Origin of the sequence: Burkholderia sp. BCC1047 (assembly GCF_902833155.1) — a bacterium.
Lineage (GTDB): Bacteria > Pseudomonadota > Gammaproteobacteria > Burkholderiales > Burkholderiaceae > Burkholderia > Burkholderia sola.
This window is the reverse complement of sequence record NZ_CADFEH010000039.1, coordinates 1-55239: the sequence shown is the minus strand read 5'-3', so window position 1 is coordinate 55239 and position 55239 is coordinate 1. Positions and strand designations below refer to the sequence as shown.

Annotated in this window: 49 protein-coding genes, 1 tRNA gene, 2 pseudogenes and 1 riboswitch (1 of these 53 only partly in view); of the genes and pseudogenes, 20 read left to right on the top strand and 32 right to left on the bottom strand. The window is 67.7% G+C overall.

The window, feature by feature from the left end; genetic code table 11:
* The 5 genes in view from HWX55_RS30295 to glyQ are tightly spaced (at most 45 nt apart) and all read right to left on the bottom strand, a layout consistent with a single transcriptional unit that may run on beyond the window.
* Positions 1–390: the 5' end (the start) of a SprT family zinc-dependent metalloprotease gene (locus HWX55_RS30295; protein WP_027785378.1), read on the bottom strand. Its footprint begins 498 nt before the window's first position; the window shows 390 of its 888 coding nt (coding positions 1–390); it begins with the start codon at positions 388–390; its stop codon lies beyond the left edge, outside the window.
* A 45-nt stretch (positions 391–435) separates the two neighbouring features.
* Positions 436–1200, bottom strand: coding sequence for a lysophospholipid acyltransferase family protein (locus tag HWX55_RS30290; RefSeq protein WP_050014656.1), 765 nt, complete (start codon positions 1198–1200; stop codon positions 436–438).
* A 43-nt stretch (positions 1201–1243) separates the two neighbouring features.
* Positions 1244–1807 carry a D-glycero-beta-D-manno-heptose 1,7-bisphosphate 7-phosphatase gene (gene gmhB / locus HWX55_RS30285; RefSeq protein ID WP_175978377.1) on the bottom strand — a complete coding sequence of 188 codons (564 nt, stop codon included), beginning with the start codon at positions 1805–1807 and terminating at the stop codon, positions 1244–1246.
* A 10-nt stretch (positions 1808–1817) separates the two neighbouring features.
* A complete protein-coding gene (glyS, locus tag HWX55_RS30280; protein ID WP_175978376.1) occupies positions 1818–3917 on the bottom strand; it encodes a glycine--tRNA ligase subunit beta in 2100 nt (699 codons plus the stop codon).
* Positions 3918–3939: 22 nt separating this feature from the next.
* On the bottom strand, positions 3940–4944 hold the full coding sequence (gene glyQ, locus HWX55_RS30275; RefSeq protein ID WP_006477868.1) for a glycine--tRNA ligase subunit alpha: 1005 nt from the start codon (positions 4942–4944) through the stop codon (positions 3940–3942).
* A 320-nt stretch (positions 4945–5264) separates the two neighbouring features.
* On the opposite strand from glyQ, the gene HWX55_RS30270 reads away from it, so the two are divergent.
* Positions 5265–6929, top strand: a complete 1665-nt coding sequence (locus HWX55_RS30270; protein WP_175978375.1) for a hypothetical protein — start codon at positions 5265–5267, stop codon at positions 6927–6929.
* Positions 6930–6983: 54 nt separating this feature from the next.
* Here the strand turns inward: HWX55_RS30270 and lnt are convergent, their stop codons facing one another.
* The 8 genes from lnt to HWX55_RS30230 form a co-directional block, all read right to left on the bottom strand.
* Entirely contained in the window at positions 6984–8684 is a 1701-nt protein-coding gene (gene lnt / locus HWX55_RS30265; protein ID WP_175978374.1) for an apolipoprotein N-acyltransferase, read from the bottom strand.
* A 52-nt stretch (positions 8685–8736) separates the two neighbouring features.
* Positions 8737–9624 carry a transporter associated domain-containing protein gene (locus HWX55_RS30260; RefSeq protein WP_021160150.1) on the bottom strand — a complete coding sequence of 296 codons (888 nt, stop codon included), beginning with the start codon at positions 9622–9624 and terminating at the stop codon, positions 8737–8739.
* A gap of 295 nt (positions 9625–9919) precedes the next feature.
* Complete coding sequence (locus tag HWX55_RS30255; protein ID WP_162838123.1) at positions 9920–10069, bottom strand: hypothetical protein; 150 nt, start codon at positions 10067–10069, stop codon at positions 9920–9922.
* Between the two features lie 70 nt (positions 10070–10139).
* The gene (locus HWX55_RS30250; RefSeq protein ID WP_050014645.1) at positions 10140–10772 is read right to left on the bottom strand and encodes a gamma-glutamylcyclotransferase; all 633 of its coding nucleotides are present in this window, start codon (positions 10770–10772) and stop codon (positions 10140–10142) included.
* Between the two features lie 12 nt (positions 10773–10784).
* Positions 10785–11561: an rRNA maturation RNase YbeY gene (gene ybeY, locus HWX55_RS30245; RefSeq protein ID WP_175978373.1), complete on the bottom strand. Its 777-nt coding sequence runs from the start codon at positions 11559–11561 to the stop codon at positions 10785–10787.
* A gap of 142 nt (positions 11562–11703) precedes the next feature.
* Positions 11704–12750, bottom strand: coding sequence for a PhoH family protein (locus HWX55_RS30240; protein ID WP_050014641.1), 1047 nt, complete (start codon positions 12748–12750; stop codon positions 11704–11706).
* Between the two features lie 33 nt (positions 12751–12783).
* Complete coding sequence (miaB, locus tag HWX55_RS30235) at positions 12784–14157, bottom strand: tRNA (N6-isopentenyl adenosine(37)-C2)-methylthiotransferase MiaB (RefSeq protein WP_175978372.1); 1374 nt, start codon at positions 14155–14157, stop codon at positions 12784–12786.
* Positions 14158–14370: 213 nt separating this feature from the next.
* The gene (locus HWX55_RS30230; protein WP_175978371.1) at positions 14371–15303 is read right to left on the bottom strand and encodes a LysR family transcriptional regulator; all 933 of its coding nucleotides are present in this window, start codon (positions 15301–15303) and stop codon (positions 14371–14373) included.
* A gap of 146 nt (positions 15304–15449) precedes the next feature.
* Between HWX55_RS30230 and HWX55_RS30225 the strand changes: the two genes are divergently transcribed.
* The 3 genes from HWX55_RS30225 (at position 15450) to ribB (ending at position 18687) form a co-directional block, all read left to right on the top strand.
* Positions 15450–16625 (top strand): MFS transporter, encoded by a 1176-nt coding sequence (locus HWX55_RS30225; protein ID WP_175978370.1) that lies wholly within the window; start codon positions 15450–15452, stop codon positions 16623–16625.
* Positions 16626–16844: 219 nt separating this feature from the next.
* A complete protein-coding gene (locus HWX55_RS30220) occupies positions 16845–17531 on the top strand; it encodes an XRE family transcriptional regulator (RefSeq protein WP_050014630.1) in 687 nt (228 codons plus the stop codon).
* A gap of 178 nt (positions 17532–17709) precedes the next feature.
* Positions 17710–17858, top strand: a riboswitch (FMN riboswitch).
* Positions 17859–17976: 118 nt separating this feature from the next.
* Entirely contained in the window at positions 17977–18687 is a 711-nt protein-coding gene (ribB, locus tag HWX55_RS30215; RefSeq protein ID WP_012329192.1) for a 3,4-dihydroxy-2-butanone-4-phosphate synthase, read from the top strand.
* 70 nt (positions 18688–18757) lie between these two features.
* Here the strand turns inward: ribB and HWX55_RS30210 are convergent, their stop codons facing one another.
* The 4 genes from HWX55_RS30210 to glpD all read right to left on the bottom strand — a co-directional run bounded on the left by HWX55_RS30210 (position 18758) and on the right by glpD (position 23628).
* Positions 18758–19444 (bottom strand): HAD family hydrolase, encoded by a 687-nt coding sequence (locus tag HWX55_RS30210; RefSeq protein WP_175978369.1) that lies wholly within the window; start codon positions 19442–19444, stop codon positions 18758–18760.
* Positions 19445–19693: 249 nt separating this feature from the next.
* Positions 19694–20410: an MIP/aquaporin family protein gene (locus tag HWX55_RS30205; protein WP_050014615.1), complete on the bottom strand. Its 717-nt coding sequence runs from the start codon at positions 20408–20410 to the stop codon at positions 19694–19696.
* Positions 20411–20490: 80 nt separating this feature from the next.
* Complete coding sequence (gene glpK / locus HWX55_RS30200) at positions 20491–21993, bottom strand: glycerol kinase GlpK (RefSeq protein ID WP_011546147.1); 1503 nt, start codon at positions 21991–21993, stop codon at positions 20491–20493.
* Positions 21994–22104: 111 nt separating this feature from the next.
* Positions 22105–23628: a glycerol-3-phosphate dehydrogenase gene (glpD, locus tag HWX55_RS30195; protein ID WP_050014611.1), complete on the bottom strand. Its 1524-nt coding sequence runs from the start codon at positions 23626–23628 to the stop codon at positions 22105–22107.
* Between the two features lie 162 nt (positions 23629–23790).
* On the opposite strand from glpD, the pseudogene HWX55_RS30190 reads away from it, so the two are divergent.
* A pseudogene (locus tag HWX55_RS30190) lies at positions 23791–24157 on the top strand (hypothetical protein).
* Between the two features lie 91 nt (positions 24158–24248).
* On the opposite strand, the gene HWX55_RS30185 reads toward HWX55_RS30190, so the two are convergent.
* Together HWX55_RS30185 and HWX55_RS30180 are read right to left on the bottom strand one after the other, a co-directional pair.
* Entirely contained in the window at positions 24249–24446 is a 198-nt protein-coding gene (locus HWX55_RS30185; protein WP_050014609.1) for a hypothetical protein, read from the bottom strand.
* A 301-nt stretch (positions 24447–24747) separates the two neighbouring features.
* Entirely contained in the window at positions 24748–25527 is a 780-nt protein-coding gene (locus HWX55_RS30180) for a DeoR/GlpR family DNA-binding transcription regulator (protein WP_034208319.1), read from the bottom strand.
* Between the two features lie 211 nt (positions 25528–25738).
* Between HWX55_RS30180 and HWX55_RS30175 the strand changes: the two genes are divergently transcribed.
* The 3 genes from HWX55_RS30175 (at position 25739) to HWX55_RS30165 (ending at position 29110) form a co-directional block, all read left to right on the top strand.
* A complete protein-coding gene (locus tag HWX55_RS30175) occupies positions 25739–27379 on the top strand; it encodes a gamma-glutamyltransferase family protein (RefSeq protein WP_175978368.1) in 1641 nt (546 codons plus the stop codon).
* Between the two features lie 326 nt (positions 27380–27705).
* Positions 27706–28533 (top strand): ferritin-like domain-containing protein, encoded by an 828-nt coding sequence (locus HWX55_RS30170; protein WP_011546143.1) that lies wholly within the window; start codon positions 27706–27708, stop codon positions 28531–28533.
* A gap of 70 nt (positions 28534–28603) precedes the next feature.
* Complete coding sequence (locus tag HWX55_RS30165; protein ID WP_175978367.1) at positions 28604–29110, top strand: hypothetical protein; 507 nt, start codon at positions 28604–28606, stop codon at positions 29108–29110.
* Here the strand turns inward: HWX55_RS30165 and HWX55_RS30160 are convergent.
* The 3 genes from HWX55_RS30160 to HWX55_RS30150 form a co-directional block, all read right to left on the bottom strand.
* The gene (locus tag HWX55_RS30160) at positions 29104–30570 is read right to left on the bottom strand and encodes a DEAD/DEAH box helicase (RefSeq protein ID WP_175978366.1); all 1467 of its coding nucleotides are present in this window, start codon (positions 30568–30570) and stop codon (positions 29104–29106) included. The two genes, HWX55_RS30165 and HWX55_RS30160, sit on opposite strands and share 7 nt — an antisense overlap.
* A 137-nt stretch (positions 30571–30707) precedes the next feature.
* Positions 30708–32006: a cytochrome c gene (locus tag HWX55_RS30155; protein ID WP_050014602.1), complete on the bottom strand. Its 1299-nt coding sequence runs from the start codon at positions 32004–32006 to the stop codon at positions 30708–30710.
* A gap of 19 nt (positions 32007–32025) precedes the next feature.
* Positions 32026–32790, bottom strand: a complete 765-nt coding sequence (locus HWX55_RS30150) for a c-type cytochrome (protein ID WP_050014600.1) — start codon at positions 32788–32790, stop codon at positions 32026–32028.
* Positions 32791–33180: 390 nt separating this feature from the next.
* Here HWX55_RS30150 and HWX55_RS30145 point away from each other — a divergent pair, with 390 nt between their 5' ends.
* The gene (locus HWX55_RS30145; protein ID WP_175978365.1) at positions 33181–34113 is read left to right on the top strand and encodes a CopD family protein; all 933 of its coding nucleotides are present in this window, start codon (positions 33181–33183) and stop codon (positions 34111–34113) included.
* 133 nt (positions 34114–34246) lie between these two features.
* On the opposite strand, the gene dgoD is transcribed toward HWX55_RS30145, so the two are convergent.
* Complete coding sequence (gene dgoD, locus HWX55_RS30140) at positions 34247–35395, bottom strand: galactonate dehydratase (RefSeq protein ID WP_050014598.1); 1149 nt, start codon at positions 35393–35395, stop codon at positions 34247–34249.
* A gap of 145 nt (positions 35396–35540) precedes the next feature.
* On the opposite strand from dgoD, the gene HWX55_RS30135 reads away from it, so the two are divergent.
* On the top strand, positions 35541–36224 hold the full coding sequence (locus HWX55_RS30135; protein ID WP_124556520.1) for a FadR/GntR family transcriptional regulator: 684 nt from the start codon (positions 35541–35543) through the stop codon (positions 36222–36224).
* A gap of 23 nt (positions 36225–36247) precedes the next feature.
* Here HWX55_RS30135 and HWX55_RS30130 read toward each other — a convergent pair whose 3' ends face one another.
* Positions 36248–36493, bottom strand: a complete 246-nt coding sequence (locus HWX55_RS30130; protein ID WP_006483256.1) for a DUF1272 domain-containing protein — start codon at positions 36491–36493, stop codon at positions 36248–36250.
* A gap of 148 nt (positions 36494–36641) precedes the next feature.
* Here HWX55_RS30130 and HWX55_RS30125 point away from each other — a divergent pair, with 148 nt between their 5' ends.
* Positions 36642–36989 carry a GFA family protein gene (locus HWX55_RS30125; RefSeq protein WP_175978364.1) on the top strand — a complete coding sequence of 116 codons (348 nt, stop codon included), beginning with the start codon at positions 36642–36644 and terminating at the stop codon, positions 36987–36989.
* A gap of 39 nt (positions 36990–37028) precedes the next feature.
* Here HWX55_RS30125 and HWX55_RS30120 read toward each other — a convergent pair whose 3' ends face one another.
* Together HWX55_RS30120 and HWX55_RS30115 are read right to left on the bottom strand one after the other, a co-directional pair.
* Positions 37029–40136, bottom strand: coding sequence for a transglycosylase domain-containing protein (locus tag HWX55_RS30120; RefSeq protein ID WP_175978363.1), 3108 nt, complete (start codon positions 40134–40136; stop codon positions 37029–37031).
* 247 nt (positions 40137–40383) lie between these two features.
* Positions 40384–41189: pseudogene (locus HWX55_RS30115) on the bottom strand (LysR substrate-binding domain-containing protein).
* Between the two features lie 665 nt (positions 41190–41854).
* On the opposite strand from HWX55_RS30115, the gene HWX55_RS30110 reads away from it, so the two are divergent.
* A complete protein-coding gene (locus HWX55_RS30110) occupies positions 41855–42139 on the top strand; it encodes a PAAR domain-containing protein (RefSeq protein WP_175978362.1) in 285 nt (94 codons plus the stop codon).
* Between the two features lie 58 nt (positions 42140–42197).
* Here the strand turns inward: HWX55_RS30110 and HWX55_RS30105 are convergent, their stop codons facing one another.
* Both HWX55_RS30105 and HWX55_RS30100 read right to left on the bottom strand, forming a co-directional pair.
* A complete protein-coding gene (locus HWX55_RS30105; protein ID WP_175978361.1) occupies positions 42198–42509 on the bottom strand; it encodes a cupin domain-containing protein in 312 nt (103 codons plus the stop codon).
* Between the two features lie 59 nt (positions 42510–42568).
* Positions 42569–43252, bottom strand: a complete 684-nt coding sequence (locus HWX55_RS30100; protein ID WP_175978360.1) for a DJ-1/PfpI family protein — start codon at positions 43250–43252, stop codon at positions 42569–42571.
* A 116-nt stretch (positions 43253–43368) separates the two neighbouring features.
* Between HWX55_RS30100 and HWX55_RS30095 the strand changes: the two genes are divergently transcribed.
* On the top strand, positions 43369–44343 hold the full coding sequence (locus HWX55_RS30095; protein WP_124504598.1) for a GlxA family transcriptional regulator: 975 nt from the start codon (positions 43369–43371) through the stop codon (positions 44341–44343).
* A 175-nt stretch (positions 44344–44518) separates the two neighbouring features.
* Positions 44519–45493, top strand: coding sequence for a LysR family transcriptional regulator (locus tag HWX55_RS30090; RefSeq protein WP_175978359.1), 975 nt, complete (start codon positions 44519–44521; stop codon positions 45491–45493).
* A 105-nt stretch (positions 45494–45598) separates the two neighbouring features.
* Here HWX55_RS30090 and HWX55_RS30085 read toward each other — a convergent pair.
* From HWX55_RS30085 to HWX55_RS30070, 4 genes are all read right to left on the bottom strand, one after another.
* Positions 45599–45675 (bottom strand) — tRNA-Met (locus tag HWX55_RS30085).
* A 158-nt stretch (positions 45676–45833) separates the two neighbouring features.
* A complete protein-coding gene (locus HWX55_RS30080) occupies positions 45834–47492 on the bottom strand; it encodes an MFS transporter (protein ID WP_175978358.1) in 1659 nt (552 codons plus the stop codon).
* A gap of 227 nt (positions 47493–47719) precedes the next feature.
* A complete protein-coding gene (locus HWX55_RS30075) occupies positions 47720–49273 on the bottom strand; it encodes a sensor histidine kinase (RefSeq protein WP_175978357.1) in 1554 nt (517 codons plus the stop codon).
* 17 nt (positions 49274–49290) lie between these two features.
* The gene (locus tag HWX55_RS30070; protein WP_012492427.1) at positions 49291–50019 is read right to left on the bottom strand and encodes a response regulator transcription factor; all 729 of its coding nucleotides are present in this window, start codon (positions 50017–50019) and stop codon (positions 49291–49293) included.
* On the opposite strand from HWX55_RS30070, the gene HWX55_RS30065 reads away from it, so the two are divergent.
* The 6 genes from HWX55_RS30065 to sucD all read left to right on the top strand — a co-directional run bounded on the left by HWX55_RS30065 (position 50018) and on the right by sucD (position 55095).
* Positions 50018–50158 carry a hypothetical protein gene (locus HWX55_RS30065; protein WP_160300515.1) on the top strand — a complete coding sequence of 47 codons (141 nt, stop codon included), beginning with the start codon at positions 50018–50020 and terminating at the stop codon, positions 50156–50158. The two genes, HWX55_RS30070 and HWX55_RS30065, sit on opposite strands and share 2 nt — an antisense overlap.
* 49 nt (positions 50159–50207) lie before the next feature.
* Entirely contained in the window at positions 50208–51278 is a 1071-nt protein-coding gene (recA, locus tag HWX55_RS30060; protein ID WP_011546125.1) for a recombinase RecA, read from the top strand.
* Positions 51278–52159 carry a recombination regulator RecX gene (recX, locus tag HWX55_RS30055; RefSeq protein ID WP_175978356.1) on the top strand — a complete coding sequence of 294 codons (882 nt, stop codon included), beginning with the start codon at positions 51278–51280 and terminating at the stop codon, positions 52157–52159. Before recA ends, recX begins: the two co-directional genes overlap by 1 nt.
* 146 nt (positions 52160–52305) lie before the next feature.
* Positions 52306–52914: a DUF2889 domain-containing protein gene (locus HWX55_RS30050; protein ID WP_050014576.1), complete on the top strand. Its 609-nt coding sequence runs from the start codon at positions 52306–52308 to the stop codon at positions 52912–52914.
* A gap of 68 nt (positions 52915–52982) precedes the next feature.
* Positions 52983–54149, top strand: coding sequence for an ADP-forming succinate--CoA ligase subunit beta (gene sucC / locus HWX55_RS30045; RefSeq protein ID WP_006477915.1), 1167 nt, complete (start codon positions 52983–52985; stop codon positions 54147–54149).
* 64 nt (positions 54150–54213) lie between these two features.
* The gene (gene sucD / locus HWX55_RS30040) at positions 54214–55095 is read left to right on the top strand and encodes a succinate--CoA ligase subunit alpha (RefSeq protein ID WP_006477916.1); all 882 of its coding nucleotides are present in this window, start codon (positions 54214–54216) and stop codon (positions 55093–55095) included.
* Positions 55096–55239: the final 144 nt, after the last annotated feature.

Genomic DNA, 55239 nt, shown 5'->3' with positions numbered 1-55239 from the left:
CGCGCGCTGCTCGGTGCGCGTCTTCCATTCCGCGAGCTTCGCGAAGATCCAGCGTTGCTTTTCGGCGATCGCCGCTTCGATGTCGGCGAGCGTGACCCAGCGCGGCGCGGTGATCGACAGCCCGCTGCCGTCGATCGTGAAGCCGATCGTGCGGCGCGCCGAGCGCTTCAGCCGGTATTCGAGCACGCGGCTGTCGAGCGCGAACGTGCGCACGCGGGAGCGATCGGGCGCCGGGCCCGGATCGAGCGGCGCGGCGGGGGCGGCTTCGGGCGGCGCCGGCGGGGCGGCAGGCGCCGACGGCGCGGCGGCCGGCCCGTCGAAGAGCGGCAGATCCATCTGGCGATGATCGAGGGCCACGACGGCAGGCCGTGGCCGCGGACGCTGTTTCATCAGTTCGCTTCTTTTTGTCGTACGCAACGGCTGCAATCCGGGGCGTCAGGCGCGCGCGGCATCGCGCGTGCCGGCGTTGCCCGCCTGGCGATACGCGTCGGGATCGATGCGGCGCATTTCCGCTTCGATCCACGCTTCGACCTGCGAGTTCAATGCATCGGGCGTTAGCCCTTCGCTGGGGATCGGCTTGCCGATCGACACCGTGACGACGCCCGGGAATTTCGTGAACGAGTTGCGCGGCCACACACGACCTGCATTGTGCGCGATCGGCACGACCGGCGTGCCGGTTTCGATCGCGAAGCGCGCGCCGCCCGTCTTGTACTTGCCCTGCTTGCCGACCGGCGTGCGCGTGCCTTCGGGGAACATGATCATCCATGCGCCTTCCGATAGGCGCTTCTTGCCCTGGCGGATCACCGAATTGAACGCGTTCTTGCCTTCCTTGCGGTTGATGTTGACCATGTGCAGCAGCCCGAGCGCCCAGCCGAAGAACGGCACGTACAGCAGCTCGCGCTTGAACACGTAGCACAGCGGCTTCGGCATCAGCGCCGGAAACGCAAGCGTCTCCCACGCGGACTGGTGCTTCGACAGCAGCACGGCCGGGCCGTCGGGCAGGTTCTCGAACCCTTCGATCCGGTAGCGGATGCCGTTCAGCCAGCGCACGACCCACAGCGTCGACTTGCACCAGCCGGCCGCCATCCAGTAGCGCGCGTCGGGGCGCATGAACGGGAACGCGATGAAGCACGCGGTGGCGTACGGCACCGTGTACAGGATGAAGTAGATCAGCAGCAGCAGGGAGCGGACGAAGCGCATCGGCGTGAGTCTGGTGTTGGGGAGGATGCGCGCGGCAGCCGCATCACTCGTGTTCGTGTGAAAGAAAATCGAGCGCGAACGCGCGCAGGTCGTCGTGGACTTTCGTGCCGTCCGGCAGATTGCCTGCGGCGAGCGTTTTCTTGCCCTTGCCGGTCAGCACGAGATGCGGCTGGAAGCCGACCGCGACGCCGGCCTGCAGGTCGCGCAGCGAATCGCCGACGACCGGCGTGTGAGCGGGATCGATCTCGAAGCGCTCGGCGATCATCTGCATCATGCCGGGTTTCGGCTTGCGGCAGTCGCAGTGATCCTCGGCTGTGTGCGGGCAGAAGAATACCGCGTCGATGCGCGCGCCGACCGCGGCCGCCGCGCGATGCATTTTCAGGTGCATCTCGTTCAACGCGGCCATGTCGAACAGCCCGCGGCCGATACCGGACTGGTTGGTCGAGACGACCACGCGATAGCCCGCGTGGTTGAGCCGGGCGATCGCCTCGAAGCTGCCGGGCAGCGCGATCCATTCGTCGGGCGTCTTGATGAACGCATCCGAATCGACGTTGATCACGCCGTCCCGGTCGAGGACGACGAGCTTTCGGGTGGGGCTGGTCGGCATCGTGCGGCCCTTATGCGGCGAGCTTCGAGATGTCGGCGACGCAGTTCATCTGCTGGTGCAGCGCGGACAGCAGTGCGAGACGGTTCGCGCGCAGCGCCGGATCTTCCGCGTTCACCATCACGTCGTTGAAGAACGTGTCGACTGGCGCGCGCAGCGCGGCGAGCGCCGACAGCGCACCCGTGTACGCACGCGCCTCGAGCTGCGACTGCACGTGCGGCGTGACGGCCGCGAGCTGTTCGTGCAGCGCCTTCTCGGCCGCCTCGACGAGCAGCGTCGGCTGCACCGCGCCGTTCGCGCCGCCTTCCGATTTCTTCAGGATGTTCGAGATCCGCTTGTTCGCGGCCGCGAGCGCTTCGGCTTCCGCGAGGCGCGTGAATTCGCGCACCGCGTCGAGGCGCGCGACGAGGTCGTCGATGCGCGTCGGGTTCAGGCTCAGCACCGCGTCGATTTCGCCGGCCGAATAGCCGCGCTCGCGCAGCAGGCCGCGCAGGCGATCCATGAAGAACGCAAAGATCGCGTCGGTCGATTCGGCGACGCCCGGCACGCCGTCAAAGCGTGCGTGGGCCGTGCGCAGCAGCGATACGAGATCGAGCGGCAATTGCTTCTCGAGCAGCAGTCGCAGCACGCCGAGCGCGTGACGGCGCAGCGCGAACGGATCCTTCTCGCCGGTCGGCGCGAGGCCGATGCCCCAGATGCCGACGATCGTTTCGAGCTTGTCGGCGAGTGCGACGGCGGTCGACACCGGTGTGGTCGGCAGCGCGTCGCCGGAGAAGCGCGGCTGGTAGTGCTCGGCGCACGCGAGCGCAACGTCGTCGGCTTCGCCGTCGTGGCGCGCGTAGTACGTGCCCATCGTGCCCTGCAGCTCCGGGAACTCGCCGACCATGTCGGTCAGCAGGTCGGCCTTCGCGAGACGCGCGGCGCGCTTCGCGTGCGCGGTATCTGCGCCGATCGCCGGGGCGATCTCGCCGGCCAGCGCCTCGAGGCGCTCGACGCGCGCGAGCGCCGAGCCGAGCTTGTTGTGATAGACGACGTTCGCGAGTTGCGGCACGCGCTCGGCGAGCGGCTTCTTCTTGTCCTGCTCGAAGAAGAACTTCGCATCGGCGAGGCGCGGGCGCACGACGCGCTCGTTGCCTTCGATGATCTCGCCCGGCGTCTTCGTGTCGATGTTCGACACGATCAGGAAGCGTGAACGCAGCTTGCCGGCGACGTCGGTCAGCGCGAAATACTTCTGGTTCGTCTGCATCGTGAGGATCAGGCATTCCTGCGGCACCTGCAGGAATTCGTCCTCGAAGCGGCACGGGTAGACGACCGGCCATTCGACCAGCGACGTCACTTCGTCGAGCAGCGAGTCGGGCATCACGACTGTGTCGCCGTTCGCATGTTCGTTCAGTTGCGTGCGGATCGTTTCGCGGCGATCGGCGAAGTGCGCGATCACGCGGCCCTTGTCGCGCAGCGTGTCGGCGTACGCGCGCGCATGCTGGATCGCGACGAGGCCGTCGGACAGGAAGCGGTGGCCGAGCGTGGTGTCGCCGGCATCGACGCCGAACGCGGTGATGGGCACGACGCGATCGTCGTGCAGCACCGTCAGCCGATGCACCGGGCGCACGAACTTCACGTCCGAGCCGTCCGGGCGCTGGTACGTCATGAATTTCGGGATCGGCAGCTTCGCGAGCGCTTCGTCGAGCGCGGCCTGGAGGCCGTCGGCGAGCGTGGCGCCGGCCGCCGAGTAGTTGATGAAGAACGCTTCGGCCTTGCCGTCCTGCGCGCGTTCGAGATCGGCGATCGACGCGTCCGGGTGGCCGAGCGCCGCGAGCTTCTTCGCGAGCGGCGCCGTCGGCTTGCCTTCGGCGTCGAGCGCGACCGACACGGGCAGGACCTTTTCGCGGACCTGTCTGTCGGGTGCGACGGCGCGCACGTTCTGCACGACGACCGCGAGGCGGCGCGGCGTCGCGTAGCGTTCGAACACGAGTTCGCCTTCGATGAGGTCGCGCGCGGCGAGGCGTTGTGCGATACCTTCGGCGAATGCGTCGCCGAGGCGCGCGAGGGCCTTCGGCGGCAGCTCTTCGGTCAGCAGTTCGACGAGCAGGGGGGCGGGATGATTGTGCGTCATATCTGGAATAAATCTCGTCTCGTCAGTCCTGATCGATCTTGCGTTCGACCTTGAGCGGCGGCGCCCATGCCGGCTGCGCGGCGTCCTGGGCGTCGGTGGTGAGGCCCGGCACGCCCGGCGGGTTGCCGAGCATCGGGAAGCCGAGCTTCTCGCGCGAGTCGTAGTAAGCCTGCGCGACGAGACGCGACAGCGCGCGGATGCGGCCGATGTACGCGGCCCGCTCGGTGACCGAGATCGCGCCGCGCGCGTCGAGCAGGTTGAACGTGTGACCGGCCTTCAGCACGAGCTCGTACGCGGGCAGCGCGAGCTGCGCGTCGATCATCTTCTTCGCTTCCGCTTCGTAGCTGTTGAAGAACGTGAACAGCAGGTCGACGTTCGCGTGCTCGAAGTTGTAGGTCGACTGCTCGACCTCGTTCTGGTGGTACACGTCGCCATACGACAGGCGGCGCAGCTCGGGGCCGTTCGGGCCTTGCTCTTCCCACTCGGTCCACACGAGGTCGTACACGTTCTCGACCTTCTGCAGGTACATCGCGAGGCGCTCGAGGCCGTACGTGATCTCGCCGAGCACCGGCTTGCATTCGAGGCCGCCGACTTCCTGGAAATACGTGAACTGCGTGACTTCCATCCCGTTCAGCCACACTTCCCAGCCGAGGCCCCACGCGCCGAGCGTCGGGTTTTCCCAGTCGTCCTCGACGAAGCGCACGTCGTTCTGCTTCAGGTCGAAGCCGAGCGCCTCGAGCGAGCCGAGGTACAGGTCGAGGATGTTTTCCGGCGCCGGCTTGAGCACGACCTGGTACTGGTAGTAGTGCTGCAGGCGGTTCGGGTTCTCGCCGTAGCGGCCGTCCTTCGGGCGGCGCGACGGCTGCACGTACGCGGCGCGCCACGGCTCGGGGCCGACCGCGCGCAGGAACGTGTGGACGTGCGACGTGCCCGCGCCGACTTCCATGTCGATGGGCTGGAGCAGGGCGCAACCCTGCTTGTCCCAGTAGGACTGCAGCGTCAGGATGATTTGCTGAAACGTAAGCATGAAGAGCCTTCGTGGCGCTGGCGCTCCGTTGCGGGCGGCGCTCCGGGCGGGCCCGGAGGGTCGGCTCGCGCGGCGGCGCGGCTTGTTAGTGTGCTGAAACGCGTAATTTTACCGGATCGGCGACCGGATGCGGCCGGAAGGCGGATGCGGGCACCGCCGGCCTGCTTCCGGCGGCCTGCGCACCCATCGCCCGCATGCGTCGCGCAGCCGCGTGCGGGCCGCCGCGACGCGCATGCCGCGGCGCTTCGCGCGGGCGGTAAGATGCGCGTATTGCGGCGCGCGCGATGCGCGCCGCGTCACCGCTTGCCGACGCTCACCGCATGGACGAACCGACCGACATCCTGATTCCGCTGCTTCCGCCGTTCGTCGCGCTGCTCGGGCAGGCCGCCGACGCGCGGGCGCGCGACGAGCGCGCGGCGCACGAACTGTGGCTCGCCGCCGCCGCGCATCTGCATGCGGTCGATGCGCCGGCGATCGCGCAGCTCACGGCCACGCTCGTCGCGCGGCAGCGCACGGACGACGCGATTGCGCTCGCCGAATGCGCGGCGCGCGCGCAGCCGGGCGCGGACGCGTACTTCAACCACGGCTACGCGCTGCAGATGGCCGGCCGTCACGCGGATGCGGTCGCGCCGTACCGCGCGGCGCTAGCAATCGATGCCGGCTGGCCGTCGCTGCGCAACAACCTCGCGATCGCGCTGCGCTTGTCGGGCGGCGCGCGCGCGGAAGAGATCGCGCTGCTCGACGCGGCCGTGAAGCACGATCCGCGGGACGTGCAGGCATGGATCAATCTCGTCGTCGCGCGAATCGCGATGCAGGACCTCGACGGTGCGCTCGCGAGCGCCGCACGGCTCGCCGATCTCGCACCCGACAACGCGCTCGCGATGAACAACGTCGCGATGGCGATGAAGGAGGCGCAGCGCTGGGACGACGCCGAGCGCCATGCGGCGCGTGCGTGCGAGCTGGCGCCCGACGACGCGTCGTTCCGCTTCAATCTCGCGATCATCCAGCTCGTGCGCGGCAATTACTCAGCCGGCTGGCGCGGCCACGAGGCACGCTGGGACGGCGCCGGCGAATTGCGCGGCCGCCGGCCGGCGCTGCCGGGCCCGCGCTGGCAGGGCGAGCCGCTCGCCGGCAAGACGCTGCTGGTGTGGGGCGAGCAGGGGCTCGGCGACGTGCTGCAATTCTGTCGCTTCGTCGCGCCGCTCGCCGAACGCGTGCATCGCGAGGGCGGCCGGCTCGCGTGGAATACGTTTCCGGCGCTCGGCACGCTGATGCAGCGCAGCCTCGGCGCGCACGCGGACGTGTTCGGCGCGGGCGGCGGCGTCGACGCGCTGCCGGCATTCGATTACGAAGTGCCGCTGATCGGTCTGCCGCTGATGCTCGGCATGGAGGCGTCGACGCTCGCCGCGTCGGTGCCGTACCTGCGGGCCGAGCCGGCCGCACGCGATGCATGGCGCGCGCGGCTCGCGGGCGACGGCCGGTTGAAGGTGGGGCTCGTGTGGACGGGCAGTGCGGGCCACCAGCGCAATCCGTTCCGGCGCGTCGGGCTCGAGCGTTACGCGGACGCGTTTCGCGGCATCGATGGCGTCACGTTCTATTCACTGCAGCCGGGAGCGGACGCGGATGTCGCCGCCGCGCGCGCGGCCGGTTTCGCGATCGAAGACCACACGGCCGAATTGACGAGTTTCGACGATACGGCCGCGTTCATCGGCGCGCTGGATCTCGTGATCACCGTGTGCACGTCGGTCGCGCACCTGGCCGGCGCGCTCGGCGCGCGCACCTGGGTGCTGCTCGACGTGAATCCGCACTGGCCGTGGCTGCTCGATCGCCGGGACAGCCCGTGGTATCCGACCGCGACGTTGTACCGGCAGCCGACGTTCGGCGCATGGGCGCCGGTGATGGAGGAAGTGAGTCGCGACTTGCGGGCGCTGGCCGCGCAGCCGGAACCATCGGATCAATCGAACCGGCCGGCCCGGCAGGCCTGAGCGGCCGGCCGGTTCGCGCTCACGGGCCGCCGCGCGCGGCAGTGGCCCGTCGCGTCATTGCGCTTCGTCGTCGCCTTTGCGCCGGCCGTTGCGCCGGCGCAGCCCGGGCCCGAACGTGAAGCCGAACGCGAGCAGCACGAACGACACCGCGAGCACGATATTGTTGCCGCTCGTCACGTACGGCGTGAAGCCGCTCGTGCCTTCGATCCGCACGTCGAGCGAGCCGATCGTGAACGGCTTCAGCTGGCCAAGCACGCGCCCGTGCGCGTCGATCGCGGCCGTCATCCCCGTATTGGTCGAACGCAGCATCGGCCGGCCCGTTTCGAGCGAGCGCATCCGCGCGATCTGCAGATGCTGGTCGAGCGCGATCGTGTCGCCGAACCACGCGAGGTTCGTCACGTTGACGAGCACGCCGGGCGGCTGCGGGTTGTCGCGGATCGTCGCGGCGATTTCCTCGCCGAACAAATCCTCGTAGCAGATATCGGCCATCACCGGCTGGTTGTGCACGAGGAACGGCTTCTGCACCGGCGCGCCGCGCGCGAAGTCGCCGAGCGGCATCTTCATCAGGTTGACGAACCACCGGAAGCCCCACGGAATGAATTCGCCGAAGGGCACGAGGTGATGCTTGTCGTAGTGATAGATGTCGCGCGAATTCGGCGTCACGCCATACAGGCTGTTCGTGTAGTCGACGTAGTGGCCGTCCTCGGTCACCGACGCGCCGACCGCGCCGAACAGCACGGCCGACCCGGTCGTGTCGCTGAATTTTCGGATCGCGACGGCGAACGGCTCGGGCAATTCCTGGATCATCACCGCGATCGCGGTCTCGGGCGTGACGATCAGATCGGCCGGTTTCTCGACGATCATCTGCGTGTACATCTTGATCGCCGCGTCGATGCCTTCCTGCTCGAACTTGATGTCCTGCTTCACGTTGCCCTGCAGCAGCCGCACGGTGAGCGGCGCGTTCGCGGGCACGGTCCACGTGACCTGCGACAGCCCGAGGCCGGCCGCGACGAGGGCGACGGCGATGCCGGCCGGCGCGGCGATGCGCACGCGGGCGTTGCCGCCCGATGTGCCGGCTTCGCCGTCACGCACCGGCGACGGCCGTGCGGCGGCGAGCGCCTGCACGACGAGTGCGGCGAACAGCGCGAGCACCCACGCGATCCCGTACACGCCGACCACCGGCGCAAAGCCCGCGAACGGGCCGTCGACCTGCGGGTAGCCGCTGCCGAGCCACGGAAAGCCGGTGAACACGGTGCCGCGCAGCCATTCGCCGAGCGCCCACGCGCTCGCGAACGCAAACGCGCCGTGCCAGGTCGGCGAGAACGGCCGCGGGTCGGCCTCGCGGCGATGCCATGCATGGCCCGCGCAGAACGACCACAGCCCGGCCGAAAACGCCGGGTACAGCGACAGGTAGAGCGCGAACAGCACGAGCGCGCCGCCCGCGAGCGGCGCGGCCATCTCGCCGTACACGTGCATGCTGATGTAGAGCCACCAGACGCCGCTGATGAAGTTGCCGAAGCCGAACGCGCCGCCGGTGAGCGCGGCGCCGCGCCAGCTCGACGTGCGCGTCAGCTGCGCGAAAAACCAGACGAATACGACGAGCTGCAGCCAGCCGCCGTGCGGCGTGGGCGCGAAGCTGAGCGTATTGGCCGCGCCGGCGAGCAGCGCGGCCGGATAGTGCCAGCGCGGCAGCGCGCGGCCGGGCGCCGGCGCGAGAAGGCCGCCAGCCGGGCGGGACGGAATCGGATCGTCCATGTGAAGCGGAAGAGGGCGAGCGGTTGAAGGAGGCGCGGCTGGCGCGGAACGGTCAGTCTTCGTGCGAGGTTTCGGCGCGACGGCTGGCGAGCGGGTTGCGGCGCACCAGCAGCACGTGAACCTGGCGCGCATCGCCGCGCTGGATTTCGAACACGAGGTTGCCGAGCTGCAGCTTCTCGCCGCGGTGCGGCACGCGTCCGAAATGATGGGTGATCAGGCCGCCGATCGTGTCGACCTCGTCGTCGGGGAAATCGGTGCCGAACGTCTCGTTGAACTGCTCGATCTCGGTGAGCGCGCGCACGCGGTAGCGGCCGTCCGGCCCCGAGATGATGTTGCCGGCTTCCTCGTCGAAGTCGTATTCGTCCTCGATGTCGCCGACGATCTGTTCGAGCACGTCCTCGATCGTGATCAGGCCCGCGACGCCGCCGTATTCGTCGACGACGATCGCCAGGTGGTTGCGGTTCACGCGGAAGTCGTGCAGCAGCACGTTCAGGCGCTTCGATTCCGGAATGAACACGGCCGGGCGCAGCATTCCGCGCACGTCGAATTCTTCCTCGGCGTAGAAGCGCAGCAGATCCTTCGCGAGCAGCACGCCGATCACGTTGTCGCGGTTCTCCTCGTACACCGGGTAGCGCGAGTGCGCCTTTTCGAGGACGAACGGGATGAAATCCTCGGGCTTGTCGGCGATGTTGATCGCGTCCATCTGCGCGCGCGGCACCATGATGTCGCGGGCGCACAGATCGGAGACCTGGAACACGCCTTCGATCATCGACAGCGAATCGGCGTCGATCAGGTTGCGTTCGTGGGCGTCCTGGAGGATTTCCAGCAACTCGCCGCGGGATTCGGGCTCGGGCGAGATGAAGTCGGTCAGGCGCTCGAGCAGCGAGCGCTTTTCTTGCGGTTTGTCGGTTGGCTTACGACTGGGATACGAATCGTTCATGGTGGTGCGCCCGGGTCATGCCGGGGCGCGCGGTCACGGAGTAGGCAAGGATACACCAAGGGCACGACGCGACCGTGTCACCCGGCCGGTCGGCCAGGGTGGGCGGCTCGCGCGGGCCCCGCTCGCGGACGGCCGCGCGGGGCGCGACGTCGTCGTCGGGTCCATCCTATCGCAGAAAGCGCCGGCGGGGCGCGGCGGCAAAAAAATGGCGGCGGGCAGGGCGGCGCGGCCGGACGCGGGCAACGGCCGGCGACGGCGGCATTCCGTCGCAGGCGGCGCACGCGTCGCGCGCCGTTCAGAACCGCATGCCGGCCGAGCAGCCGCCGGCGGCCGCGCCGTTGGTCGCGGCGCCGCCGCAGCCGAGTATGCCGCAGCCGGACAGCGCGACGCTCGCGGCGACGAGCAGCACGGCGATCCTGCAACGCGACCGGCGTGACGATTTCATCGGGCGTGTCCTCGTGTGGATGCGCGGGCGGCGCGGGGTCGCATGGCGGCCGCCCGCGCGGCGTGCCGGATCATCGGCATCGCGCCAGCAACCCTTCGAGCGCGCGGTCGGGGATGCCGCTCGCGCGCAGTGCGTCCACCGTGCGGCTCACGTAGTCGAGCGTCGTGCCGTAGCGGCCGGCCGCGCAGCGGAACACTTCCTTGACGACGGGGTCGGTCAGCTTGCCCGTATAAGTCGGTGCGTCGCGGCGCATCACGAACGCGAGCGCGTTCACGCGTTCGCCGGTCTCGAGCGAGCACGGCAGCCAGGCGGGCCGGTACGAGCCCATCGGCATTTCGCGCTTCCACAACGTCTCGAGATGCGGCTGCGCGGTCGGGCCGGAGAGCCGGAATGCGATGCCCGAGCACGAGCCGCCGCGATCGAGCGCGAGCACGAGGCCCGGCCGTTCGGGCGTGCCGCGATTCACGCGCGACCACAGGTAGAGCCCGCGATGGTAGCCGTGCACCTTGCCGCGCACGGCGGCGACGGTCGGCAGCCCGGGGTTCCAGATCAGCGAGCCATAGCCGAACAGCCAGAGATCCTGCCGGCCGTCCCAGTCGCGCATCGTCTGCGCGAGCGACGCCGCGAGCTCGTCTTCCGTCAGCAGACGGCCTTCGCCGATCGACGGCGGGTAGGCGGGCGGCAGCATCGCGGCGTGGCGCATCGGACGGACGGCTTACTGGTACGGGTTCGGGAAACCCAGTTTCGCGAGAATGTCGACTTCGAGCGCTTCCATTTCGGCCGCGTCCTCGTCGCTCGTCTCGTGGTCGTAGCCCTGCGCGTGCAGCGCGCCGTGCACCAGCAGGTGCGCGTAATGGGCCGCGAGCGGCTTGCCCTGGTCGTGCGCTTCCTGCTCGACCACCGGACAGCACAGCACGAGGTCGCCGATCACGGTGCCGTCGGGCGCCGGGTCGTACGCGAAGGTCAGCACGTTGGTCGGATAGTCCTTGTGGCGGTAGCCGGCGTTCAGCGTACGGCCTTCGTTCTCGCCGACGAAGCGCACGGTGAGCTGCGCGCTCGCGAACAGCGCCGGCTCGATCCATTCGGCGATCAGCTTGCGCTTCGGCAGCGTCTTGCGCACGTCGCCGGTGATCTCGTCGCCGTACTGCACGGACAGGTCGAATTCCAGCGCGCGCGGCCCGTCTTCGGGATCGTCCTCGCGCGGCGCGAACTCGGCGCCGACGTGCAGCGTCACGCTGTCGTAGTGCTCGGGCTGCAGCGCGAGCTTCGCGCGCATCGCCGGATCGTTGTGCTGCGCGACGATCGCGACGGCCGCATCGCCCGAGCTGCCCGACAGGTCGAACATCAGGCTGCGGCCGTCCGGGAAGTCGATCCGCAGCCCTTGCGCGTTGACGGTCCGGGCTTTGCCCTTCGCGTCGAACAGCGAAAGACGGGGGGATTCGGACGCGGCGGACAGGGCGCGGCCGGACTGGCGGGAGCGGGAGGATTTCATGACGCGTGCGGCGATTGGGACGCGTTGAGGATACACCAAACGGCCGATCGCGCCCGAATTCGGGCCGGCCGTGCGCGGGCGGAAAAAAGCCCGGCGCGCCGTCTGGCGGGCCGGGCCGGCAGGCCGGGAGCGGCGCCGCCGCTCAGCCGTCCTGGTGCTGCGCGTGGAATTCGTCGTACGCCTCGACGATGCGCGCGACGAGCGGATGGCGCACCACGTCCGCGCTCGTGAAGCGCGTGAGCGCGATGCCGCGCACGCCGCCGAGCACCTGCTGCGCCTCGACGAGGCCGCTCTTGTGGCCGCGCGGCAGGTCGACCTGGCTCGTGTCGCCGGTCACGACCGCCTTCGAGCCGAAGCCGATCCGCGTCAGGAACATCTTCATCTGCTCGGGCGTCGTGTTCTGCGCCTCGTCGAGGATGATGAACGCGTGGTTCAGCGTGCGGCCGCGCATGTACGCGAGCGGCGCGATCTCGATCATCTGGCGCTCGAACATCTTGGCCGTCTTGTCGAAACCGAGCAGGTCGTACAGCGCGTCGTACAGCGGCCGCAGGTACGGGTCGACCTTCTGCGCGAGATCGCCCGGCAGGAAGCCGAGCCGCTCGCCGGCCTCGACGGCCGGGCGCGTCAGCACGATCCGCTTGACCTGGTCGCGCTCGAGCGCGTCGACCGCGCACGCGACCGCGAGGTAGGTCTTGCCGGTGCCGGCCGGCCCGATGCCGAACGTCACGTCGTGCTGCAGGATCTGCTTCAGGTATTCGCGCTGCGCGGGCGTGCGGCCGCGCAGGTCGGCGCGCCGCGTGTAGAGCTTCGGCCCCGGCTCTTCCTCGGGCTCGCTGGCGTCGAGCTGCGCGACGGGCTCGTCGAACGGATGATCGGGGTCGCCGCGAAAGCGCACGTCGAGCGTGTCCTGGCGGCCGTTGCCGGCCGTGTGGCGCACTTCGACCAGCGCGAGCTGGATGTCGTCGACCGACAGCGGATCGCGCGCGCGGTTGTAGAAGTTTTCGAGCGCGGCGAGCGCGAGCTTGGCGCCGCGCCCGCGGATCGTGATCCGGTGGCCGCGCCGCGCGAGCGTGACGTCGAGCGCCTGTTCGATCTGCCGCAGGTTTTCGTCGAGCGGGCCGCAGAGGTTGGCGAGGCGCGCGTTGTCGTCGCGCGGGGCGGTGAATTCCAGTGCTTGGACGGTCTTCAAAGTAGCGTCGGGCTCCTGTCGGGCGTCGGTCGGTCAGTGGGTGGCCGCGCTCGCGTCGTCGCTGACGAGCACGAGCTCGCCGCGCAGCGAGTGCGGGTACGCATGGTTGATCTTCACGTCGATCATCTGGCCGATCAGGCGCGGGTGCGACGCGAGCGGCGCCGGGAAATTCACCACGCGGTTGTTCTCGGTGCGGCCCGCGAGCTCGTTCGGGTCCTTGCGCGACGGGCCCTCGACGAGGATCCGCTCGACCTTCCCGACCATCGACTGGCTGATGCGCACGACGTTCTCCTCGATCGTCGCCTGCAGATGTTGCAGGCGTTTGAGCTTCACTTCGCGCGGCGTGTCGTCGGCGAGGTTCGCGGCCGGCGTGCCGGGGCGCGGGCTGTAGATGAACGAGAAGCTGGTGTCGTAGCGCATCTCGTGCACGAGCGCCATCATCTTGTCGAAATCGTCCTCGGTCTCGCCGGGGAAGCCGACGATCATGTCGGTCGACAGCGACAGGTCCGGGCGGATCGCGCGCAGCTTGCGGATCACCGACTTGTACTCGAGCACCGTGTAGCCGCGCTTCATCGCCATCAGGATGCGGTCGGAGCCGTGCTGGACCGGCAGGTGCAGGTGGCTCACGAGCTTCGGCACCTTCGCGTACGTGTCGATCAGGCGCTGCGTGAATTCCTTCGGGTGCGACGTCGTGTAGCGGATCCGCTCGATGCCGGGGATGTCGGCGACGTATTCGATCAGCGTCGCGAAATCGGCGATGTCGGTCGAACCGGCCGTCAGCGCGCCACGATAAGCGTTCACGTTCTGGCCGAGCAGCGTGACTTCGCGCACGCCCTGGTCGGCGAGGCCGGCCACTTCGGTCAGCACGTCGTCGAGCGGGCGCGACACTTCATCGCCGCGCGTGTACGGCACCACGCAGTAGCTGCAGTACTTCGAGCAGCCTTCCATGATCGACACGAACGCGCTCGGCCCCTCGACGCGCGCGGGCGGCAGGTGGTCGAACTTCTCGATTTCGGGGAACGTGATGTCGACCTGCGCGCGGCCGCTCGCGCGGCGCGCGTCGATCATCTGCGGCAGGCGGTGCAGCGTTTGCGGGCCGAACACGAGGTCGACGTACGGCGCGCGCGACACGATCGACGCGCCTTCCTGGCTCGCGACGCAGCCGCCGACGCCGATCAAGAGGCCCGGCTTCGCTTCCTTCAGCTCGCGCACGCGGCCGAGATCGGAGAACACCTTTTCCTGCGCCTTCTCGCGCACCGAGCACGTGTTGAACAGGATGATGTCCGCGTCTTCCGGCGTGTCGGTCTTTTCGAGGCCTTCGGCCGCATTGAGCACGTCCACCATCTTGTCCGAGTCGTACTCGTTCATCTGGCAGCCGAAGGTCTTTACGTAAACTTTCTTGGTCATGGGGATTCGCCGTTCGCAGTGGTTGACCTGGGGGCGTCGTCAAGGGTGAATCGAGACGGCCGTGCGCGGCACGCGAATCGCGCGCATCAGGCAGGAAGGCCGTCGGGAAAGCCTTCCATTATAGCTTTTCACGCCACGACGGACGGGCGGCCGGTTGCGGGCGCGCGACGCCGGTTTTCACGTTCCGACCCCGAACAGCTGGCGAGGCGGCCGTCAGCGGCACGCGTTCAGCAGGTCGTCGAGCGCGGCTTCCTCGCGCGCGAAGCGCTCGGCGAGAAAATCGAGCAGCACGCGCACGCGCGGCGCCATGTAGCGCTTGCTGTGATAGATCGCGTGCAGCGGCGCGTCCTGGTGTCGCCAGTCGGGCAGCAGCACGCGCAGCCGGCCCGCGCGGACGTCGTCCGCGATGTCCCACAGCGACTTCAGCGCAATGCCGTGGCCGCGCAGCGTCCATTCGCGCGTGAGGCCGCCGTCGTTGGTCTCGAACGCGGTCGATACCGGCACCGTGTGGATCTGCACTTCGTCGCCGCGCGTGAAATGCCAGGTGTTCATCGGGCCGGACGCGATCGTGATCACGTTGCACGGAAAGCGGGCCAGATCGTGCGGATCGGCCGGCACACCATGGCGTTCGACGAACGACGGCGCCGCGCACAGCACGCGCCGGTTGGTCGCGAGCCGGCGGGCGATCAGCGCGCCGTCGGGCGGCGCGGCGAAGCGGATCGCGAGGTCGATCTCGTCCTGCCACAGATTCGCCGACGAATCGGACGCCGTCAGCGAGAACGTGACGCCCGGATGCAGCGTCGTGAATTCGTGGAGCCAGTCGAGCAACTGGTGGCGGCCGAAATCGGACGTCGACGACAGCCGCACCTTGCCACTCACGACGTTGCGGCCTTCCTGCAGCATCGCGTCCGCGTCGTCGAGCGCCTGCAGCGCCTGGCGGCAGCAGTTCAGGTACAGCTTGCCTTCGTCGGTGAGCCGCAATTGCCGTGTCGAGCGTTCGAACAGGCGCGTCGCGATCTTCGCCTCGAGCTTCGCGAGCCGCGCGCTCGCGGCGGCCGGCGTGAGGTTCAGCTTGCGCCCGGCGGCGGACAGGCTGCCGAGCTCGGCAGCCTCGACGAACAGCCGGATGTCGCCCAGTCGGTCCATGCGATTTTCCAGAAATATTTGAAAATGGTTCAAATGCCACGCCAATTATCAAATATAGGCGTCTTCGGGACAATGCGCGCACATCCCGCTTTCTTGTGCGGTGCGGCACCGACCGGCGCCGCGGCCGCCGCCTTCCGGAGAACGTCATGCCCATTCCGCTCCTGGCGCTCGCGATCAGCGCCTTCGCCATCGGCACCACCGAGTTCATCATCATGGGCCTCTTGCCCGAAGTCGCGCACGACCTCGCCGTGTCGCTGCCGTCGGCCGGCCTGCTCGTCACCGGCTACGCGCTCGGCGTCGCGGTCGGCGCGCCGCTGCTTGCGGTGCTGACGAGCCGCATGCCGCGCAAGGCCGCGCTGCAACTGCTGATGGCGATCTTCATCGTCGGCAACGTGCTGTGCGCGACCGCGTCCGGCTACGCGATGCTGATGGTCGCGCGCGTCGTCACGTCGTTCGCGCACGGGTCGTTCTTCGGGATCGGCGCGGTGGTCGCCGCGTCGCTCGTACCGGCCGACAAGCGCGCGAGCGCGATCGCGCTGATGTTCACCGGGCTCACGCTGTCGAACGTGCTCGGCGTGCCGTTCGGCACGTTCGTCGGCCAGCTGCTCGGCTGGCGCGCGTCGTTCTGGATCGTCGCCGCGCTTGGCGTGCTGGCGCTCGGCGGCGTGGCCGCGCTGGTGCCGAACCGCCACGACAGCGGGCCGGTCGGCCTCGGCCACGAAGTGCGCGTGCTGAAGGAGCCGCAGGTGTGGCTCGCGCTGCTGATGACCGTGCTCGGCTTCGGCGGCGTGTTCGTCGTGTTCACGTACATCGCGCCGATTCTCGAGACCGTGTCGGGCTACTCGCCGCGCGCGGTCGCGCTGATCCTCGTGCTGTTCGGCGCGGGGCTGACGGTCGGCAACACGATCGGCGGCAAGCTGGCCGACCGCGCGCTGATGCCGTCGCTGATCGCGATCCTCGTCGCGCTGATGGCCGTGATGGCCGTGTTCGCGAAGACGAGCCACCTGCCGGTCGCGGCCGCGGTCACCGTATTCGTCTGGGGGATCGCCGCGTTCGCGACGGTGCCGCCGCTGCAGGCGCGCGTGGTCGAGAAGGCCGCGAGCGCGCCGCATCTCGCGTCGACGCTGAACATCGGCGCGTTCAACGTCGGCAATGCGGGCGGTGCGTGGCTCGGCGGCCTCGCGCTGGAACACGGCTTCGCGCTCGATGCGCTGCCGTGGGTCGCGGTCGCGGTGACGTTCGCGGCGCTGGTCGTCACGTGGCTCGCGATGCGGCTCGATGCGCGCGGCCCGGCGCGCGGCGCGGCGCCGGCGGCGCAGTGAGCGGTCGCCACGGCGCGCCGCGCGACGACGCCATAGCGGCAGGAAAAGGTTCGCGAGAAACGCATTCCTCCGCGATGCTGATAACGGTGTGAAGATAACTTCGTTTGCCCGTACCAGGCCGGGTGATAGCGTTTCGATACGCGCCAATGACCGGCGCAACCCGATTCCGATTCCGGCTTACCCCTACGCAGGGCCGCGCAGCGGCCCGGAGGCAATGCTATGTCTTCATCCCTGGCGCTCGTGCGCGACGTGTCTTCCTTCGAGTCCGGCAATGCCGCCGACGGACGCGGCGCCGCGTCGCTCGACGCCCTCGAGCAGGTCGTCGGCGTGAACCTCGCACGCTTGCGCGCCGAGCGGCAACTGTCGCTCGATGCGCTTGCGCGGCTGTCCGGCGTGTCGCGCGCGATGCTCGCGCAGATCGAATCCGCGCGCAGCGTGCCGTCGATCAAGGTGCTGTGCAAGATCGCCGCGGCGCTGAAGGTGTCGGTCGCCGCGTTCCTGCGGCGCCATGCGGTGAACGGTTTCGAGCATCTGGCGGCCGAGCGCGCGTCGCGCGTCGTCAGCTCGAACGGCCGTTTCTCGGCACGTGCGCTGTATCCGGAAGGCGAGCCGGCCGCGGCCGAATTCCACGAGCTGCGGATCGCGCCGCTGCATACCGAGCCCGGCGCGCGCCGCGCGCCCGGCACGACGGTCAACCTCGTCGTCAGTGAAGGCACGCTCGAAGTGAGCGTGCACGACCGCCGCCAGTTGCTCGCGACCGGCGACGCGATCGTGTTCGACGCCGACCAGCCATACAGCCTGCGTAACCCGGGCGACAGCGAAGCGCGCGCGTTCCGCGTGACGGTGAGCCCCGAGGTGCCGCCGCGCTGGCTGGTGCCCGACGCGGCGCACGCGGCGGTCAACTGATCGCGCAGGCCGCGCGGCGCGGCTGCGCTCCGCGCTTTTCGCGGGATCGCGGCTCCGTCCGCCGGCCGTTCGGACGATACCGTTAGACGGGGTCGTCAGTAAGGTTTTACGCTGCGCGTCGCGCGCGGCTGTTGTATGCTTGGCCCGCCGATGACGGGGTGTTCCCGTCCGGCAATCAGTGCGTCTTCAGGGCGGGGCGAAATTCCCCACCGGCGGTAGGCTGGCGTAAGCCGGCGAGCCCGCGAGCGCCCGCGCATCCGCGCGGGGTCAGCAGATCTGGTCGAATGCCAGAGCCGACGGTCACAGTCCGGATGAGAGAAGATGTGCAGATAGTCATGTCCGTCAGGGCCGCTTCGCGCTGCATGCGAAGCGGGTTGTCGTTCTGTCTGTTTGCAATGCCCTGAAACGTTTTTCGCCCAAATCGTATTTGCGAGGAGCGTTTCACATGTCCTTGATGTCCGTTTCGTCGGCGCCTGCCGACGCCTTTGCCGATCTCCCGTTGCTGGATTCCGAACCGGTGCCGCCGCGCATTGCCGCCGCGCTCGACGCGATGCGCGCAGGTCGCGCGGTCGTGCTGCAGGACGACCACGACCGCGAGAACGAAGCCGACCTGATCGTCGCCGCCGAGCGCATCACGCCCGAAACGATGGCGCTGCTGATCCGCGAGTGCAGCGGCATCGTGTGCCTGTGCCTGACCGACGACACGGTGCGGGCGCTCGAACTGCCGCCGATGGTGCAGACCAACGAAAGCCGCAACGGCACCGCGTTCACCGTATCGATCGAGGCGCGCGAAGGTGTGCATACCGGCGTGTCGGCCGCCGATCGCGTGACGACGATCCGCGCGGCGATCGCCGACGGCGCGAAGCCGCACGACATCGTGCGCCCCGGCCACGTGTTTCCGTTGCGTGCGCAACCGGGCGGCGTGCTGGCGCGCCGCGGTCACACCGAAGGCACGGTCGACCTGTCGATCCTCGCGGGCCTGAAGCCGGCCGGCGTGCTGTGCGAGCTGATGAATCCGGACGGCACGATGACGCGCGGCGACGACGTCGAGCGCTTCGCGCAACGGCACGGGCTGCCGATGCTGACGATCGCGGAACTCGTCGCGTTTCGCGAGGCGCTGGCGGCGGCGCGCGAACGCTGCTGCGAGCCGGCCTGAGCGAAGGAAAGGCGGGCGCGTTCGCGCGCCCGTCGCGCGGCCGGATCGACCGATCCGGCCCGAACGACGATCAGGACTGCACGTCGCCGAATTCGCCGCGCATGCCGGCCTCGACGAGCGCCGGCAGTTCGTCCATCTGGCGCATGATTCGCGTGATGCCCATCGCGCGCAGCGCGTCCGCATAGTTGTCGGGGATGTGGCTCGCGCCGACGAACGCGATCGTCTTCATCCCGGCCGCCCGCGCGGCATTCAATCCCGAGATGCTGTCCTCGACGACGACGCAGCGCGCCGGCGCGACGCCGAGCGTTTGCGCCGCGTGCAGGTAGACGTCGGGATAGGGCTTCGGCCGCGCGACCTGTTCGGAGCTGAACACGCGCTCGCCGAAGATCTCGGTGAGCGACGCGCGCTTGAGCGAACTGCGCACGCGCACGAGCCGGCTGTTCGACACGACGGCGGCCGGCAGCGTGACCTTCAGCAGCGCGTCGCGCACGCCGCTGATCGGCGCGAGCGATTGCGCGAGCGCGACCTCGATGTTGTGCTCGATGGTCTCGATGAAGTTGGCGGGCATCTCGACGCCGAAGCGGGCTTCGATGCCGGTGAGGAAACGCGACGTCTGCTGACCGAACGCCGACTTCGCGGCGGCTTCGAAATCGAGGTTCGGGAACGTGGCGGACAGCGTGTCGAGCAGCACGCGGTCGGCGATGACTTCGCTGTCGACGAGCACGCCGTCGCAGTCGCAGATGAGGTGATCGAGCATGGTGATGAAAACGCGGGATATCGGCGACGCCGATCGATTCGCCATCATACGTGCTTTCACGCGCAGGCCGCGCGGTGTGGCGGTAAATGTGCCCGATGGGGCCGCGCCGGTGCGGTAGGTCATGCGGCAGCGGCGATCCGTTTGCCGGTTGCCGCCATTCGCGGCGTCAGAGCTCGGTCGCCCGCCTCGTCGAAAAGAAGGGCGTGAAGCGCGCGGCAGCGCACGCCGCGCGCGTCGTCCACACCGCGATCAGGCCATCGCGTGCAGGCGCAGATACAGGCCGGCTGCCGCGGCGCCGCCGAGCAGCGGGCCGATCACCGGCACCCACGCATAGCGCCAGTCGCTGTCGCGCTTGCCCGGAATCGGCAGCAGCGCATGCATGATGCGCGGCGACAGGTCGCGCGCGGGGCTCATCGCATACCCGGTCGGGCCGCCGAGCGAGATGCCGATGCCGAGCACCAGCAGGCCGACGGGCAGCGCGTCGAGTGCGCCGAGGCCGACTTGCGGCGACGCGAGATACAGCACGCCGAGAATCAGCACGAACGTGCAGATCGCTTCGGTCAGCACGTTGTGCGTGGTGCTGCGGATCGCCGGCGCCGTGCAGAACACCGCGAGCTTCAGGTCCGCATCGGCTTCCTTCGCGAAGTGCTGGCGATACGCGAGCCACACGAGCAGCGCGCCCGCCATCCCGCCGAGCATCTGCGCGAGCACGTAGCCGCCGACTTTCGACCATGCGAACTTGCCCGCGAGCGCGAGGCTGATCGTGACGATCGGATTCAGGTGCGCGCCGCTGAACGACGCGGTCACGTAGACCGCGACGAATACCGCCATCGCCCAGCCCATCACGATCACGATCAGGTCCGCGCCTTTGCCCTTGGTCTTTGCAAGCAGCACGTTTGCGACCGCGCCGTTGCCGAGCAGCACGAGGATCGCGGTGCCGATGAATTCTGCAATATAAGGTGACATGATTGTCTCTCGAAGTCACGGCGGACTCGCGCGCTGCGCGGTCCGCCGGTGTTGTTGTATGTCGTTTGAAGTCGTTCGGATTACTGGGTGTCGTCGGCCCATGCCTTCGCGGCGCGTACCGCACGCTGCCAGCCGGCCATGCGCTGCTCGACCTGCTCCTTCGGCATCGACGGTGCGAAGCGGCGATCGAGCTGCCACTGGTCGCGCACTTCGTCGAGGTTCTTCCAGTAGCCGATCGCGAGGCCCGCGAGATAGGCCGCGCCGAGCGCGGTCGTCTCGGTGATCTGCGGACGCACCGCGTCGACGCCGAGCAGATCGGCCTGGAACTGCATCAGCAGGTCGTTCGCGCTCGCGCCGCCATCCACCCGCAGCTCGCCGATGCTGATGCCCGAATCGGCTTCCATCGCGGCCAGCACGTCGAGCGACTGGTAGGCGATCGCATCGAGCGCCGCGCGCGCGAGGTGCGCGGCGCTCGTGCCGCGCGTGACGCCGAACACCGAGCCGCGCGCCCGCGCGTTCCAGTGCGGCGCGCCGAGGCCGGCGAACGCGGGCACGAGGTAGACGCCGTCGGTATGCGGCACGCTCGCGGCGAGCGCCTCGATTTCGGCGGCCGTCTTGATGAGGCCGACGCCGTCGCGCAGCCACTGCACGACCGCACCCGCGATGAAGATGCTGCCTTCGAGCGCGTACTGCACGTCGTCGCCGATCTGCCACGCGATCGTCGTGACGAGGTTGTTCTTCGACTCGATCGGCTTGTCGCCGGTGTTCATCATCAGGAAGCAGCCGGTGCCGTAGGTGTTCTTCACCATGCCCGACGTCGTGCACATCTGGCCGAACAGCGCCGCGTGCTGGTCGCCGGCGATGCCCGCGAGCGGGATCTTCGACGCGAACACGGTGGTCTTCGTGTGGCCGTAGATCTCCGACGACGCCTTCACTTCCGGCAGCATGCTGCGCGGAATGTCGAGCAGTTCCAGCAGTTCGCTGTCCCACTCGCGCGTGTGGATGTTGAACAGCATCGTGCGCGACGCGTTGGTCACGTCGGTCACGTGCAGCTCGTGCTTCGTGAAGTTCCACACGAGCCAGCTGTCGACGGTGCCGAACGCGAGCTTGCCCTGACGCGCCTTGTCGCGCGCGCCCGGCACGTTGTCGAGGATCCAGCGGATCTTCGTCGCGGAGAAGTACGAGTCGATCGGCAGGCCGGTCTTCGCGCGCACCTTCGCTTCGAGCCCTTGCTTCTTCAGCGAGTCGCAGAAGTCGGCGGTGCGGCGATCCTGCCAGACGATCGCGTTGTAGACGGGCTGGCCCGTCTCGCGATCCCAGACGATCGTCGTCTCGCGCTGGTTGGTGATGCCGATCGCGGCGATCGACGTGCCGTTCAGGCCCGTGCGCGTGACGGCTTCCGCGGCGACGCCGGCTTGCGTCGACCAGATTTCCTGCGGGTCGTGCTCGACCCAGCCGGGTTGCGGGTAGATCTGTTCGAATTCCTTCTGGGCGATCGATACGATGTTGCCCTGGCGATCGAACAGCATCGCGCGGGAACTCGTGGTGCCCTGGTCAAGCGCGAGGATGTACTGGTCCTGCATGTCTCTCATCTCCATCCGTGGATTGGCTTAGTTGTGATGCGCGCCGCATGTGGGCGGCGCGTCGGTGAATCAACGTCGGTCAGGCAACGGCAACTGCAACTTGCATTCGAGTCACGCGTGCGGCGCGTGCGCGGCGGCGAACCACGCGTCGACCGCGGCGGTCACGGCGTCCAGCGTGCCGGGCGCGACGTGCAGGCCCAGCTTCGAGCGACGCCACAGCACGTCCTGCGCGCAGGTCGCCCATTCGGCGTCGCGCAGGTAGCGCAGTTCGGCGTCGTGGATGCCCGGTGCGATTTCGGCGCCGAGGTCGGCGAGCGAGGTCGCGCCGTCGACCACGCGCTCCGCACGCGTGCCGTACGCGCGCGCATAGCGGCGTGCGAGCGCGGCGGGCAGCCACGGATGGCGTTTCGCGAACGCACTGGCGAACCCGTCGAATTTCGCGTCGGCGATATCGCCGCCCGGCAGCGCGACGCCGGCCGTCCAGGTCTTCGCGTCGCGGCCGAGCGCGCGGCACAGCATGTCGCCGGCTTCTTCCGCGAGCTTGCGGAACGTCGTGATCTTGCCGCCGAACACCGACAAGAGCGGCGCGCCCGCGCCGTCGTCGAGTTCGAGGCGATAGTCGCGCGTGACGGCCGACGCGTTCGCCGCGTTCTCGTCTTCCAGCAGTGGGCGCACACCCGAATAGGTCCAGTGCACGTCGGCCGGCGAGATCTTGCGCTTGAAGTAGCGGTTGATCGAATCGCACAGATACTGCGTCTCGTCGCGATCGATCGCGACCTTCGCGGGATCGTTCGTGTATTCGACGTCGGTCGTGCCGATCAGCGTGAAGTCGTGCTCGTACGGAATCGCGAAGATGATCCGCTTGTCCGGGTTCTGGAAGATGTACGCGTGATCGTGATCGAACAGCCGGCGCGTGATGATGTGGCTGCCCTTCACGAGCCGCACGCTGTGATGCGCGCCGCGGCCGAGCGCGCCGTGCAGCACGTCGCCGACCCACGGGCCGGCCGCGTTCGCGATCGCGCGTGCCTGCACGACGCGGATCGAACCGTCGGCGTGCTGGAGCCGCGCTTCCCATTCGTCGCCGCGGCGTTCGGCGGACACGAGCTTCGTTCGCGTCAGGATCTCGGCGCCGCGCTCCTTCGCATCCATCGCGTTCAGCACGACGAGGCGCGCGTCGTCGACCCAGCCGTCGGAATACACGAAGCCGCGCTTGATCGAGTCGATCAGCGGCGCGCCGGCCGCATGGCGGCGCATGTCGATGCCGCGCGAGCCGGGCAGCAGTTCGCGTTTCGCGAGGTGATCGTAGAGGAACAGGCCGATGCGGATCAGCCAGGCCGGGCGCAGATTCGGCATGTGCGGCATCACGAAGCGCAGCGGCCACATGATGTGCGGCGCCGCGCGCAGCAGCGTTTCGCGTTCCTGCAGCGCCTTGCGCACCAGTCCGAACTCGTTGTACTCGAGGTAACGCAGGCCGCCGTGAATCAGCTTCGTGCTGGACGACGACGTGTGCGACGCGAGGTCGTCCTGCTCGCAGAGCATGACCGACAGGCCGCGGCCGGCCGCATCGCGCGCGATCCCCGCGCCGTTGATGCCGCCGCCGACGACGAGCAGATCGTAGCGATTCGGTTGGGTCACCTGCTGTCCTTATCGTCTGTTGAAATAGGGCGAACATGAAATGTTCGAATTCGAAATTTAACGAACGAAATCGAAAAAGTAAAGTTCGAAAAAGCGGGGCCAGTAGCGCGCGACACGATCCCGGACGATACTGGCGAAATCGACCGTTTCGCGAGGTGAATCATGCGTATTGGGATGTGGGCCGGCGTGTGCGCCGTCCTGCTGGCGGGGTGCAGCGCGGGGACGCCGCCGCTCGCCGGCAACTGGCGCGCGCCGTCGTTCGTCGACTTGCAGACGTCGTGCGGCGGCGCCGTGCGCGACTGGGGCGCGGACGCGCAGCCGGTCTATTCGACGCTGTACGACGCGTACGTCGCGAAACGGTATCGCGGGCTGACCGAAGCGAACTATTGCGCGTTCGTAAACGAACTTTCGACCCACTATGTGGCGCCTGATGCGGCGGCACGCGCGGGCTGGATCGCGTATTTCAACGGGGCGCGCGCAGGCCATCAGCTGGCGGGCGGCGGTCGATCCGACGCTGCGCGGCGGTTGAAGCCGGCGGCGAACGGGCAGGCGGGAGGCGGAAACGACCGCGCGGCCGGATGCCGGCCGCGCGATCAGGTCAAGGTCGGGAACGGCGGGGCTTACGAATAGCGGTACTTGACGGATCGCAGCGTGGCGTCGCCGGTCTCGGTCACGCAGTATCTGCGCCCCGAGCCGAGCCCTTCCAGGCGGACGAGCTGTTGTTCGAGCAGGATGTCCAGTTCATCCCGATCCATGTCGCGCTGATCAGGCGCGTCCTTCACAAGCAAGAGCGTGGCGAATTCATGCGGACTCAGCATCGTTCTCTCCATGGCAATCGGACTGCCCGCGCGGCCGGCGCATACGCCGACGCGCGATACCCCGCAGGGGTATGGCTTGGGGGGAAAGCTGTCTTTGCCGACCCTGCGATTCGCACCGCCCTGGCACAGGCGGATCGGCGAACGGGCCGGGGAACTGGAGTCTAGTCGAGCGCGCACGCAACGACAAATCGTGCCCCGTTAATTTTCCGTTTGACAGAAGCGCATGCCACAAGCGGTTCGTGCGCGGCGCCAACTTCTTGATTTCACTTGAAGTTTCAGGTGCGGTGCAGCATCGCAACCGTCATTCCGCGACGTACACCTGGGTGCCGGCGGCGGCCACCGTATCGGCCATGTCGGGCGGCAGCGGCTTGTCGGTGAAGAGCGCGTGCACCTGGCTCAGATGGCCCTGGCGCACGAGCGCCGGGCGGCCGACCTTCGAATGATCGGTGACGAGGTACACCGTGCGCGCATGCTGCATGATCGCCTCGGCGACGCGCACCTCGCGCGTGTCGAAATCGCGCAGCGTGCCGTCGGCTTCGATCGCCGACGTGCCGATGATCGCGTAGTCGACCTTGAACTGCCGGATGAAGTCGATCGCGAGCTCGCCGACGATGCCCTTGTCCCACGGCCGCACGATGCCGCCCGTGATCAGCACCTCGCAGTCGGGGTAGCCGCTCATCATCGACGCGACGTTCAGGTTGTTCGTGATCACGTGCAGCCCGTGATGGCGGTTCAGCGCGCGCGCGACTTCCTCGGTCGTCGTGCCGAGGTTGATGAACAGCGACGCCTGGTCGGGGATGTGCGACGCCGCGAGCGCCGCGATGCGCCGCTTCTCGTCGTGGAACATCCGCTGGCGCGCGGTGTACGACACGTTCTCCGAGCTGGTCGGCAGGCTCGCGCCGCCGTGATAGCGGCGCAGCAGGTTCAGGTCGGCAAGCCAGTTCACGTCGCGGCGGATCGTCTGCGGCGTGACCGCGAAGTGCGCGGCGAGATCGTCGACGGTCACGAAGCCGTCGCGCTGCACCCATTCGAGCAATTCCTGCTGGCGCGCGTTGAGGGTGAGGCGGGGATCTCGGGTCATGGCTCGATGGTCGTGTCGTGAGACGGAGCGGGTATTGTAAGGGCGGCAACGGCGTTCGGCCGGCCTGCCGGACATCGGCGCGTATGATTCATGCGGAAATGGCATGGATTCATGTGACAAATGAATTTGTGCGATCAGGCCGATCGCGCTGCAATGGCGGATTGCCCGTTCGTACGGGCCCGTTCATTCAGCTTTCGACGAGGTGGTCTCGATGAGTGGCTTCAACTGGCACAACCCGTATCCGTCGACCCGCATTCCGGTGTTCGCGCGCAACGTCGTGTCGACGTCGCATCCGCTGGCCGCGCAGGCCGGGCTGCGGATGCTGTGGAAGGGCGGCAACGCGGTCGACGCGGCGCTGGCCGCGGCCGCCGCGATCACGGTCGTCGAGCCCGTGTCGTGCGGGCTCGGCGGCGATGCGTTCGCGCTCGTGTGGGATGGCGAGCGACTGTCGGGACTCAACGCATCGGGCGTCGCGCCGGCCGCATGGAACGTCGACTACTTCCGCAAGCGTCACGGCGAGGACGCGCGCGGCATCGCGAACAAGCCGACGCGCGGCTGGGACACCGTCACCGTGCCGGGCGTGATCGCAGGCTGGGAAGCGCTGCACGCGAAGTTCGGTTCGCTGCCGTTCGCGGACCTGCTCGAGCCGGCGATCGAGATCGCGGAACGCGGCTTTTCGGTGCCGCCGATCGTCGCGCACAAGTGGGCGGCGGCCGTCCCCGAACTGCAGGGCCTGCCCGGTTTCGCGGACACCTTCATGCCGCGCGGCCGCGCGCCGCTCGTCGGCGAACGCGTGTGCCTGCCCGGTCATGCGCAGACGCTGCGCACGCTCGCGAAGGACGGCGCGCGGGCGTTCTACGAAGGCGCGCTCGCCGAGCGTATCGCCGCGTTCGCGCGCGAAGGCGGCGGCGCGCTGACCGAAGCCGACCTGCGCGCGTACCGGCCGGAATGGGTCGAGCCGATCGGCAAGCGCTTCGGCCGTCACACGATTCACGAGATCCCGCCGAACGGGCAGGGCATCGCCGCGCTGATCGCGCTCGGCATCGCCGAGCACGCGGGCGTGACCGAGTGCCCGGTCGACTCGGTCGATTCGCAGCATCTGCAGATCGAGGCGATGAAGCTCGCGTTCGCCGACGTCTATCGCTACGTCGCCGATCCGCGCGCGATGGACGTCACGCCCGAACAGATGCTCGACGATGCGTATCTCGCCGAACGCGCGAAGCTGATCGATCGCGCGCGTGCGACGCACTTCGCCGCCGGCCGTCCGCATTCGGGCGGCACGATCTACCTGTCGGCGGCCGACGAGCGCGGGATGATGGTGAGCTTCATCCAGTCGAACTACATGGGCTTCGGCTCGGGGCTCGTCGTGCCCGGCGCCGGCATTGCGCTGCAGAACCGCGGGCACGGCTTCTCGATGGACCCGGCTTCGCCGAACGTCGTCGCGGGCGGCAAGCGGCCGTTCCACACGATCATCCCGGCGTTCGTTACCGAGGAAGCCAATGGCCGCACCGAGGCCGTGATGAGCTTCGGCGTGATGGGCGGCGACATGCAGCCGCAGGGCCATCTGCAGACCGTCGTGCGGATGCTCGGCTATGGCCAGCAGCCGCAGGCCGCGTGTTGCGCGCCGCGCTGGAAGGTCAATCGCGACTTCACGCTCGACGTCGAGGCGACGATGAACCGCGCGACGGTCGACGCGCTGGCCGCCCGCGGCCATACGATCCAGTCGATCGACGATCCTTACATGGATTTCGGTTCCGGGCAGTTCGTGTGGCGGCTCGATCCCGACGATCCGGAGCGCGGCTACGTGGCCGCGAGCGACAGCCGGCGCGATGGGCTCGCGGCCGGTTTCTGACGGATCGCTTCCAGCTTTCTTTGCAATTGCCCAGCATTACGGGCGGCCCGGCGGCCGCCCGTTTCGTTTGGCGCGGCGGATCTGGTCGACCGCGCGCAAGCGGTTTGAAGGACTCGTCTAACGAACGGCAACGGACGCCGTGGAACTGCGCCTGTCGGGTATGGTCAGTGCTCTGGAGCACGAACTTCAAAGTCCGGCTAAGATGCCAGGATGGTTCGGCCGGACCGACTCACTATAAACGCAAGTAAAACGCCGCCTGCGGATCGGCTGGCGCCTGTGCCCCAGGCATGGGCCGGCCTCCGCGCGACGACTGGGAGCGCACTACCATGGACACCAAAACGACGCATGTGATGCCGTGGCGTATCGAGGACATCGACCTGAACCGGATCGATCGTCAGCGTGCCGCCGCGAACGAGGATCTGCTGCTGCTGCTGTGCGCGTCGTCGTTCATCGAAAGCGGCTCGGATCTCTATACGAGCAATCTGAGCGAATTCTTCAATGACGATCCGGAAGTCTCCGCATGGCTCAACAATGCATGGGAGCCCGAAGAATTGCAGCACGGCCGCGCGCTGAAGGCGTATATCGCGCACGTGTGGCCCGAGTTCGACTGGGATACGGCCTTCGCGAATTTCTTCGCCGAGTATTCGAAGACGTGCTCGGTCGAGGCATTCGAAAAGACCCGCGCGCTCGAAATGGTCGCACGCTGCGTCGTCGAGACGGGCACGGCCACGCTCTATCGCGCGATCAACGAATGCTCGGACGAGCCGGTGCTGAAGGAAATCACCGACAACATCCGCACGGACGAAGTGCGTCACTACAAGCACTTCTTCAAGTTCTTCAAGAAGTACAACCAGGTCGAAGGCAACGGCCGGCTCGCGGTGCTCGGTGCGCTCGCGCGCCGTGTGATGGAAATCAAGAACGAGGATTCCGAGATCGCGCTGCGCCACGTGTTCGCGATCCGCTATCCGGACCGCGTCGGCGACAGCCAGTACAACCGCGAGCGCGCCGCGCGCATCAATTCGCTGGTCCGGCGCAACCTGTCGGCCGACATGTGCGTGAAGATGCTGCTCAAGCCGCTCGACCTGCCCGCGAAGATCCAGCCGGGCGTCCACTATCCGCTCACGAAGATCACGCGGCACGTTTTCCTGCGCTGATCGCCGCGGGGCGGCCCGTCGCGCGTATGCTGGCGCATCCTCATCCGATCCGCAGCCGGGCCACGCCATCATGACCGATACCCATCGCCACGCACTCGAACAATGGACGTTCGATGCGTGGCCGTCCGCCGTCGTGTCGCGGTTCGACGGCACCGCGCTCGAGCGTCATGCCGACGTCGCCGCGTCGCTGATCGTCGCGACCGACGACGGCCAGTTGCGCACGACGCTGCTCGGCGTCGGCGAGATCTACGCGCACGATGCGCGCACGCTGCTGATCGCGCTCTGGCCGCAGTCGCGGGCGGCGCGCGCGATCGCGCAACGGCGCACGGCCGCGTTGACGCTGGTCGCGGACGGGGCATTCTTTCAGGCGCAACTGGAGATGATGCCGCTCGAAGGGGACTTCGGCGGGCTGGCCGGATTCGCTGCGACGATCGCGCACGGCGATGCGCAGCGGGTCGGCTATGCGCGTCTCGCGACAGGCGTCACGTTCACGCTGGAAGGGGAGCGCGCCGCGGTGCTCGCACGCTGGCAACGCCAGATCGAGCACCTGCGGCGCGCGGCCGCGCGGCTTCAGTGACCGCGCTGGCCGCTGCGCGACGAACGGTTGCGGTTCGGATGCGCGGCGTTGCCGCTTGCCGGGCGGGCGCCGTTGGCGCCGCCTGCCGGACGTCCGCCGCTATTGCCACCCGCGCCGGCGCCGCCTTGCGTGCGCGGCTTCGCGGCCTTCTGCTGTGCAGCCTTCGGTTGCGATGCCTTCGGTTGCGCGTTGCCGTCGCGTTTCGCGGCCGGCTGGCCTGAGCCGCCGGCACGCGGCTGGCGATTGCCGCCGCCACCGCCGCCGCCGCGCGGTTGCTGCTGGCCGCGGCGTTGCTGGATCGGCTCCGGCTTCGCGTTCGGATCGGGTTCGAAGCCCGCGATCACTTCCTGCGGGATCTCGCGCTTGATCAGCCGCTCGATGTCGCGCAGCAGCTGCTTCTCGTCGACGCACACGAGCGACACGGCTTCGCCGGTCGCGCCCGCGCGGCCCGTGCGGCCGATCCGGTGCACGTAATCCTCGGGCACGTTCGGCAGGTCGAAGTTGACGACGTGCGGCAACTGGTCGATGTCGATCCCGCGCGCGGCGATATCGGTCGCGACGAGCACCTGCAGCGTGCTGTTCTTGAACTCGGCCAGCGCGCGCGTACGCGCCGACTGGCTCTTGTTGCCGTGGATCGCCATCGCGCTGATGCCGTCCTTCGTCAGTTGCTCGGCGAGCCGGTTCGCGCCGTGCTTGGTGCGCGTGAACACGAGCACCTGGAACCAGTTGTGTTCGCGGATCAGGTGCGTGAGCAGCTCGCGCTTGCGGTCGCGGTCGACCGGATGGATCTTCTGCGCGACGCTCTCGGCGGTCGTGTTGCGGCGGGCGACCTCGATCAGCGCGGGCGAGTCGAGCAGGCTGTCGGCGAGCGCCTTGATTTCATCGGAGAAGGTGGCCGAGAACAGCAGGTTCTGGCGCTGCGGCGGCAGCTTCGCGAGCACGCGCTTGATGTCGTGGATGAAGCCCATGTCGAGCATCCGGTCGGCTTCGTCGAGCACGAGGATGTCGAGATCCGACAGGTCGATGGTCTTCTGCTGCATGTGGTCGAGCAGGCGCCCCGGCGTCGCGACGACGATGTCGACGCCGCGCTTGAGCGCATCGATCTGCGGATTGATGCTGACGCCGCCGAACATCACGGTCGAGCGCAGCTTCAGGTACTTGCTGTACGCGCGCACGCTTTCCTCGACCTGGGCGGCGAGTTCGCGCGTCGGCGTGAGGATCAGCGCGCGCACCGCGCGCTTCGCGCCACGGTGCTCGGCGTAGAACGTGTGCAGGCGTTGCAGGATCGGCAGCGTGAAGCCGGCGGTCTTGCCGGTGCCGGTTTGTGCGCCGGCGAGCAGGTCGCCGCCGCCGAGGACGGCCGGGATCGCCTGCTGCTGGATCGGGGTCGGCGACGTGTAGCCGAGCTCGTTGACCGCCTTGACCAGCGGTTCGGCCAGGCCGAGAGATTCGAAAGACATAGATACCACTCTTGAGTTTTATGATCGGCGATGCATCGCGCGGCCCGCGCGGCAAACCTGCATCGCTAAACAGCCAAAAAGCAAAAGGGCGCGGCCGCGGTTTCCCGCAGCCGCGCCCCGTTTGTGTGAGCCGCTTCTTAGTCGAGCGGCGCGGAACGCAGGTCGCTCACCTGTTGCGGCGAGATCGGCGTACCGTTGTTACCCCAAGACATCCGGATATACGTGACGACCGCCGCGACTTCCTGGTTCGACAGCGACTGCGCGAACGGCGGCATCCCATACGGACGCGGATTCTTGAACGTGCTCGGCGGGTAGCCGCCATTCAGCACCATGCGGATCGGGTTGACGGCCGATTCCATCATGATCGAGTGGTTGCCTGCGAGCGGCGGATAGGCCGGTGGCTTGCCCGCGCCGTTTTCGGCGTGGCAGGTCGCGCAGTTGTCCGCGTAGATCTTCTTGCCCTGGTCGAACAGCGCGTTGCCGAACTGCTTCGACGGTTCGTACTGCATGTTCTTCGGCGCTTCAGCCTTCTGCGGGATCGACTTCAGGTACGTCGACATCGCGCGCGTATCTTCGTCGGTCATGTACTGCAGGCTGTTGTGGACCACGTCCGCCATCGGGCCGAACACCGCGCCCTTCTGCGACACGCCGGCCTGCAGCAGGTCGGACAGCTCCTGCACGTGCCAGTCGCCGAGGCCGAGTTCCTTGTCGTTCGTCAGCGACGGCGCATACCAGTTCTGCAGCGGGATCAGGCCGCCGGCGAACGCCGAGGAGCTCACCGGGCCACCCATCATGTTGATCGACGTGTGGCACATCGAGCAGTGGCCGAGGCCTTCGACGAGATACGCGCCGCGGTTCCATTCGACCGACTTCGTCGGATCCGGCTTGTATTCGCCTTCCTTGAAGAACAGCGTGCGCCAGCCGATCAGCAGGTTGCGGTTGTTGAACGGGAACTTCAGTTCGTGCGGACGGCTCGGCACCGACACCGGCGCGACCGAACGCAGGTACGCGTAGATCGCGTCCGAATCGGCGCGCGTGACCTTCGTGTAGCTCGCGAACGGGAAGCCCGGGTACAGCAGGCTGCCGTCCTTCGAGCGACCGGTGTGCATCGCGCGGTAGAAGTCGTCCGACGTCCACTTGCCGATACCGTTCTGGTCGTCCGGCGTGATGTTCGGCGTGTACATCGTGCCGAACGGCGTCGCCATCGGCAGGCCGCCCGCGAACGACTTGCCGCCGCGCACGGTGTGGCACGCGATACAGTCGCCGACGCGCGCGAGGTATTCGCCCTTCTTGATCAGCGCGGCCTGGTCGGCCGGCGTGGCCGCGACGGCGGCAGCGCCGTGCAGCGTGTCGTTGCCCGGCCACAGGACCGGCACGAGGGCGGCAGCCGCGACGATCGCGACGGCCGAGAGTGCAAACAGGGACTTGCGTTTCATTGTGTCTGTCTCCCTTGCCTTATTGCGGTTCGCTGCCGCAGGCGAGCGGAGTCTTCATCGAACGCGCCGGGGCCGGCACGGGGTTGGCGGGCGCCGGTTGCGCGGCGAGCCACGCGGTCACGGCCGTCACGTCTTCGTCGGAAAGCTTCGCGGCGATGTCGTGCATGCAATCGGGCGCCTTCGCGTGGCGGTTGCCCGAGCGCCATGCGCCGAGCTGCGCGCTCAGGTAATCGGCGTGCAGGCCGACGAGGCCCGGGATCGCCGGCTGCATGCCGGTCAGCCCTGCGCCGTGGCAGGCCACGCAGGCCGGCAGCTTGCGCGACGGGTCGCCCTGCGTGACGAGCTGCTTGCCGCGTGCGAGCGTCGCGGCCGGCAGCGTCGGCTTCGCCGGCGTCGGGTACGGCGGACGTTCGGCCGAGAAGTGCTCCGCGATTTCCTTCAGGTAATCGTCGTTCAGGTACGTCAGCAGATAGTTCATCGGCGGGTACTTGCGCCGGCCGTCGCGGAAGTTGACGAGCTGGTTGTACAGGTACTCGGCCGGCTTGCCGGCAAGACGCGGGAAGTAGTCGTTGTCCGTGCCCTGGCCGTGAACGCCGTGGCATGCGGTACAGCCGCGCACGCGCTCGGCCATGGTATCGGGTGCCTTGAGCGGCGCCTGCTGGGCGTGCGCTTGCTCCGTGGGCTTGGTCTGCGCTTGGGCAGCGCTCATAAGGCCCGCGCCGCCGATCATCAGAACGGCGAGCAGCGGACGGAAGAGGCGTCTTGAAGACACACGAGACTCCATGTTTATTCGTCGGGGACCTTGTCCGGGCTACGATCGGCTCGGCGCATGGACGGCAGGACAGCCGGGCTGCTGCGACGCGGCATTCTATCATCGATGGGTAATGACGGCTATTTGGCAAAAGGACATCGGTTCCTGTCCGTTTGCGACTTGCGACAATTTGACGCGCATTGCGCCGGGGTCATGTGAACCGGCGTGCGTTTTCCCCATCGAAGACCGTACACTCGCGGGTCGCGCGGCGCCGCCTCCGCCGCAGGTCCAGTCATTTCTCCCGTTTCCGGATTCATCGATGACGTTTTCTACTGTGCCGTTGCTTGCCTCACGCTGTCCGTCCCGCTGTCCGTCCCGGTGCCGCCGCACTGCCGGCCTGCCGCTTGCGGGAGGGTGCGCGCGATGAAGTTCGACAGCTTGTGGATCGGCCAGGTCGCGCTCGCGGCGCTGATGGATGCGGCGTTCGCGATGGCGGTCGGCTCGGCGCTGCTCAAGGCGTGGCTCGGCAAGGACGGTGCGCGGCCGGTCATCGCGCCGTCGCACCCTGCATGGCTGCGTGCGCAACATTCGCTGGCCGCGGCGGCGCTGGCGCTGGTGCTCGCCGATCTCGGCTGGCTCGTCTACGAGGCCGCGACGATGAGCGGCGCGGGGCTCGGCGGCGCGTTCGCCGCGATTCCCGTCATGCTGATGCAAACGCATACGGGCTTCGCGTGGAGCGTCGCGTTCGCCGGCGCGCTGCTGCTCGCGATCGTCGCGCTCGCGAAGCCGGACGGCCCGGTCGCGCATGCGGTGCTGTGGCTCGCGGTGATCGTGGTCGCGGCCGGCAAGGCGTCGCTCGGCCATGCGGCCGACAGCGGCGTGCTGTCCGCGGCGGTCGGCGTGCAGACGCTGCACCTGCTGGCCACCGCCGTATGGGGCGGCCTCGTGCTCGCGGGCGGGCTTGCGGTGTTGCCGGCGCTGGGGACGTCGGTCGCGCGCGGCGCGCTGATCCGCATCGGCCAGCACCTGTCGCGCACGTCGATCGTCGCGGTCGTCTTCGTGCTCGGCACCGGCGTGCTCAACGCGATCCGCGGGCTCGGCGGCTCGCTCGCGCCGCTCGACGGCAGCACGTGGGGGCGCGTGTTGCTGCTGAAGCTGCTGCTCGTCGCGCTCGCGCTCGTGCTCGGCGGGCTCAACCGCTTCTCGGCGCTGCCGCGCCTGCGCCGCACCGCGTCGACCGAGGACGCGTACACGTTCCGCAACATCCTGCATCTCGAAGGGATGACGATGATCGGCGTGTTCGTCGCGGCGGCCGTGCTGTCGTTCAGCGTGCCGGGGTTCGCGGCGCTCGGCTGACGGCCGAACGGTGCGGGGCGGAGCGCCGCATGCGGGGTACGGATGCAAGAACGGCCGCCTTGTCGGGGCGGCCGTGTCGAACGCATTGCGCGGCGTGCGCCGCGCCCCGCGTCTTTCTTATCTCACGCGTTCATCACCACTCGGCGACGCTGCCGTCCGCGTGGCGCCACACCGGGTTGCGCCAGCGATGGCCGGTCTTCGCCATCTCGCGCACCTTCTCCTCGTTCACGTCGATGCCGAGCCCCGGCCCTTGCGGGATCGCGACGAAGCCATCGTCGTAGCGGAACACCTCGGGGTTGCGCAGATAGTCGAGCAGGTCGTTGCCCTGGTTGTAGTGGATGCCGAGGCTCTGTTCCTGGATGAACGCGTTGTAGCTGATCGCGTCGAGCTGCAGGCACGCGGCGAGCGCGATCGGCCCGAGCGGGCAATGCAGCGCGAGCGCGACGTCGTAGCTTTCCGCGAGCGTCGCGATCTTGCGGCACTCGGTGATGCCGCCCGCGTGCGATGCGTCCGGCTGGATGATGTCGACGTAGCCGCCCGCGAGGATGTGCTTGAAGTCCCAGCGCGAGTACAGCCGCTCGCCGAGCGCGATCGGCGTGTTGGTCTGGTTGACGATGTCGCGCAGCGCCTCGGCGTTCTCCGACAGCACCGGCTCCTCGATGAACATCAGCTTGTACGGGTCGAGTTCCTTCGCGAGCACCTTCGCCATCGGCTTGTGCACGCGGCCGTGGAAGTCGACGCCGATCCCGACGTGCGGGCCGACCGCGTCGCGCACCGCCGCGACGTTCGCGATCACCTGCTCGACCTTGTCGTAGGTGTCGACGATCTGCAGCTCCTCGGAGCCGTTCATCTTCACGGCCTTGAAGCCGCGCTCGACCACCGCGCGCGCATTGTTCGCGACGTCGCTCGGCCGGTCGCCGCCGATCCACGAGTACACCTTGATGCGATCGCGCACCTGGCCGCCGAGCAGCGCGTGCACGGGCACGCCGTGATGCTTGCCCTTGATGTCCCACAGCGCCTGGTCGACGCCCGCGATCGCGCTCATCATGATCGGGCCGCCGCGGTAGAAGCCCGCGCGGTACATCACCTGCCAGTGATCCTCGATCAACAGCGGGTCGCGGCCGACCAGGTAGTCGGCCAGTTCCTGCACGGCGGCCTCGACCGTGTGCGCGCGGCCTTCGACGACGGGCTCGCCCCAGCCGATGATGCCCTCGTCGGTTTCGATCTTGAGGAAGAGCCACCGGGGCGGGACGACGAACGTTTCGAGGCGGGTGATTTTCATGAGGCTAGTCTCCATGATTGACCGGCGCGCCCGCGCGGGCGCGGCGCACGATCCGTGCTTTCACGGTTATCCTAGCGTAGTCGAATAAAAAATAGTATTAATAGCATTAATGTGCAGATAGTGGGCAGCCGCCCGACGGAGAACGATCATTCAACGCGACCTGCATGGACAGACGGCCTTCCGGCTCGCGACGGCGATCCTGCGCGGCGACTATCCGCCCGAATCGCTGCTGCCGAGGGAACCCGACCTGATGGAGATGTACGGCGTGAGCCGCACGGTGATGCGCGAGGCGCTGCGCACGCTGACGTCGAAGGGGCTGGTCGAATCGCGGCCGAAGGTCGGCACGCGCGTGCGGCCGCGCCGTGCGTGGAACCTGCTCGATGCTGACCTGCTCGACTGGTATGCGCGCGTCGCGCCGCCGCTCGCGTTCGCGCTGAAGCTGCAGGAAATGCGCGAGATGATCGAGCCGCACGCGGCCGCGCTCGCCGCGCGCACCCATACGCCCGAAGCCTTCGACGCGATCGACGGCGCGGTGCGCGCGATGGCCGCCGCGCGCAACGTCGACGAATGGGTACGCGCCGACCTGCACTTTCACCTGAGCGTGCTGGAGGCCGGCGGCAACGAGCTGCTGGTGCCGCTCGGCGCGCTGATCGATCGGACGCTCGAGGCGCAACTGCAGCTGAACGCGCGCCGGGCAGACGTGTACAACGCGTCGCTTGCCGAGCACACGGCCGTCAGCGACGCGATTCGCGTGCGCGACGAAGACGGCGCGCGCCGCGCGATGGCGACGCTGCTCGCGGTGACGCGCGCGCGGATCGAGATGTCGTGACGGGAGCGGGGCGAAGCGCGCCGTCAGGCGTTCGCGCAGCCGCCCGGCTTGTGGATGCGTTCCGTCGACGGCGGGTACTTCGCGAGCAGGCTCGCCGGTCGCCGCGGCCGCGCGACCAGGTCGCCGCCGCAGTTCGGGCAGCGGCCCTTCAGCACGTCGTCCGCGCAAGTCGCGCAGAACGTACATTCAAATGTACAGATGCGCGCTTCCGCCGAATCGGGCGGCAGGTCCTTGTCGCAGCATTCGCAGCCGGGGCGCAGTTCGAGCATGAGGGTCTCCTGGGTCGATGACGGATGGGCGCCGCCCGGACATTGCGTGCGGCGCGTGCGAGCGCTACTGTACGCGTTTGGATCGGCCCGGCCAACGGCGTCCCGCCCGGGCGCCGTCGCTGCGCACGGGCTGCACCGGGAGACGACCATGCTTTATCGCGGAAGCTGTCATTGCGGCGACGTGACGTTCGAGGCGGAAGGCGACCTGCAGGGCGTGATGGCGTGCAACTGCTCGATCTGCCAGCGCAAGGGCGCGCTGATGTGGTTCGTGCCGCGCGACCACATGACGCTGCTGACGCCCGACGAAAATCTCGCGACCTACCTGTTCAACAAGCACGTGATCCGGCATCGCTTCTGCAAGCGGTGCGGGATTCATGTATTCGGCGAAGGCGTCCATCCGGACGGCACCGCGATGGCCGCGATCAACGTGCGCTGCGTCGAGGGCGTCGATCTCGACGCGCTGCCCGTCACGCACTACGACGGCCGCTCGCGCTGAGCGGCGCGCCGTTGCGGGCGCCTGCGCGGCGCGACTCGATCACGACGGTTGCACGGCCGCCGCGTTCGGCGCAGGCGTTTCCGCCTGCGGCGCCGGGCCGGCGGTGCGCGTGCCGGCGTCGGCCGGGCGTTCGATCAGCGGCGCGAGCGCCGGCGCCATCGACTTCAGCAACTGCACGGCCATCGCGCTCGTGAAGTCGTAGCGTGCCGCATACGGCTCGTGCGCGGTCGCCGTCAGCACGCCGAAGAACCGGTCGCCGATCGCGAACACGAAGGTGCCGCTGCGGTTGACCTTGCGCGACTCGATCAGCCGCGCGCCGCGCGCATAGATGTTGAAGCGCTGGTCGCCCGTCCCGGTCTTGCCGTACACGTCGAGCGTCTTGCCGTCCGGCAGCGTGAGCCCGCCCGCGAGGCGGCGGGCGGTGCCGTGGAGCACGACGTCGCGCAGCAGCGTGCGCGCGACGTTGACGATCTCCGGCGCCAGCATCGGCTGCGGCTGCGCGGCCGCGCGCACGAAGCGGGTTTCGTACGGCGTGCCCTTCGCGAAATCGAGCCGTGTGATCGTCTCGGTCGGCGCCTTCTGGCCGCCGTTCGCGATCAGGCCGATCAGTTTCGCGAGCGCGTCGGGCTGGTCGCCCGAGGCGCCGATCGCGGCCGCGTAGGACGGCGTCACCTCCGCGAACGGGTAGCCGAGCGCGCGCCACGACTTCGTGATTTCCGCGTACGCGCGCAGCTCGACCATGCGGCGGATGCGCCGGTCCTGCGTCGCGTGGTAGCGGGTCTTGTACAGCCACGAATACGTGTAGAAACGCGCGTCGCGACTGTCGCGCTGAACGTCGGCGAGCGACGCGGCCGGGTGCGCGCGCAGGTAGTTGAGCGTCCACAGTGCGAGCGGATGGACGCTGGCGATATAGCCGCGATCGTTGAGGTTGAAGCGGTCGATCGCGTACTTCGCGTAGAGCGCGGCGAGATCGTCGTCGGACAGCGTCGCGGCCGGCGTGCCTTTCAGTTGCGCGCGCATCTGCGCATCGAACCATGCAAGCGATTCGTTCGGCGCGACGCTGCGCAGCACCGTCGCGAGCTTCGGCGGCGACTTGCGTACGTCGCGCAGCATCAGCGCGAGCGCGTCGTCGGGCGCCTTGCCCGCATAGCGCGTGTAGTAGCGCTTCACGTAGACCTGGCTTTCGCCGTCGACGAATTGCTGCAGGTAATGCTGGCGCTGCGCGGGATCGTTGAGCCACGACGACGACGGGCCGGCCGCCTGCAGCGTTTCGTAGTGGACGATGTCGCGCATCAGCCGCACGAACACGAGGTTGACCGAGTGCTCGAACGCCGCGTGCAGCGTCAGGATGCGGCCGTTGTCCGACTTCTCGAAGTTCGAGAACACCTGCGCGCCGCCGCCCGTGTAGAACACGTCCGGGCTCGCCGAATACTTGCGCTCGACGGACGCATCGAGCATCGCCTGCAGCGAACGGTCGCGCGTATGCGACAGGTAATCGAGCGCCCAGCGCGACAGCCCGTCGATCGGATCCGGTTTCACGCGCGCCAGCGCCGCGTTCGACAGGTTTGCATAGCGCGCATGCAGGTCGGCGACGATCTGCAGGTACGTGATCAGCGTGCGGAGCTTCGCGGTCGAGCCGAGGTTGATGCGGCCGCCGCGGTTCACGTCGAACGGCTGGTTCACGCTGTCGGTCTGCACGCGCAGCATGTTCGCGCCGTTGCGGTGCTCGTACAGCGTGAAGCTGTACGTGAGGTGCGACGGGTCGTCCTTCGGCGCGAGCATCTCGAAACCGTACAGGCCGGCGGCCTGCGCGCCGTCGCGCGTCGACGCCCGCGCGAGCCGCTCGGCGACCGCCTGCTGCACGCCGTTGTCGAGCGTGCTGGTGGCCTGCAGGTCGAGCTGGTCGAGCTGGTACAGGTCGCTGATGCCGAGCGCCGACAGCAGCGACGCGCGCGCGGAGGTCACGGCTTTGCGCGACACGAACGACTGCACGCGCGCGGCGGCCGGCGGCGCGCTGCGTTCGATCTGCGCGGCGAGCGCGGCATCGCGCAGCGCGGGCGAGATCACGCCGCCGTTCGACAGCAGCCGCAGGTAGCTGTCGGTCAGCTTCTGCAGCGCCGGATAGCCGCGGTTGAGGAAGTACGACGGCGCGCGCTGCGCGATCAGCAGCGACAGCGCCTCGCGGAACATCTTGCCTTGCTGGTCGACGTTGTCGCCGGTCGTCGGCGCGGACAGCACGCGGTTCACGTCGTTGAAGTCGCGGCCGTACCACGCGGCGAGGCCGTCGCCGATGCCGGTGATTTCGCCGACGTGCGGCCGCGCGGCGAGCGGCACGGAGTTCAGGTAGTGCACCACGATCGTGCGGCGCGCGAGCATCGTCTGCGGGCCGTTCAGGTACGCGCGCACCGACGCGGACGCGATCTGCCGCAGCTTCTCGGGCGGCGTCGCGGTGCGGCCTTCCGGCGAATGGCGGAATTTCTCGATCTGCGTCGCGAGCGTGCTGCCGCCCGGGCGCGCCTGATGGCGATTGACCACGTGCAGCGCCTGGTCGGCCAGCGCGCGGCTGAAGCGCCCCCAGTCGATCGCCGGGTTGCGGTTCGGTTCGTTCGCATCGAGCAGGTAGCGATCCTCGATGAACAGCAGCGAATCGGTGATCACGCGCGGCACCGTGTCGAAGTCGGCATAGACGCGCTGCGGGAACACGGTCGCGAACAGCGGCGAGCCGGTCGAATCGAACAGCATCAGGCCCGTCTGGTCTTTCTCTTCGTAAGGGAGGAACAGCCCGCGCTCGCCGAGCGACAGCATCCGCTGCGAATCGCGCGCCTGTTCGCTGACGACGAAGCCGCGCGCGAGCAGCCGCTGCTGGAATGCGGGAATCATCGCGTAGCCGAAGCGCTGGTCGTACGGGCCGTTCCCGGGGAAGCGGATGTGATCGCTCGGCCCCGCCTCGACCGTGTAGCCGACGTCGCGGGTGAGCTCGGACAGGTAGCGCGCCTGCAGCCGGGACGTTTCGATCTCGGTCTGCACCAGCCGCGCGACGATCGCCACCGCGATCAGCAGTGCGGCGAGCAAAGACCACTTGACCCACGTCCAGACCGATGCGAGACCGGTCACGCGCGGGAGGATACGATTCAGCGGCCGATTCATGGCGGCGTCTCCCTGAGGGCGCGGTTGTCCGGCCACACCCCATTAAGGATTAGTGTAGTCCTCCGCGGCGGGCTGCCAAGGGCGGTCGACTACCGAGATGCGCCGGCGCAACAGGCGTGCCCGCGCCAGCCGGGCGATGGGTCGATGGCGGTCGGGGCACCAGCCGGCGCGGTGCGCCGGCCCTGGGCGGGTCGAGCGGACGGCGGCGACGCGGCGTGGAAAAACGGTGCGCGATTTCACCGTTCATTCAACTGATGAAATGCTCGATCAGGTGATCGACGAACAGCCGTGCCTTGCGCGGAAAATGCCGACGGGTCGGGTACGCGACATTCATCTCGAGGGCCTCGAGCCGATAGCCGGGCAGCAGCGCGAGCAGCCGGCCGTCGTCGAGATCCGGCTTGACGAGGAAATCGGGCAGGACCGCGATGCCCATGCCGGACAGCGCCAGTTCCGGATCAACCCGACGTTGTTCGACGATGCGGATTTGTTCGGGCGCACGGTGATGCGCGTCTGTTCGTGTTCGAACGACAGGTATTCGCCCGCGAAATCGGCGTGGAATGCCAGGCCCGCGTGCGACGCGAGATCGTGCGGATGGGCCGGCGCGCCGTGCCGTCCGACATAGTGCGGCGCCGCGCAGACTATCCGGTTGATGCGCGTGAGCGGGCGCTTCACGAGGGTGTTGTTGCTGATGTGCTGCGACAGCAGCAGCCCGATGTCGAAGCCCTCGGACACGAGGTCGACGTGACGGTCCACGATCGTGACTTCCGGCACGATGGCCGGATGGCGCGTCTTGAACGCGTCGATGGCCGGCGCGAGCACGTGCATGCCGAACATGACCGGCGCGGCGATTTTCAGCGATCCGATCGGTTCGTGATGCATCGAGGCGATCGTTTCCTCGACCCGGTCGATCTCGTCGATCACGTGACGTATCTGCGCCAGATAGAGGTGGCCCGCGTCGGTCAGCGACAGGCTGCGGGTGGTGCGATTCAGCAGGCGTGCGCCGAGCCGATCCTCGATGCTCATCACGAGGCGGGTGGCCGACGAATTGGAGATGTTCAGTTCCGTGGCCGCGCGCGCGAAACTGCGAAGTTCGGCGACCTTGACGAATAGTCACATCGGTAGGAGTTCGTCCATTTTTTTATCGATAAATAGCAAGCGATGACTTGATTCTATCTATCGGTTTGCTGGATTTTAACGGACGTTTTTCGCGAATTATTATTATGGAATCGCGTATTTATCTGGTGTGCGAGCGGTATGAGAATGGTGGGTTCCGAGGCATTCAGGTCGTTGAATTGGCGATTTGATTGAGATTGCCATTAAACCTTTTTGACGGATTTGTATTTAGTAATTGTACGAAAATATAGGCTACTTTTTCGTTAAAGAATCGGACGTTATCGATGCGATGTGATGCCGAACCGTATACGTCCCTGTTGCGTTGGCAGCTTCGCGCGTTCGTGCCGGCGCACGGCCTCGGCGGAACGGCGGATCGGGTAGTCGCAGGTAATCGGGTTTGGCGCATCGCGGCACGTGAGCGCGCGTGGCCGCCGGATGGCCGTGCGCGGCGAACACGTGTTGCAGCGGGCGGCCCACGCCGAGCACCCGTGTCGCGGCCGCGGCCAGCGGTGATATGCTCGCGGGACGCCCGCGACCGACGGGCGGTTTCACGATGCCCGTGCGCGGTTGCGTTGCGCGGCGTTTCCGAGGGAAGAACCGACATCATGAGCCGCAAATTCATTCTGAAGGGCGACACGACCGATCACGGCGGCGTCGTGCTCGAAGGGATCGCCAATTCGTCGTTCGACGGGCGCGAACTCTCCTATCTCGGCGCGTCCGTGTTCTGCGCGGCGTGCAAGTCGCCCGGCGTGATCGTGTCGGACGGCGGCGAGCGCACGATGACCGTGATGGGCAAGGTCGTCGCGCTCGAACACGACCTGTGCCAGTGTCTGTGCACGCCGCAGCCGAAACTGATCCCGTCGCAGGCGACCGGGACGATCTCGGGCTGAGCCCCGCCGCGCGCAGGCGCTCGTCGTCCGCGCTGCGTCGAGACACCGATGCCCGCCGTCAGACGCTGCCTGCGGTCTCGATCACGAGGATGCGCGCGGCGCCGAGCGGATGCGCTACGTGCTCGGTGCCGACCGTTGCATGGAAGACGTCGCCCGTCTCGAGCACCGTCGCATGCTCGACGCCTGCGTCGCGGTAGCGCATCTCGACGCGGCCATCGAGCACCGCGAACACCTCCTCGCCGTCGTTCACGTGCCAGCGATACGGCTGGTCGGTCCAGTGCAGCCGGACCGTGATGCCGTTCAGGTTCGCGATGTCGAGCGCGCCCCACGCGCGGTCCGCCGTGAATGTGGCACTCCGGATGATCTTCATCGATGTGTTCTCCGGCACGCGTGTGTGCCGCTTTCGCGTGATTCTTCCGACATCCGCATTCAGCGTGACGCTGCGCGTAGCGCCTGTTCGACGATCTGCTTGCGCTTCGCGAAGCCGGCGGCCGTCCGTTCGGTGACGCGCGTCACGACCGCAGCCGGCGCGGTGTCGGGCGAGCCGGCATCGAACGGCGGCGCGGGCGCATATTCGAGTTGCAACTGGATCGCCTGCGCTTCTTCGTCGCCGACCAGCTCCGCGGCGATCGTCAGCGCGAAGTCGATGCCGGCCGTCACGCCGCCGCCCGTGACCAGGTTGCCGTCGCGCACGACGCGCTCGCGCACCGGTATCGCGCCCAACGGTTCGAGCAGCGAGTGGAACCGCCAGTGCGTCGTCGCGCGCCGTCCGCGCAGCAGGCCGGCCACGCCGAGCAGCAGCGCGCCCGTGCAGACCGACGTCACGTAGCGCGCGGCGGCCGCGCGCTGCTGCACGAACGAAATCGTTTCGGCATCGAGCAGCAGCTCGTTGATGCCGATCCCGCCCGGGATGCAGATCACGTCGAGCGGCGGGCAGTCGTCGAACGTGCAGGTGGGCGCGAGCGCGAGACCGCTGCTCGACGCGACCGCGTCGCGCGATTTCCACACTAGATGAACGGCCGCGTCGGGCAGCGACGCGAGCACGTCGTGCGGGCCGGTGAGGTCGAGTTGCTGGACGCCCGGAAAGACGAGAAGGCCGATATGCAGGGTCATGCGAGGACTCCGTCGGGAAGGGAACGCGTGCCGTTCGGCACGGGATGGACAGATCGATTCTAGGCGCGTAGTGTTTGGCGAAATTGCCATATCACCCACGTTTTCAGCCAATCGCCATGCCCGCCGCCGCTCCGCGTTCGATCCTCGTCCTCGCGTTTCCCCGTGCGCAACTGCTCGATGTGACGGGGCCGCTGCAGGTGTTCGCGTCCGTCAACGAGCTCGCGCTGGAGCGCGGGCAGCCGGCGCCGTATGCGCCGCGCGTCGTGGCCGTCGAAGCCGGGCCCGTCGAGACGTCGTCGGGCCTCGTCGTGATGGCCGAGTCGCTGCGCGCGGCCGCGCGCCGTCCCGACACGCTGATCGTCGCCGGCGGCAAGGGCGTGCATGCGGCGTCGAAGGATGCGCGGGTGGTGAGTTGGGTGCGGCAGCAGGCCGGGCGCGCGCGGCGCGTGGCGTCGGTCTGCACCGGCGCGTTCCTGCTCGCCGAGGCCGGCCTGCTCGACGGGCGGCGCGCGGTCACGCACTGGGCGCGCTGCGACGAATTCGCGGCGCGCTACCCGAACGTGCGTGTCGAACCGGACCCGATCTTCATCCGCGAAGGCGCGCTGTGGACGTCGGCCGGCGTGACGGCCGGCATCGATCTCGCGCTCGCGCTGGTCGAAGAGGATCTCGGTCGGGCGACCGCGCTCGACGTCGCGCGCGAACTCGTCGTGTTCCTGAAGCGTCCGGGCGGACAGGCGCAGTTCAGCACGATGCTGTCGATGCAGCGCACCGCCGACCGGTTCGGCGAGCTGCACGCATGGATGGCCGAGCACTTGACGGCCGACCTGTCGGTGCCCGCGCTCGCCGAGCGCGTGAGCATGAGCGAGCGCAGCTTCGTGCGCCACTATCGTGCGGAAACCGGCCGCACGCCCGCGCGCGCGGTCGAGCAGATCCGGGTCGAGGCCGCGCAACGCCTGCTCGGCGAAACGGCGTGGCCCGTCAAGCGGATCGCCGGGCGTTGCGGCTTCGGGTCCGAGGAGACGCTGCGACGCAGTTTCGTGCGCGTGCTCGGCGTGTCGCCGCAGGGATATCGCGAGCGGTTCGTGCGGTGACGGACGGTGGACGAGCGGGGCCGGAGCAGGCGCTGCGCGGAACTGAACGGAAATCGGTCGGTTTCGAGCCCGAAGCACTGAAACTATTCAGGATTGGACAACAATAGGCGGGGGCTTGTGCCGCGCCCACCACGGGCTCTATTCTGTTCCGTTGGCGATTCGAAGGGGAAGCGGCATGGACCGAATCCAGGCAATGGAAGTTTTTACCCGCGTGGTCGACGCGAACAGCTTCACGCGGGCGGCCGACACGCTCGCGATGCCGCGCGCGTCGGTGACGACCATCATCCAGAATCTCGAGGCGCTGCTCGGCGTGCGCCTGATGCACCGGACGACGCGCCGGCTGTCGCTGACGCCGGAGGGCGCCGCGTACTACGAGCATTGCATGAAGATCATCGCGGAGATCGCCGAGGCCGACGCGAGTTTTCAGGCCGGCAACCGCAAGCCGAGCGGCATGCTGCGCGTCCACATGCCGAGTTCGCTCGGGCGGCGCATCGTGCTGCCGTCGCTGTCGATTTTCCGGCAGCGCTATCCGGACATCACGCTCGAGCTGGGGCTGTCCGACCGCTATGTCGATCCGGTCGAGGAGGGCATCGACTGCATGATCCGGGTCGGGCCGCTCGAGGATTCGTCGATGGTCGCGCGGCGCATCGGGATGCTCAAGCGCGTGACGTGCGCGTCGCCCGATTACCTCGCGCGTCACGGCGAGCCGAACGAGATTGCCGATCTCGTCGAGCATCATGCTGTGAATTTCCGCTCGAGCCACGGCGCGCGGCCGATTCCGTGGGTGTTCATGATCGACGGCAAGCCGTTCGAGGTGCGGATGAACGGCAGCGTCACGGTCAACGATTCGGATGCGTACGTGACGTGCGGGCTCGAAGGCTTCGGGATGATCCAGCCGACGCTGTTCATGGTGCTGCCGCACCTGCTCGACGGTTCGCTGGTCGAAGTGCTGCCGGACAGCAATCCGAAGCCGAAACCGATTTCCATCGTGTATCCGCACAACCGGCATTTGTCGCAGAAGGTGCGCGTGTTTGCGGACTGGATCGCGGAGGTGTTCGAGTCGACGCCGGCGCTGGAAGGTGGGGAGAACTGGCGGGGGAAGGTGGGGGCCGAGGCGGCGGATGCGAAGCGCGGAGCGGTGGTGGCGTAGTCGCGGCGCAGCACGCGGCCTGAGGGACGGGCAACGTGCGGCACCGTGTGCGCTGAAGCAATGAAAAAAGCCGCTGCTTCTTTCGAAACAGCGGCTTTTCGCATTTGGTGGCGAATCAGGGATTCGAACCCCGGACCTGCGGATTATGATTCCGTCGCTCTAACCGACTGAGCTAATTCGCCGAAGACCCAAATTATGTCGATCGGCCGGCCGGCTGTCAATACCTTTTTCCATCTTCCCCGAAAAAAGTTGCCGCCGCCCCGTGCCGGCTTCCATCACGGGCGGGAGCCGGCCACCGGAAGGCGCATCTCCGCCGGCCGTCCCCGCTCCACGCACCACATCAATCCTGCGCGTAGATGTCCGAGTCCTTCGTCTCCTTGACGAACAGCAGGCCGATCACGAACGTCGCCAGCGCGATCACGATCGGATACCAGAGCCCCGAATAGATGTTGCCCTTCGCCGCGACGATCGCGAACGCGGTCGCCGGCAGGAAGCCGCCGAACCAGCCGTTGCCGATGTGATAGGGCAGCGACATCGACGTGTAGCGGATCCGCGTCGGGAACATCTCGACCAGCATCGCCGCGATCGGCCCGTAGACCATCGTCACGAAGATCACGAGGATCGTCAGGATCACGATCGTCATCGGCCAGTTGAGTTGCGCCGGGTCCGCCTTGGCCGGGTAGCCGGCCCCCTTCAGCGTCGACGCGAGCGTCTTGTCGAATGCCGCGCCCTGCGCCTTCGCGTCGGCCGCCTTGCCGTCGTAGGTCTGGATTACGGTGTCGCCGACCTTGATCTGGGCCGGCGTACCGGCCGGCGCCGCGACGTTCTCGTAGTTCAGGCCGGCCTTGGCAAGTGCGCTCTTCGCGATGTCGCACGAACTCGTGAACTTCGACGTGCCGACCGGGTTGAACTGGAACGAGCAGGCGGCCGGATCGGCGATGACCGTGATCGGCGCCTTCTGCGTCGCAAGTTCGAGCTGCGGGTTCGCGTAGTGCGTGAGCGCCTTGAACAGCGGGAAGTAGGTCAGCGCCGCGATCAGGCAGCCCGCGAGGATGATCGGCTTGCGGCCGATCTTGTCCGACAGCGAACCGAAGAACAGGAAGAACGGCGTGCCGATCAGGAGCGCGATCGCGATCAGGATGTTCGCGCTCGCGCCGTCGACCTTCAGCGTCTGCGTGAGGAAGAACAGCGCGTAGAACTGGCCCGTGTACCACACGACGGCCTGGCCGGCCGTCAGGCCGATCAGCGCGAGGATCACGATCTTCAGGTTCTTCCACTGGCCGAACGCTTCGGTCAGCGGCGCCTTCGACGTCTTGCCTTCCGCCTTGATGCGCAGGAACACCGGCGATTCGTTCAGTTGCAGCCGGATCCACACCGACACCGCGAGCAGCAGGATCGACGCGACGAACGGCACGCGCCAGCCCCAGCTGCCGAACGCTTCCTCGCCGATGAACGTGCGCACGCCGAGGATCACGAGCAGCGACAGGAACAGGCCGAGCGTGGCCGTCGTCTGGATCCACGCGGTGTAGAAGCCGCGCCGGTTGGCCGGCGCATGCTCGGCGACGTAGGTCGCCGCGCCGCCGTACTCGCCGCCGAGCGCGAGGCCCTGCAACAGCCGCATCGCAATGAAGATCACGGGGGCGGCGATGCCGATCGACGCGTAGCCGGGCAGGAAGCCGACCACGAACGTCGAGACGCCCATGATCACGATCGTCACGAGGAACGTGTGCTTGCGGCCGACGAGGTCGCCGAGCCGGCCGAACACGATCGCGCCGAACGGCCGCACCGCGAAGCCGGCCGCGAAGCCGAGCAGCGTGAAGATGAAGGCGGCGGTCGGATTGACGCCGGAGAAGAAGCTCTTGCTGATGTAGGCCGCGAGCGAGCCGGCCAGGTAAAAGTCGTACCACTCGAACACGGTGCCGAGCGACGACGCGAAGATCACCTTCTTCTCTTCGCCCGTCATCGGCGAGTGCGAAATTTGCCCGCCTAACGTTGCCATGAATCGTCTCCAAGTCCCTTGATATAGATATGCGGCCGCCGTGGGAGGGGCGGGCCTGTCGACGATTATTGGCACGGAAACTTACGGCCCACTGACTCGCGCGTACAAAACCACTGCGCGTTAACCCGCGTCGAATCGGCCGCTTCGCGCGCCGATCGCGGCGCGAACGGTTGGTAAATCGCCGGTTTCGACGTTTTTGCGCCGCGCCGCGGCGGCGCACGTCAGGGTTAATCCGGGGCGGGGGCGGCCAGCGGCAGGCTGATGCGCACGAGCGTGCCGGCGAGCCGCGGTGCGTGCTGGTACACGTGATCGTCGAGCGTCAGCGTGCCGCCGTGCTGCGTGGCGATCTCGCGCACGATCGCGAGCCCGAGACCGCTGCCGTCGCCTTCGCGGCCGAGGATCCGGTAGAAGCGCTCGACCACGCGATCGCGCTCGCCGGCCGGGATGCCGGGGCCCGTATCCTCGACTTCGAGATGCACACGCCGCGCCGCGCGCTCGGCCCGCACGCGCACCGTGATGCGGCCGCCTTCGGGCGTATAGCGGATCGCGTTGTCGACCAGGTTGCCGAGCATCTCGCGCAGCATCACCGGGTTGCCGTCGACGTCGAGCGGCGCGTCGTCGTCCGGGCCTTCGTAACCGAGGTCCATCCGTTTCGCGAGCGCGGCCTGCACCCAGTCGCGCACCGTGCGTCGTGCGAGCGCGCCGATCTCGACCGGCTCGAAGGTCAGCCCGCTCGCGCGGTTTTCGGCACGCGCGAGCGCCAGCAGTTGCGTGACGAGCCGCGCGGCCTGCTCGGAGCTCGTCGCGATCTGCTCGAGCGAACGCTGCACGTCGGGCGGCACCGGGTGGCGCAGCGCGAATTCGGCCTGCGTGCGCAGGCCCGCGAGCGGCGTCTTCATCTGGTGCGCGGCGTCGGCGATGAAGCGTTTCTGCAGCGCCATGTTCTGTTCGAGCCGCGCGAGCAGGTCGTTGAACGACGTGACGAGCGGTTCGATCTCGGGCGGCGCGCGCTGCGCCTCGACGGGCGACAGGTCGTCGGGTCGCCGCGCGCGGATGTGCGCCTGCAGCGCGTTGAGCGGCGCGAGCCCGCGCGACAGCCCGAACCAGACGAGCAGGATCGCGAGCGGCAGGATCACGAATTGCGGCAGGATCACGCCCTTGATGATGTCGTTCGCGAGCGCGTTGCGCTTGTCGAGCGTCTCGCCGACCTGCACGAGCACGGGCTGCGCGCCGCTCGCCTGCGGCAGCGCGACGGTCGTATACGCGACGCGCACGTCGTTGCCGCGCAGCAGGTCGTCGCGGAACACGACGACGCCCGGCGGCGGGCGGTCCTCGTCGCGCGGCAGCGGCATGTCGGCCTCGCCCGCGACCAGCTCGCCGCGCGTGCCGAGCACCTGGAAGTAGACGCTGTCGATGTTGTCCGCGCGCAGGAAGTCGCGCGTCTGCTCCGGCAGCGTCAGCTCGGCGACGCCGTTGACCGGATGGATCTGCCGGGCGAGCACGTATGCGTTGGTCTCGAGCGCGCGGTCGAACGGGCCGTTCGCGATCGTCTTCGCGACGAGATAGGTGACGGCGATGCTCATCGGCCACAGCAGCAGCAGCGGCGCGAGCATCCAGTCGAGGATTTCGCCGAACAGCGAGCGCGGGCGCGGCGTGTCGGGCGATTCGGTTTCGTCGGGTGGCGCGAACGGGTTCTCGTAGCGGGCGTCGCGCGCGTCGTCGGCAGCCGACGACGGCGCGCCGGTCGGGTGGCGGGAAGGGGAATGGGCCGGCGTGGCCATCGCGGCGCCGCCCGGCGTCAGCGCAGCGGCGTGCCGGCGGCCGCGGGCTGGGGCGCCGCCGTGTCGGCCGGCGTCGCGGGCGCGACCTTCTCGAGGCAATAGCCGAGGCCGCGCACGGTCGAGATCCGCACGCCGCTTGGTTCGATCTTCTTGCGCAGCCGGTGCACGTAGACTTCGATCGCGTTGTTGCTGACTTCCTCGCCCCATTCGCAGAGGTGATCGACGAGCTGTTCCTTCGACACGAGGCGGCCGATCCGCTGCAGCAGCACCTCGAGCAGGCCGAGTTCGCGCGCGGAGAGATCGAGCACGTGATCGTTCGCATACGCGATGCGGCCGACCTGGTCGAACGCGAGCGAGCCGTGGCGCACGACCGTCGGGCCGCCGCCGGCGCCGCGCCGGGTCAGCGCGCGCACGCGCGCCTCGAGCTCGTTGAGCGCGAACGGCTTGGCCATGTAGTCGTCGGCGCCGAGGTCGAGCCCCTTCACGCGTTCGTCGACGCTGTCGGCGGCGGTCAGGATCAGCACGGGGAGATTGGAATTGCGCGCGCGCAGGCGCTTGAGCACGTCGAGCCCGGACATTTTCGGCAGCCCGAGATCGAGGATCAGCAGGTCGAAAGTCTGCATCGACAGCGCGGTGTCGGCGTCGATGCCGCTCTTCACGTGATCGACGGCATAGCCCGATTGGCGGAGTGACCGGGTGAGTCCGTCCGCGAGTATGCTGTCGTCTTCGGCGATGAGAATTCGCATGTTGCTGACCGATGCCGGCAGGGCGTTCGCGCCGGCGCGGCTGTCTCCGAAGTTATTCGTGTACAACGCAACCCGCATTGCGGGCTTGCATAAACCACTGTTTTTTTATACAGTGTCTGCATTCGTGGGCAGCGCTTGATGCGGGCGCGCCTCCAACAGACGCTGCTCATCATAGCAAAGGACGATTCATGGAAGATAGCAAGAAGGGCTCCGGGATGACCGCCGAGAAGAGCAAGGCGCTGGCGGCCGCGCTCGCGCAAATCGAGAAGCAGTTCGGCAAGGGCTCGATCATGCGCATGGGCGACGGCGAGGCGGCCGAGAATATCCAGGTCGTCTCCACGGGGTCGCTGGGTCTCGACATCGCGCTGGGCGTCGGCGGTCTGCCGCGCGGCCGGGTGGTCGAGATCTACGGTCCGGAATCGTCCGGTAAAACCACGCTCACGCTGCAGGTCATCGCCGAACTGCAGAAGATCGGCGGCACGGCAGCCTTCATCGACGCCGAGCACGCGCTCGACGTCCAGTACGCGTCGAAGCTCGGCGTGAACGTGCCGGAGCTGCTGATCTCGCAGCCGGACACCGGCGAGCAGGCGCTCGAAATCACCGATGCGCTGGTGCGCTCGGGCTCGATCGACATGATCGTCATCGACTCGGTCGCGGCGCTCGTGCCGAAGGCCGAAATCGAAGGCGAGATGGGCGATTCGCTGCCGGGCCTGCAGGCCCGCCTGATGTCGCAGGCGCTGCGCAAGCTGACCGGCACGATCAAGCGCACGAACTGCCTCGTGATCTTCATCAACCAGATCCGGATGAAGATCGGCGTGATGTTCGGCAACCCGGAAACCACGACGGGCGGCAACGCACTGAAGTTCTACTCGTCGGTGCGTCTCGACATCCGCCGGATCGGCTCGATCAAGAAGAACGACGAGGTGATCGGCAACGAAACCCGCGTGAAGGTCGTCAAGAACAAGGTATCGCCGCCGTTCCGCGAAGCGATCTTCGACATCCTGTACGGCGAAGGCATTTCCCGCCAGGGCGAGATCATCGATCTCGGCGTGCAGGCGAAGATCGTCGACAAGGCCGGCGCTTGGTACAGCTACAACGGCGAGAAGATCGGCCAGGGCAAGGACAACGCGCGTGAATTCCTGCGCGAAAATCCGGAAATCGCGCGCGAGATCGAAAACCGCATCCGCGAATCGCTCGGTGTCGTCAGCATGCCCGATGGCGTAGCCAACGAAGCCGAGGCGCTGGACGAAGAAGAGTGATGGTTGCGCGCCGAGGTCAGGCTGGCGAGCCGGAGGAGCACGACACGCCCGAAACGGCGGGGCGCTCAGGCCGGCGAGCCGCACCCTCGGGCGCCAGCCGGCGGGACGCAGACGGCAACGCTGCGAACCGCACCGCGACGAGGGCATCCGACGATGCCCTCGTTTCGTTTGAGATTGCCGCACCGGACGATCCGTTCGACGACGACGAATCGTTCGACGCACACGATCGCCCCCGCCGCCGGGTGTCCGGTGTCCGCTTCCCGGGCGATCGAGCCCCGGGCGATCGCGCAGCCGATGCGTCCGCGACGGAAGATGTCTATACGCGCAGCAGCCAGCATCCGCGCCGCACACGCCGCGCATCCGGCGCATCTTCCGGTGGCGCTGCTTCAAGCGACGCCCCGGGCGCTGGCGAACGCGAGTCGTCGAAGCCGCCGCGGTCGTTGAAGGGGCGCGCGCTCGGCTATCTGTCGAGGCGCGAATACAGCCGCGCGGAACTCGCGCGCAAGCTCACCCCTTACGTCGGCGAGGACGAATCCGTCGACCCGGTGCTCGATGCGCTCGAAAAGGAAGGCTGGCTGTCCGACGCGCGCTTCGCCGAGAGCCTCGTGCATCGTCGCGCGTCGCGCGTCGGCGTCGCGCGCATCGTCAGCGAACTGAAGCGCCATGCGGTCGGCGACAGTCTCGTCGAAGAGGTGAATGCCCAATTGCGCGAGACCGAGTGGACGCGCGCGCAGGCCGTTTGGCGCAAGAAATTCGGTGCACTGCCGCAAACGCCTGCCGAGCGCGCGAAGCAGGCGCGCTTCCTGGCCGCGCGCGGCTTCTCGAGCGCGACCATCGTGAAGTTGCTGAAGGTCGGCGACGATTTCCCGATCGACGACTGAGCCGCCCGGTCGCGCGCGTGGCGCGCGATTTTGCTGCATCGCAACCGCTTCCGGACAGGCGGGAATACCCGCCGTCGGGGCCGAATGCCTCAAATACCCAATATGCTAAAATCCACGGGTTTTCCTCTTCGGCCTCAACCTCCAGCATGCCGCTATCCGAGCCCGTGCCCCGTCAGTTGCGACATCGACGCGCAATCCGAGCGGAAGCCTACGAGCGCGGCGACGGCTTGTGGGACATCGAAGCCTGCCTGACCGACCACAAGCCGCGCGATGTCGCGCTTGCGTCGGGCATCCGGCCTCAGGGCCTGCCGATCCACGAACTCTGGCTGCGCGTGACCATCGATCGTGACCTCAATGTCGTCGACGCCGAAGCGTCTTCGGAATGGGTGCCCTATCCCGGTCACTGTCAATCCGCTTCCCCCGCCTATCGGGCCCTCATCGGGCTCAACCTCTTCCGCAATTTCCGCCGCAACGCGAACCGGCTGCTCGCCGGCGTCGCAGGCTGTTCCCATCTCACCGAACTGTGCGCCGTGCTGCCGACGGCCGCGATCCAGGCGTTCGCCGGTGATGTATGGAACGTGCGCGAGGAGGGTGGCGAAGGGCCGGACCATGACGGCGTGCACGCCGAACCGCCTTTCCAGCTCGGCCGCTGCCGCGCGCTGCGATTCGATGGCGAGGTCGTGCGGCAGTACTACCCGCGCTGGTATGGCCCGATTCGGCCGGATCTGCCCGGTGAAGGCAGCACGAAGGAATGAACGGAAATCATTCGAAGAAGCGTCTTAAGCGACATTTCATCCAACTCTCAGACTGAAGGGAATCACGCATGAAGATTCACGAGTACCAGGGTAAGGAAATCCTGCGGAAATTCGGCGTCGCGGTACCGCGCGGCAAGCCGGCGTTCTCGGTGGACGAGGCCGTCAAGGTCGCGGAAGAGCTCGGCGGCCCGGTTTGGGTCGTGAAGGCTCAGATTCACGCGGGTGGCCGTGGCAAGGGCGGCGGCGTGAAGGTGGCGAAGTCGATCGAACAGGTGCGCGAATACGCGAACCAGATCCTCGGCATGCAGCTCGTCACGCACCAGACGGGCCCGGAAGGCCAGAAGGTCAACCGCCTGATGATCGAGGAAGGCGCCGACATCAAGCAGGAACTGTATGTCAGCCTCGTCGTCGACCGCATCTCGCAGAAGATCGTGCTGATGGGTTCGAGCGAAGGCGGCATGGACATCGAAGAAGTCGCCGAAAAGCACCCGGAACTGATCCACAAGGTCATCGTCGAGCCGTCGACGGGGCTGCTGGACGCGCAGGCCGACGACCTCGCCGCGAAGATCGGCGTGCCGGCCGCATCGATTCCGCAAGCGCGCGCGATCCTGCAAGGCCTGTACAAGGCATTCTGGGAAACCGACGCTTCGCTGGCTGAAATCAACCCGCTGAACGTCTCCGGCGACGGCAAGGTCACCGCACTCGACGCGAAGTTCAACTTCGACTCGAACGCGCTGTTCCGTCACCCGGAAATCGTTGCGTACCGCGATCTGGACGAAGAAGATCCGGCTGAAATCGAAGCGTCGAAGTTCGATCTCGCGTACATCTCGCTCGACGGCAACATCGGCTGCCTCGTGAACGGCGCAGGCCTCGCGATGGCGACGATGGACACCATCAAGCTGTTCGGCGGCGAACCGGCGAACTTCCTGGACGTCGGCGGTGGCGCGACGACGGAGAAGGTCACGGAAGCGTTCAAGCTGATGCTGAAGAACCCGGACCTGAAGGCGATCCTCGTGAACATCTTCGGCGGCATCATGCGCTGCGACGTGATCGCAGAAGGCGTGATCGCCGGTTCGAAGGCCGTGAACCTGAACGTGCCGCTCGTCGTGCGCATGAAGGGCACGAACGAGGACCTCGGCAAGAAGATGCTGGCCGATTCGGGCCTGCCGATCATCTCGGCCGACAGCATGGAAGAGGCTGCGCAGAAGGTCGTCGCGGCTGCCGCAGGCAAGTAACGCTATCGAATACGCATGGCGGCGCGGCTTGCACGCGACGCCCATCGAACAGAGGTCAAAATACATGTCGATTCTGATCAACAAGGACACGAAGGTCATCACGCAGGGCATTACCGGCAAAACCGGTCAGTTCCATACGCGCGCCTGCCGTGAATACGCAAACGGCCGCGAAGCATTCGTCGCGGGCGTGAACCCGAAGAAGGCCGGCGAAGATTTCGAAGGCATTCCGATCTACGCGAGCGTCAAGGAAGCGAAGGCGGAAACCGGCGCGACCGTGTCGGTCATCTACGTGCCGCCGGCAGGCGCAGCCGCTGCGATCTGGGAAGCGGTCGAAGCCGATCTGGATCTCGCGATCTGCATCACGGAAGGCATTCCCGTGCGCGACATGATCGAAGTGAAGGACCGCATGCGTCGCGAAGGCCGCAAGACGCTGCTGCTCGGGCCGAACTGCCCGGGCACGATCACGCCGGACGAACTGAAGATCGGCATCATGCCGGGTCACATCCACCGCAAGGGCCGCATCGGCGTCGTGTCGCGTTCGGGCACGCTGACGTATGAAGCGGTTGCGCAGCTGACGGCACTGGGCCTCGGCCAGTCGTCGGCAGTCGGTATCGGCGGCGACCCGATCAACGGTCTGAAGCACATCGATGTGATGAAGATGTTCAACGACGATCCGGACACGGATGCGGTCGTGATGATCGGCGAAATCGGCGGTCCGGACGAAGCCAACGCCGCCGAGTGGATCAAGGACAACATGAAGAAGCCGGTCGTCGGCTTCATCGCGGGCGTCACGGCGCCTCCGGGCAAGCGCATGGGCCACGCCGGCGCGCTGATCTCGGGCGGTGCGGATACGGCCGAAGCGAAGCTGGAAATCATGGAAGCGTGCGGCATCACCGTCACGCGCAACCCGTCGGAAATGGGCCGTCTGCTGAAGAAGGCGCTGTAAGTATTTCCATCGGGCTCGTCCTGCAGAAAACGCCGGCTTCGCCGGCGTTAATAGGATGGTCAGCCCGATCCTCACTCAGTGGACTACGCTGAGTGAGGATTTTGTCCTTCTGGAGGACCATCATGGACACGGTATCGCTGATCG

What these genes read in the sequence shown, in the direction of transcription:
- HWX55_RS30290 (WP_050014656.1), bottom strand. Translation starts at nt 1,200, where the DNA reads ATGCGCTTCGTCCGCTCCCTGCTGCTGCTGATCTACTTCATCCTGTAC.
- gmhB (WP_175978377.1), bottom strand. Translation starts at nt 1,807, where the DNA reads ATGCCGACCAGCCCCACCCGAAAGCTCGTCGTCCTCGACCGGGACGGC.
- glyS (WP_175978376.1), bottom strand. Translation starts at nt 3,917, where the DNA reads ATGACGCACAATCATCCCGCCCCCCTGCTCGTCGAACTGCTGACCGAA.
- glyQ (WP_006477868.1), bottom strand. Translation starts at nt 4,944, where the DNA reads ATGCTTACGTTTCAGCAAATCATCCTGACGCTGCAGTCCTACTGGGAC.
- HWX55_RS30270 (WP_175978375.1), top strand. Translation starts at nt 5,265, where the DNA reads ATGGACGAACCGACCGACATCCTGATTCCGCTGCTTCCGCCGTTCGTC.
- lnt (WP_175978374.1), bottom strand. Translation starts at nt 8,684, where the DNA reads ATGGACGATCCGATTCCGTCCCGCCCGGCTGGCGGCCTTCTCGCGCCG.
- HWX55_RS30260 (WP_021160150.1), bottom strand. Translation starts at nt 9,624, where the DNA reads ATGAACGATTCGTATCCCAGTCGTAAGCCAACCGACAAACCGCAAGAA.
- HWX55_RS30255 (WP_162838123.1), bottom strand. Translation starts at nt 10,069, where the DNA reads ATGAAATCGTCACGCCGGTCGCGTTGCAGGATCGCCGTGCTGCTCGTC.
- HWX55_RS30250 (WP_050014645.1), bottom strand. Translation starts at nt 10,772, where the DNA reads ATGCGCCACGCCGCGATGCTGCCGCCCGCCTACCCGCCGTCGATCGGC.
- ybeY (WP_175978373.1), bottom strand. Translation starts at nt 11,561, where the DNA reads ATGAAATCCTCCCGCTCCCGCCAGTCCGGCCGCGCCCTGTCCGCCGCG.
- miaB (WP_175978372.1), bottom strand. Translation starts at nt 14,157, where the DNA reads ATGACCAAGAAAGTTTACGTAAAGACCTTCGGCTGCCAGATGAACGAG.
- HWX55_RS30230 (WP_175978371.1), bottom strand. Translation starts at nt 15,303, where the DNA reads ATGGACCGACTGGGCGACATCCGGCTGTTCGTCGAGGCTGCCGAGCTC.
- HWX55_RS30225 (WP_175978370.1), top strand. Translation starts at nt 15,450, where the DNA reads ATGCCCATTCCGCTCCTGGCGCTCGCGATCAGCGCCTTCGCCATCGGC.
- HWX55_RS30220 (WP_050014630.1), top strand. Translation starts at nt 16,845, where the DNA reads ATGTCTTCATCCCTGGCGCTCGTGCGCGACGTGTCTTCCTTCGAGTCC.
- ribB (WP_012329192.1), top strand. Translation starts at nt 17,977, where the DNA reads ATGTCCTTGATGTCCGTTTCGTCGGCGCCTGCCGACGCCTTTGCCGAT.
- HWX55_RS30210 (WP_175978369.1), bottom strand. Translation starts at nt 19,444, where the DNA reads ATGCTCGATCACCTCATCTGCGACTGCGACGGCGTGCTCGTCGACAGC.
- HWX55_RS30205 (WP_050014615.1), bottom strand. Translation starts at nt 20,410, where the DNA reads ATGTCACCTTATATTGCAGAATTCATCGGCACCGCGATCCTCGTGCTG.
- glpK (WP_011546147.1), bottom strand. Translation starts at nt 21,993, where the DNA reads ATGCAGGACCAGTACATCCTCGCGCTTGACCAGGGCACCACGAGTTCC.
- HWX55_RS30185 (WP_050014609.1), bottom strand. Translation starts at nt 24,446, where the DNA reads ATGCTGAGTCCGCATGAATTCGCCACGCTCTTGCTTGTGAAGGACGCG.
- HWX55_RS30180 (WP_034208319.1), bottom strand. Translation starts at nt 25,527, where the DNA reads ATGACCCGAGATCCCCGCCTCACCCTCAACGCGCGCCAGCAGGAATTG.
- HWX55_RS30175 (WP_175978368.1), top strand. Translation starts at nt 25,739, where the DNA reads ATGAGTGGCTTCAACTGGCACAACCCGTATCCGTCGACCCGCATTCCG.
- HWX55_RS30170 (WP_011546143.1), top strand. Translation starts at nt 27,706, where the DNA reads ATGGACACCAAAACGACGCATGTGATGCCGTGGCGTATCGAGGACATC.
- HWX55_RS30165 (WP_175978367.1), top strand. Translation starts at nt 28,604, where the DNA reads ATGACCGATACCCATCGCCACGCACTCGAACAATGGACGTTCGATGCG.
- HWX55_RS30160 (WP_175978366.1), bottom strand. Translation starts at nt 30,570, where the DNA reads ATGTCTTTCGAATCTCTCGGCCTGGCCGAACCGCTGGTCAAGGCGGTC.
- HWX55_RS30155 (WP_050014602.1), bottom strand. Translation starts at nt 32,006, where the DNA reads ATGAAACGCAAGTCCCTGTTTGCACTCTCGGCCGTCGCGATCGTCGCG.
- HWX55_RS30150 (WP_050014600.1), bottom strand. Translation starts at nt 32,790, where the DNA reads ATGGAGTCTCGTGTGTCTTCAAGACGCCTCTTCCGTCCGCTGCTCGCC.
- HWX55_RS30145 (WP_175978365.1), top strand. Translation starts at nt 33,181, where the DNA reads ATGAAGTTCGACAGCTTGTGGATCGGCCAGGTCGCGCTCGCGGCGCTG.
- dgoD (WP_050014598.1), bottom strand. Translation starts at nt 35,395, where the DNA reads ATGAAAATCACCCGCCTCGAAACGTTCGTCGTCCCGCCCCGGTGGCTC.
- HWX55_RS30130 (WP_006483256.1), bottom strand. Translation starts at nt 36,493, where the DNA reads ATGCTCGAACTGCGCCCCGGCTGCGAATGCTGCGACAAGGACCTGCCG.
- HWX55_RS30125 (WP_175978364.1), top strand. Translation starts at nt 36,642, where the DNA reads ATGCTTTATCGCGGAAGCTGTCATTGCGGCGACGTGACGTTCGAGGCG.
- HWX55_RS30120 (WP_175978363.1), bottom strand. Translation starts at nt 40,136, where the DNA reads ATGAATCGGCCGCTGAATCGTATCCTCCCGCGCGTGACCGGTCTCGCA.
- HWX55_RS30110 (WP_175978362.1), top strand. Translation starts at nt 41,855, where the DNA reads ATGAGCCGCAAATTCATTCTGAAGGGCGACACGACCGATCACGGCGGC.
- HWX55_RS30105 (WP_175978361.1), bottom strand. Translation starts at nt 42,509, where the DNA reads ATGAAGATCATCCGGAGTGCCACATTCACGGCGGACCGCGCGTGGGGC.
- HWX55_RS30100 (WP_175978360.1), bottom strand. Translation starts at nt 43,252, where the DNA reads ATGACCCTGCATATCGGCCTTCTCGTCTTTCCGGGCGTCCAGCAACTC.
- HWX55_RS30095 (WP_124504598.1), top strand. Translation starts at nt 43,369, where the DNA reads ATGCCCGCCGCCGCTCCGCGTTCGATCCTCGTCCTCGCGTTTCCCCGT.
- HWX55_RS30090 (WP_175978359.1), top strand. Translation starts at nt 44,519, where the DNA reads ATGGACCGAATCCAGGCAATGGAAGTTTTTACCCGCGTGGTCGACGCG.
- HWX55_RS30080 (WP_175978358.1), bottom strand. Translation starts at nt 47,492, where the DNA reads ATGGCAACGTTAGGCGGGCAAATTTCGCACTCGCCGATGACGGGCGAA.
- HWX55_RS30075 (WP_175978357.1), bottom strand. Translation starts at nt 49,273, where the DNA reads ATGGCCACGCCGGCCCATTCCCCTTCCCGCCACCCGACCGGCGCGCCG.
- HWX55_RS30065 (WP_160300515.1), top strand. Translation starts at nt 50,018, where the DNA reads ATGTTGCTGACCGATGCCGGCAGGGCGTTCGCGCCGGCGCGGCTGTCT.
- HWX55_RS30070 (WP_012492427.1), bottom strand. Translation starts at nt 50,019, where the DNA reads ATGCGAATTCTCATCGCCGAAGACGACAGCATACTCGCGGACGGACTC.
- recA (WP_011546125.1), top strand. Translation starts at nt 50,208, where the DNA reads ATGGAAGATAGCAAGAAGGGCTCCGGGATGACCGCCGAGAAGAGCAAG.
- recX (WP_175978356.1), top strand. Translation starts at nt 51,278, where the DNA reads ATGGTTGCGCGCCGAGGTCAGGCTGGCGAGCCGGAGGAGCACGACACG.
- HWX55_RS30050 (WP_050014576.1), top strand. Translation starts at nt 52,306, where the DNA reads ATGCCGCTATCCGAGCCCGTGCCCCGTCAGTTGCGACATCGACGCGCA.
- sucC (WP_006477915.1), top strand. Translation starts at nt 52,983, where the DNA reads ATGAAGATTCACGAGTACCAGGGTAAGGAAATCCTGCGGAAATTCGGC.
- sucD (WP_006477916.1), top strand. Translation starts at nt 54,214, where the DNA reads ATGTCGATTCTGATCAACAAGGACACGAAGGTCATCACGCAGGGCATT.